Source organism: Massilia litorea (assembly GCF_015101885.1).
Classification (GTDB): Bacteria; Pseudomonadota; Gammaproteobacteria; order Burkholderiales; family Burkholderiaceae_D; genus Telluria; species Telluria litorea.
On sequence record NZ_CP062942.1, the window covers coordinates 114,773 to 158,663 of the forward strand.

Here is a 43,891-nt window from a genome sequence, read left to right on the forward strand (position 1 = left end):
TATCTCTACCGTGCTGTCGACAAAGAAGGAAAGACTGTCGACTTTCTTCTGACGGCACACCGGGACATGGCTGCCGCCAAGCGGTTCTTCGACAAGGCCATGGGTGAGAACGGTACGCCGGAAAAGATCGCGATGGACAAAAGCGGTGCCAACAAGGCTGCGATCGACGAGATCAACGACAACAGGGCTGTCTCGATCATCGTACGCCAAGTCAAATACCTCAACAACATAGTTGAGCAGGACCATCGTGCGATCAAGCGCGTGACCCGGCCAATGCTGGGCTTCAAATCATTCCGCTCTGCCAGCAGTGTACTTGCCGGTATCGAGCTCATGCACATGATTCGCAAGGGCCAGTTTTCTATCGATGGCGCCACAGCCATTTCGTTCGCAGACCAATTTTATGCGCTGGCAGGACAAGTCCGTCTAGCTTGAGAAGATGTGGTTCCTTGTCAGAAAATCTTGATCTCGGTTTGCTAACGCGACAAAACCCGATTCCATGTGGCGCTGTTCTTGAATTCGAGCTTCCAGCATCTGGGCCATCTCTTCGGCACGCTGTAAAGACTCTTCACTCCCCTGCTTTAGCAAGGCTTCGATTTCTTGTTCAAAGAAATTCAACGTCTCTATGTCTAACATGTGAAGGCTCCTGCTTAACATGTGGCTACTGCATCCCTTGCATACCATATGTCGATTCTACGTTTTTCGTAGAGAAATATCCACCAAAACCTACGATTATCGTAGGATGCCTGTACGCAATCCATCATCGAACTCCATCATCGGCCTCCGTCTGCGTCAGGCCCGACAACGCCGCAGATGGGCCCAGGACGAGCTTGGTGTTATGGCTGGCCTGGAAGAATCTTCCAGTAGTGCAAGAATTAGCCGCTACGAGAGTGGAATCCACGAACCTCCTTTTCAGTTCGTCGAGAGCCTCGCCAGAGTTATGGATATATCGCCTGCGTACTTCTACTGCCCCGACGACCGACTGGCAGAGCTAATCCTCATCTATTCCGCCTTGCCGGAAGCAGAACGCCAGACACTGCTTCACTCCATTAAGAACTTATTCGGTCGAGACTTTCTTTAACTATCGCTCAACAGGTCTTTGAGCGTTCCCCCAACTTCTCAACATGTGCAACGCGGCCAAGCGGATGCCGGCATTCCGCCGCTAGAAGCCTGTCCGCGAATTTCCCGAACGTGGCAATAGGCACGTTGTCGCCTCAGGCATGATTGTCGGGCCTCGCTATCGCCCCGCCGAGCCACATGGGGCATCAGCGCAAGCCATAATTGAAACTAACGAACGGTAAAGATAAATAAAAACATCCCTCCAGACACGCCCCGGGCTACTCGAGCTATGCCCTTCGCCTGGTCGCCCCCAACTGGTATTAAAAGAGTAAAAGGAACAAAAAGAACAAAGAGAATCCAAAGACTCCCCCTGGCCCTCGACCGAAGCCAGCGGCGTTCGCATCCCGCTTGGAGTTAAGCAACTTGCCTGTCTGTTAGTTTCACTTATGGTATCCTTGGCGAATTCCACATCAAAAAACCCTTGGCGGTTCGCGCCTTCGGCGCCCACCGTCCGGCCGCCGCGGTGAGTTCAAATAACGAGGTTCCTATGCCCGACCCGAAAACATGGGACGACAATCCACTAGCGGCCTTCGAAGCCTTCGTCACGACGCCAGCGTTCGCCAGCACCAGCCGGCGACTTGGCGAGACCGAGCCCGAGGCAATCTCCGCGAAGTCGGCAGCGGTCTACATTTTCATGTTCCGCAAATTCACGGCCTGGCTCGCTGGCCAGAACCGCCGCTTCTCCCAAGTTGAAGAACGGGAGCTGGTGCGCTTCATCAGCCAGCTGCGCCGGCGCGGCGAGCAAAACAGCGCGATCACCGAACGGTATCTGCGCCTCCTCGAGCGCTGTTACAGCCACCTGCAGATTGCCCCGAACCCGGCAACGTCGGCCACAAAGCTCGCTACCGACAACCACTACCTCGCGCAGGACGTCGGCACCGAAGCGCTAGCCCCTGAACAGGTCGACGCATTCGTGGCCGCCCTGCCCTCCCGTGAACCACCAGGCGCGAACCGGGCCGGACGGCTGCCCAAAGCGTGGAAGCGCCGGCGCGACCACGCGGTACAGGCAACGCTGCTGTTCGGGGGCCTGAAGGTGGCTGAGGCGATCGGGCTGCACCTGAGCGAGGTCGAGGATTCGTTCAGCCCTCTGCCCATCCGGCTGAAAATCAATCCAGAAGACAAGCACGCCACCAGCTACGAGCACGAAACCATCGTCCACGGCTACGGCGCCGACGCGCTGCGACACTGGCTCATCGAACGACTGGCCGAGGATAGCAAGGGACAGCGCCTGTTCAAGGGCGACCTGGTCTTTCCCGGCGACGCTGAGGGCAAGCGGATGTCCAAGGTAACGCTCTGGCGCCAGGTGAAGGCGACCTTCGCCCGGGCCGGCATCGACGTCAACCGCAGCGGCGGGCGCACCTTGCGAAACACGTTCGCCGCGCAACAATTGAAGGAGCACGGCCGCACGAAGAACGACGTCATAGGCTATCTCGGCCTGGCGCTGGAACGGTCAGCCGAAATCTACGAAACGGCCAAGCCAAGGAAGAAGAAGTCTGATGAAGCTCTCTGAAATCACAAGCATCCTGGCCGCGGCCGGGCTGCCGGCGCTTTCGCGCGACCAGCTGCTCGAGCTGGCCAGCTCCGGCGCTGGCAAACGGTTTGAAGCTGCGCTCATCGCTTTCGGCGCCGGCGATCGCCAGCAACGCGACGAGCTCGAGGCGACCGTGCGCGTGCTCGACGCGAAGACCCGGTCCACCCTGCAGCGCATCGGTGGCCAGCTGCCGGTCGACCAGCTCGTCACGCTCGCGTGCAAGGAGCAGCGCCGGTTCTTCGACGCCATCGAGGCGGTCGCCACCCGCACGCCCCGCGCCGCGGCCGCGCGGAGCTATCTGGCCGGGCTAGGCGCAGCAGCTGCGGTAGCCGACACGTCGCCGGCACCAGCGGCGAATCCCCCGTACTACAGTTTTAAGATTTTTTCATCGGCGGCGGCGCTGTGTATCGCAGAGGCCACCACCAGGGCCGAGCGCAAGCACACGATCAATATCGAAGGCGCCGTTGCCCTCGCTGGCGGCGGCGCCCGCAAGATGTTCGACTGGCCGAACAAGATCGTGGTCCAGCTCACGGTGCAGGAGGCCTACCAGGTGCTGGCTCTGCTGGAGAACAAGATCCGGTCGCTCCGCTTCGACGGTCACGGCCGCGAGCACGACAAGTCGCTACAGATTGAGTTTCAGGACTCGCATTACTTTTTCCGGCTTATCCAGCGCGGCCGTGCCGCTGTAGTCGTTCCGGTGCGTGCGGTTGACTCGCTTCAGATCGTCTCGCTGTTATACAAACAACTGTTACGTAACGAAAGCCACCTGAGAATCGACGACATCCGTGCAATGATTGACCGTATCGTGGCGATGATGCCGACTGCAGTCGACCCGCTCCGCCGATAAACGTTGGCGCCGGTTGCTATTCTGGAGGCCGATCAGGCTCACCGTTCATTCAGGTGAAGAAGCTGGCACTGGACGGCGGCATCTGCCGTTGAAATTAACCGGACGGACAAGGGGTCCAAGATCTTAGGAGCTGTCTTGAATGCATAAGCTGCCTGCACATACAGGGGACCGGGCGCATCCCCTATGATCATTCGAACCACAGCCATCTTGCGATGACGTCAGATCAAGACCTGGTTTTTGTCCGCAAAGTGGGACAATTTTTCGACAGTGGGCTCACCCCACAGCGCGTCCGCATACCACAGGCTCAGGGCCGTTCGCGTCACCCCTTTTTCGAGTACTTTGTCGAGTGCGGGCACTTTACCGGTCGCCTGCGCCCGGAACTGTTCATAGGTCGTGGCACGCTGATCGGCGTCCATCTCCTTGAAGACGTCGAGTGCGAGCTTGGCGCGTGCACTCAAAAAACGCTCGAGCAACGTAGGTCCTTCGGCCGCCGAGCCAGCCTTAAGCCGCGGTTCCGTTTTCTTGTCCGGCAGCTTGGCTTCACTCTTCAAGGCCCAGCGCAGGTAAGCCACTTTCGAATGGACTGGGCCACCATTGGCGGAGCCGATGCGGGCCGCGACCACAGCCAGCGCCTGATAGATCTTGTCGTCTGCATACTCGCCAATGACATTGCTCGCTTCCTGCTGGGTCATGCCCAACGCCATCAGCTTCTCCAGCAAGGTCAGGTCGATTGTGAACGGCGCACTCGACTCCTGCTGGGTATCCGGTTTGAAGTCGACACGAAACTGCAGCTGCTGGACCCGACGCCCAAGCTTATGCTCGATCAGCTCGACTTCGATATCGGTGACCCGATTGACCTCGGCGATCGCGTTTTTGAGAACATCGCGCTTGAAATATTTGTACTCGGGTAAATCCTCCGGCTTCTCGGGCATCGGATTTCCAGTCAACAGACCGTACCAATGCTCGACCGGATAAGTCGACGTCAATTTCGATGGATTGGTCGCGTAGCGCCGGCACAGTTCGTACAAGGCCAGGGCAGTACCGGACCTCAGGAGCCCCTGGTAATGAATGCTGAGCCGGGTATAGGTTTCTGGCTGCATGACGCTCTCGTGCACTTCTGGAGGGAACGCAAAGCCGACCCATACCTGACCGGTCCGGCTATGTAGCCCCTTGGGATTCACGAAAGTCACCGATGCGATCAGGCGCTCACTGGTCCACTGACGGTCAGTCTCGAGCAGAAGCTTGATGTCCTGCATCTCGGAGATCTGTTCACGCAAAAACTGCATGTCCCGACTATCGTAACTCGCGTTGCGCGCCAGAACCGACAACGGCACCCAGAAATATTTTTGCGCGGCAGGCGTGTCGATCGGCGCGTCCTGTCCCAGCTTGCGAATACGCTGAGCGTGGTACATGAGGACATTGAACACCTTACGGTTCAGAAGGGTCAGGCGGCCGGAGACGACGCGCAGTCCGATTGCCTCATTTGACTTGCGGATCTCGAGTTCTGAACGCTGTGCGGTCGGCTTGACGGCCACGTCGACAACATCGCTCGTACTGGCAGCCATCTCATGAGCCTTCTCCGCCATCTACATCTCCCCTTCTCCGTCACGCCGTGCCAACGTCATTGCCAAAACGCATTATTGCACGCGTCACCATACGTGAGTCAAGTATATTCACCTTCGCCAGGTGAGCACAACCACACACGAATCGTCACCTCCCTGAAGCGCCTCACCTTTCCTTTTCATCAGCGTTGTGGCTCCTAGAAAAGCTCACCTTTGCGCACTTTTCGCGGTCAACCTATCCCTGCACAATCGCGCTCCGTCGAGATAGGAAGTACAAGCGCAGGTCGTGATGACGCATCGTGTTGCAAAGGAGCGAGCAGGCGGCAATGCCCGGCACCAGCGCCCTGGAGACTACCGCCAGCGACTACGCTACCCTCGCCAATTGCAAAACCAGCACCGCAGTCCGTCCCGATAACCTCATCGGCCGCGCTTCCGCGCACAGGCAAAGGGACGGGTGATGACGTCGCACGGTCGTGGACTGGCGATGGTCTGCACATCGCTCCCTGTAGACACTCACCTTGCACACGTCGCATATGGCTTTGGCCTGCTCACGCTCACCCTGGGCAACCTGAAAATATACGCGCTAGTAACGAAGAAACCTCTCCTACCAGTCACCAGGCACTACTGCTCCCTGTAAAAGCTCACCTTTGCCATTGGCGTCCCTGTTCGGCCTCACCGAAGCGTACCGACACCCCTGCGCGATCTCACCTTTTGCGGTGTACCTGCCTGAATCCACTCACCTCCGGTCCCTGGATACGTTCACTCTACAGTAAGCATGTCCCCGCACAGACTCACCCACGTCCCTGGCTAGTCTCACCCCAGTGCCCGTGGGATCTCACCTCAAATCGCCGAAACCCGCATGGACACCGGCTTTCAGGCCATGTAAACAGGTAAACAGTGGTTAACTATGTTTTTCAAATAAAACCTTCTCAATACATGAGACCCTATACGCTACAAGTACGATGAAGACCAACAAGCCTGCGTTCAACCGAGGCTGTTCCCAGTAACCGTCCCACACCAGCACGGCTACCTCGGCGACATGTTGCCCGTCAGGTCGGGAAGCAACACGCACCCACGCGGACGTCACGATGTGAAAGCCAGACAGTCCAGACCACACTTGGTCGACTCGGGACATCTGGAAGTGCGGAATCGATGCGACGACACGGCTAACTAGCAGTGGGCGAAACAGGCGCATCGTTGCTGTCCAGCTGGTTACCTCCTACATGGATAGGCTGCATATACACGTGCCCGGCACGGCACGGTGCTCGCTACCGTACGTGGCATCGGAACACGTCCATTGCTCATCCCCGTAGACACTCACCTATCGAAACCTGCCAAACACAGGTCCCTGAACAATCTCACCTTTAGACAACGGGGTGCTAAAACTGCTGACCGTCGTCTCAGCAAGCAGATGCGGACAATGCAACCAAAACGTCAACCAGGCAAATGTCCCTGTATCGCCTCACCTTAGATCCACGCTCCCTGTGAAGACTCACCGTGACTTGCCGAAAGGTCCCTGTTCGTTCTCACCTGGAGGGCCTTGCGTGCCTGAATCCGCTCACCTTCGCTCCCTGCATGACCTCACCCAACAACGGCCACATCCCTGCATGCGCTCACCCACATCCCCGTAGAATCTCACCCAGGTCCCCGTACAACCTCACCTCGATCGCTCGCAAGCCGCATGCATGCTGGCTTTCAGCAGACGTAAACAGGTAAACAGGGGTTAACTTTGTTTTTCTAACAAAACCCCTCAATCCGCCTGCGAAAACGCTCATAACCGATAGCACCGAAAATCGACGCGGTATCACACCGACTGACGCAAAATGCGTCATGCCGCGTCATCGGTGATCCGGGTAGGTCATATCCACGCGATGACAGAAACCAGGCGAAGCGTCCCTGTATCGGCTCACCGTACGCCCCCCAAGGTGCTAGACAGACCCGGCAAGCACAACGCCCTGTTGTGCCTCGCCTTTGGAGACGGAATCTCTTCCTTCGAGTCGACTTCGCGATCACTAAACACCAACCCGTACATTGGCTGTCGTCCCTGTTGAAGTTCACCTAATCAGGCTACGCGCGGAGCGGTTCCACGAGTGCCCTCGAAAGGCCCATGCTGGCGCTACCACCCGCTCCCTGTAAAGGCTCACCTTGGCGTCACCACCATCAGGACAGTCCTTTTGAACCAAAATGTTTGGCCAATAATCTACGCCGGGGTTACCGGTAACGTTCCTCGTCCCTCACCAATGTTGCGGCACCCTTGACTCCCTGTGGCGTCTCACCTAAAGAAGGTAGAGCGATATAAAAAGTCGCCTGCGAGGAAAACGTGTCAACAACGTGCGCATTACGTGTTGCAAGGCTTTCCTTTGATATCGATATCTTTTCCTTGCATCGAACCGTCTTTCTAGGAGAAAATTGTAGGATCAACATTCGGGAGACTGACTTGGGACGCAAGACATTCAAGGTACAAGGGGTGGCCAAGCTGCTTGGCATCAGTGTCGACTCTGTACGTCGCGACGCCGACGAAGCAGGCCTGCAAATTGAACGCCAGGGCGGAAGCGGACCCAAGACGAGGATTTTTACAGTCGAGAACGTGTTCGACCTGGCGGCGCACCGCGGGCGTAAGTATGGTTTGACGCCCAAGACCAAGCGTATATTGACGGTATACGCACCCAAAGGTGGGGTGGGCAAGACCACCATCAGTTCGAATATCGCTTGTATTCTCGCCCTGTTGGGCTTGCGGGTACTGGTAATCGATCTCGATTTCCAGGCAAATCTGACAATCTCGTTTGGTTACGACCCCGAACTCACTCCCGAAGAGGCCGCAACCGCTGGGCTGCCGCAATCAACCTGCGTGGAGTATCACCTGGGACATCTACTGCCGCAGTGGCAACAAAATGGGTCAGTACAGCCGCTGGCCAAGGTCATCAAAAAACCTTTTGGCGAGAACGGGCCGCACCTGATTCCGTCCGAAGTCACGCTCGACCGGCTGGAGGCGCTGTTCACCGTCGACGCAATCATGGGGAAGAAACCCGAGTTGGCGATCGCACGCTGGCTCGACGAAGGCCTGTCGGGCCGTAATCCGAACCTGGACCTATCCCAGTACGACATCGTCATGTTTGATGCCCCTCCGGCAAAAAACCAGACTACACGCGGGGCCTTGTTAGCCAGCGACTTTGCCGTCGCTCCCGTATCGATGGAACGCTACAGCACGAAGTCAGTGTCCTACCTGGCCGACGTGATCGGTGAGATGAAGAACACGTATAGCAAGTTCCCCCAGCTGTCGGTACTCGGCAATTTCTTCGACGCGAAGCGGGTACGTGTCGCCGCCCAGGTCATTGCGCTCACGAGTAAATATCCGGAAGCCTGGATGGACAATCAGATCAGTTCCAGTGAGGAATTCAAAAAGGTACTCGACGACGACGATGGCCTGCCCCTGGCCTTGGCCCGGCCGACAAGCACGTCCGCCGACGAGCTGCGGGCGGCAACCCGCGAGTTGGTCGAGCGCATGGCGATGTTGAATGCGAGTGCTCAGAAAGACGGCTTGCGCGTCGCCTAAACGACGCCGGTCATTCTTGAAAATGGAGAATCTGTGACGAAACACCAGCAATCAGAAGCGGACTTTAACGCTTCCTTGGCCGAACGCCTGCGCGCCGTCCCTCGCGCCGCGGCGCCGATGCACATGAACGACCTTCCGAGCGGCCCGTCGAAATCCTTGAACGACTTGCTAAGCGATAACCAGCCATCGGGAAGCCCTGTGGCACCTGAACCACCGCGTGCGCCCAGCCCGGACGATGGCGGTGTCATCCCCACCCGGCGCATTCCGCTGCATTTGATCGTCGACTCTCCCTATCAACCACGCAAGAAATACGACGAGTCCGAACTGCAATTGCTGGGCGAGACCTTGAAGGGACGTGGGCAAGATGAACCGATTACGGTTCGACAGCTCGACGGCGGGAAGTATGAGCTCATCGCCGGCCACCGCCGCGTCCGAGCCGCGCGACTGGTAGGCTGGTCCGAGCTGGATGCCCGCGTCGCCACTTTTTCGGACCGGGAAGCCTGTCTCGCGACCCTGGTGCACAACGAGAGCAACGTCAAACTATCCGATTACGAACGCGGCTTAGCTTATCAAACAGCACTCAAAGAGGGCTATGCGTCGACCCAGTCAGGCGTTGCTACGGTGTTCGGCTGCACGCAAGCGCGCGTCTCTCAATGCCTGAGCTTGTTCGATCTGCCTCAGCCCTTGCTGGAACTGATGGCGAAGTACCCGGAGCTGATCACCTATCGTAAGGCGCGTGTCATCAAGGAAGCCCTGGCCAAGCATCCGTCTGGCGAAGCGACGATCATCCGTGCGGTCGAGGCGCTGATTGACACGCCTCAAATGGATCAGTCGGAACTACGCGCGGTATTACTGAAGCCCTTCGAGGCCAAGCGCGTCCGCGTGAAGGCTTCCGCTCCGCGTACCATCAACGACAAGAACGGTGAATCGGCCTTTCAGGTTCAGGTCAAGTCGCGCGACATCGTAATCCAGGTCGAGGACGGCGTCGATGTCGAACTGGCCCTGCAAAGCGCCCTGGCGGCCTTGCGAGAATTCGCCGTGACGCTCGAGTTGCCTAAAAAGCAAAAATCAGGCAAGACATCGGACTGACCGTATGTCGCCGCGGGCTACCCAGGTATGTGCGGCGCATGCTGGGCAACGCTCGACGACAGTTACCCAAGGGCGCCTTTGGCGCCCTTTTGTTATGGATCGCGCAGCCTGGCGCACCGGATGTGAAGCCGCGCAGGCGGCGCTTCCAGGATGTGTACCGGCGAACCGTCACAGCCATACAAGCAGCATTTGGCGATCGGCCCGAGCCGCAGACGCCTGAACCGACAGGTGCAGTTGTCGGTCACAGGTGCACGGCGTCCGCCCGTACGCTGCCGCGTCCAATCCAGCGCACGTATTGGCTACCCTTCCCGACCCGTCTCGTCGTCACCGTGCAGCCCATCATTCACGGACGAAGGATGATTATCGTCTGCAGTGGTGGTTCGGTGAGCCTAACAAGCGTTCCACGCATTCCCCGTGATTTTCTCCAGAGAGCCGACGCAGATGTGTCGGTCGAAGGTGCCGGCATGACAAGGTGCCGGCTGATACGTAACACGGGCTGATGGAGAGAATGAATAGAGGTCGAATCCCGATCCGGTACGAAAGGTGAGTGTCTACAGGGAGTAACGCCGGACGGCGAAGGTCACGCCGGCTGCGCAAAGGCCGTACAGGCGGTGTGGCGCACCCTGCGGATGGTTGGCCGAGGTTTTCCAAGAGCTGGCGGAAAAACGCGCTCTTAGAAGCGCTGGTCGATTCGAAAGGTGAGTGTCCACGTGGAGCAAGGGTAAATCGACCTCGCCTGGTCACCTCGGCTGCGCGTAAGTCGTGTGCTATCCGTAGTGTGCCGAACGACATGCCGAGACAGTGATAACACCGTCATACCCCCAGGCCGGTATGCCAACTGGTTCGCCTCGCTTATCGACGGATGAGGTCCAAAGCATCGATGCGGTCGCTGTTTCGAATGGTGAGCTCCCTCAGGGACGTGTAACGCTGGACAGTGACCAGAACCTCGTCCTGTCGTCCTAGCACTCCTATGGTATGAGGGGCTTGGTTTTGCAAGGCCGGTCAGGGCCGGATCATACGAATCTGCTCTTGCGACGTGCCCGTTGTAAGCGGAACGGCTGCGGGCATGGTGTGAATCGGAATAGTCGTGGGAGAAACATCACGCCAAAGGTGAGACCAGTCAGGGAGTAGAATCACGCTGACCGGGCCACAAGCGGGCGCTTGTTGGTGGTCTGTTTCCACCGCCAGGGGCAGGTGCGCAGGCAGAGAAGTTGCACCAGGCGGTCTAAGGGAGTGCGCTCTCACGCACAGGTCACACATTTGCTGTTGCCGGACGAGACGCTTTCCTAGTCAGGGAAGAGGCGAAGCACTGCGAGAGCATTGCCCGATCAGAAGATCTGCACACGGCTCTTGGAACGATGGGTTATCCCCGGTACATCGGCCCAGGTTCGTCACGCGATGAAAAGACAGTAACAGTCGTATGGAGCAAGACCCATGATGTAGTGATGGACCAGCATGCGTCCTATCTGCTTCCCTGGCCAAAGTTCGGTCTACCTCAGCCTTTATGGAAACGCTCGACGACACCGGCCCGGGACGTCGAAACGTGATTGTCGGGTTAACGCAGGCGGTCTCTATATACGGGTAACGGCTGTTAAATCAAGTTACGGACGTTCAGATATAACATCTTCCAGCTGTCTCGCACGACGTCGAACGCTTGGACGTGCTGTGATGACGCCGTTGGTGATGGTCCCTGCCCATGGTTCATCAATGAGGTAGCAGGGTAGTAGTGGTAGTGGTGCAGCCGGTCCTCCAAAGTTTAACCGGCTCTTTTCTGGACAATACGAGTCGTGATATAAGCTGCTTATAAAGCGGGACCATGTGCCAATTCATACAGGCCACACTTATGGAAGCTTGCTATGCCGCGGTTGTACAACCGCCTCGGCACGGACGCTAGGATCGTTCCTTTGATACTGTGTGCACTCTACGGGCTGGCTGGAATCCGTACGTTCGGGTTACAGATGGCACGCGCCATCACACTGTCAGAGTCCTCCGGCTGGTGTCTTACGTTTGCTTGGCATCACGGTAGGCGATGCGTCCGACTAGCTAACCGAACCGCCCGTATGGAGCAGTTCATGGCATGTTTGATGTATGAAGGCTCTATAGTTAGCTATGATAGACCTACCGGCGCTGTCAATTATTGGCACACGGCCACGATTGGCTGGAAATCCTCTGTGTTGGTCAACGATTCGCGGCACGCTTTGCCTGAATCCCTGATACCGACTACCTCCCAGTCGTCACTTGTTATAAGCAGCTTATAAATGTAGTGCTCGGATTCCGTTCACGGGAAGGCTTACGGGCTCAGGATGCCGTCGGCCTGAGGCGTCGAAACGTCCTGGTCCGATTACGCAGACGGTCTCTATGTGGGTCACGCCTGTTAATCGATTGATAGACGCTCCGATACAACATCTTCCTGCCGCCTCGACCAACATCGAGTGGGTAAACGTGGTGTGCTCACGTGGCGGGCGATAGGCGTTTGCGCCTGCTACGGCGTTGATGATGGAGGGTAGTACTAGTGGTCGGCCCTTCTTCCAAGGGTCTAACCACCCCTTTTCTTCACAAACGAGCCTTGATATAAGCTGCTTATAAAGCGGGACAATCCGTCAATGTATATCAGGACACACTCATGCAGGCTGTACTACCGATGGTTATATAACCGCCCGGCCATGGGTGTGAGGAGCGTTCCTGATGCTGAGAGCGCTCTGCGGGCTGGGGTGGAATCCGTACATCCGTGTTCCGCACGGTAGGCAATCATCACGCCGCCAGAATAAAGTTTTCCCGTTGGTGTACTGCAATTGCTTCGTATCACAGTAGATGATGCGTCCGGCAAGTTGGCCAAATCGTTTGCATGAAGCATCTTTTGTGATGGGTCGCCTACGGCGCTCCGGCGCTATGCGATAAGTGCGCCGGACGCTACTGTAAAGCTCTTGGCACACCGCCAAGCTGGGCGGGGATCCTGCCGTGGTGGTCGAAGATTGATTTGCTTCGCCTGGACGCTTTAACCTCAATCGTCCGGGCCCTGTTATAAGCAGCTTATAAATCCACCCGTAGGATTCCGTTCACGTAAAGGCCCGTGTACCACCGCTTATAAGCTGCTTATAACCTTCCGTGGCCCTCTTTTCATCTGCAGTTCGAGAACGCCAACAAAACTCATTATGCTCGCCGCCAGCCGTTGACGACACGCTTGAAGCGCCGACGCTGGCCCATGTGATTTGGTCGTGCTTCATGAACATGCTGCCAAATACCTGCTTTCATTCATTCGAGGAGGCCACGGCAGTACGCCGCACGCTGCTGCGGCTGAGTTCACACGAGGTGTAGCCAAAAAAGGTATGTCAGCCTTAATGGCGCAGAGAAGCCCGCGGGCGCTGCGCGGTCACTTATGCTCATTCGTCCACTTCTTGTCGATCAACGGTGAGTCGGCAGATGGGCGGCTATACGCGAGCAAGCGTCTTCGGACAGAGGCCCTTGGGCCACCGCATCAAGCCGCCTGCGAGCATTGTCAACATATCTGCCCTTTTACTCCGATCGTTTACGTGCGGTACTGACCCTGGCAAACATCACACCTTGAGGTCCCGCTCGTGGTCGACGATCTGCGTACCAACAGGCTGCGGCACGCATGCTGCGCCAGAATGCAAAGCGCACCCACCAAACCAGTATGCCGTCGGGCAGGAGCCTGTCGATCTCCCACACGACAATCCTTCGCTGGGTTCAGCGGTATGCGCCGGAATTCGACAAACGCTGGAGCCGCTTCGCGGCGCCGGTTGGCACCTCTTGGCGAGTGGACGAGACCTACGTGACGATCCGGGGCCAGTGGGCTTATCTCTACCGGGCTGTCGATGCTTCGGGCAAGACAGTCGACTTCCGGCTCAGCCCGCGACGCGACGTCGCCTCGGCCGAGGCTTTCTTTCGCAAAGCGATACGTTCTCAAGGCGGTCTCCCGAGACAATTACGCTCGACGGTTATGCCGCTTCCCATCGTGCCGTTCGCGAACTCCAACGGCAGGGCAAGCTTGCCGACCTGACGAAGCTTCGCTCATCGAAATACCTAAACAACCCGATCGAGCAAGACGACTGCAGTGTTAAGTCGAAGTTGGGTGTCATGCTGGGTCTGAAAAGCTTCGCTTCCGCTGCCATCACAATCCGTAGTGTTGAGCTGATGCATCGCATTCGCAAACGCCAGTTTGACCTGCCTGCTCTGACCACTCATGGGGAGACTCCGTCCGAAATCTGGGCGGCTGTCCTGGCCGCTTGAGCTGACGGAACATCCTACTCAGTCAGCATCCCCTCATCCATAATTTGCACCAGAACCAAATGAAGCTCACGCTGACGTACGGCCAAGATATGGCGGTGCTCACGCTCCTCGACCCCATTGGCTTAGACAATACATGGAGTTGTGATCCCAACGATTTTCTGTCGCAAGGGTCAGGGAAGTGCACTCAAGGTCTCGGATCGCAACTGGTGATACTGGCAAATGATAGCGGCAACGCCAACGTCCTTCAGATCCTTTTGCTAAATATGTTTAATCCCAGAGCTGGACAATCGGGAAATGATGCGGTTGCCAGTGGCGATGGCGGGATGGTTGGGGATATGAAGTCGGTGCAGTGGGCGGTCGTTTCAGTTGAGTGAACCTGAGGAGCGGTATTCAAAACCGGTTTTCGTCGCCAAGGTCAGACCAGATGCACTGGTGCTGCAACATAGCGCGCCGCTCTGCGTGCGTGGCCAGCACCCGTGCCGCTACTTCAAGTGGTAAACCGTTAGCCGCTAAGGCCCAAGCGGCCTCCATGTGGTTGACGATAGGGAGAAGAATCAAGACCGGGTCAACTCGGCTGGCAGGAAGCATGTCTGTGCGTTCGATCGTCGCTTGACGATAGGCCTAATCTAGCGCCGGCGATTGCGTGAGCGCAGGCAGCTGTCTTCTAAATACGTGCTGCCGTACGTAAAGCTCTTTCTAAATGCTCTACATGTTGCTCGGCGCAGCTGCAGCTGAGCGAGCGCTCCTGACTACCGAACTAGCCCCGCCGTGTGTAACCGATCCAAAGCAGATATTGCAACGTTTCACGTGAAAGTTCGAAAGCCCCGGGTCACGCACCTTTAGCAACACATTCGACGAGCGCTTGAACGCGTTGAGGCAGGATGGCTTTAGCGTTAGACAACTCAACATTAGCGAACTAAATCGACAATAGAAGCCATAATGTCGATTCGATAACGCGATAGCGGCCGCAGGGCCTTTACTGGCTTCACCGAGTGAAAGCCCGGTTGGGCACGCTCCAAGCGTATAGGTTGCGGAACGCTTATCCCGACCCGTGCAGCTACTTCGCTCGCTGGGTGGCCGCCCAGCGCCACCTGCTTGACCGCCGCAATCTTGAGTTCCTCTGTGTACAGCTTTCCACTCATACCTTCTTCTTCTGCCCGACATTATCGCTCAGGAGTGTCTACGACAGTCGTGGCGATTCAGAGAACGCGTCCTCGAGGACCAAGTACGACCCGGGGCGCGCTAGACGAATCGAGTTCACTTGGTGCAGGGTGTATGTACAGAAATGCAAACTCTTGGGCGTCGATTGACCTTTCGACGGTTCTAACAAAGATAGAAGTTGCCACATGTACCTCCAGATATTTCCCGCACTCGAAATCCTGTAACTGGCCGACGAATCAAAGTACGAGCAGCCTTACAATACAGGTTCGATCGATGCCCGCTCGGCAAGCACTTCGTATGGATGAGGTACCTCGAAACGGACAGTACTGAACAATGCACACATGGTTTCGCTCCCAAGCTAGACATGGCTCAGATCCTAGCGCCGAGTAATGGGTTCCGAGCTATCATTTCTGATAGGTGCTTCTTACTAGTCAAGTCCAAATACGCGAGACATTGAGGCATACGCAAACTGCTGGTATCTGAGCAGTGTGCGTGTTGATGGCCAAAGGTACTGATGCTCGGGGAAGCTTTGGACAGGCAGTAAATAGATCTGCGCCACCTCTTCGTTGGCCTCGTTCATACGAATCCAAACGACGAAGTCAGCCGGCGGCGAGTGCCGCACGGTGACTTTCCAGCAAGGGTGGCTACGCTCATACCGGCACCTGGTGCATAACAAGCGCACGATGACACCGTTGATCCGATATGTCCGCGTCGTCAATTGCTCTACTTTTGCCTTTGCCCGAAGCGCACAACGTTCCAGTTCAATTGCCATGTCTTTGGTCACGCAGCGAATTCTGAATCGGGCGATCGTCGCGCGGGACAATGATGGACCAGACACCCCAGCAGCCTCGTATGCGGCAACTAATCCTCGAAAACGCAGCGCATACGACTTTGCTGACGGGAGACAACTGTTATCGATGAGATCCGCGGAAACGTTGCCATGCTCAACAAGGATCTCTCGCAGACCGTCGAGCATCTCGTCGTCGGTCCAGTGCTTTCCGCGGCATAGTCGCACCTGTTTGGTCTTGTTAAACATCTCATTGCTGACAATGCCTGGAAAAGCATCCTCGACCCTTACCCATTTGTCTGTGTCGTTCGGGCGGCGGGAGCTTCGCAAGCGCTGTGTACTGCGGTTAAAGATAAGAGTACCGGCATACTTCTCGTTCGTAAGTATCCCCTTGACGTTGTGGGCAGACCAAGTCCTGCCGAATTGATTCGTTAAGCCCTCAGCATTGAGTATCTCTGCAATCTTGGTGTCAGGCATCTCCCTATCCGTGCACATGTCGAAGATCCTGCAGACAACAGCGACCTCTTCACTAGGCCCAAGAACGAAACCCACCCGATCAGTAGGCAGGCTTTTTCGTTCGCCAATCTCGAGTGTTCGGAGCGTCAGTCCATCTGCCGAGTGACACTGACGTCTAAGCCCATACCCAGCCGAACCACCTTGTTTGTAGCCAGCTGCGGTAAGCCGGCATTGCGCCCGAAAGACCTTCGCCGATAGCTCCCGACTGTACTCGGCAGCCATTGCGCGCTTCAGTCCCTTGAGCAGTGTCGCCAAGGGTGACCCGTCGTTCGTGAACGGCTCAGCGCAATACGAAATCATGATGCCGGCTTTCCGGCATGCATATTCGTAATAGGCACTTTCATCGACGTCCTGAAACCGTCCCCAGCGGCTTACGTCGTACACAAGAACGGCAACATAGCCGGCTTGACCGGACTGTACGTCGTTAAGTAGCTGTAGAAGCCCGTTGCGTCTGTTGAGAGTCAATCCGCTTCGCCCTTCGTCACGATAAATAGCAATGACTTCGAAATCGTGCTGAACTGCATATTCTCGTAGGGCCGACTCTTGATGGTCTGTCGAGTAATTCTGATGCTCAGTCGACGCTCGCACGTACAGTGCGGCGCCACGGGAAACAAGCCGGGCCATGGCGGAACTCCTCACTAATGCTGATGTCGGTATGTTGCGCTTCAGGCTGTGCGTCGAACTGGCTTACGGGCCGAACATTGACGCCAGGGACAGGTATCGTAATTCGGCGAGGCGCTCAAGGTTCGACTCTTTCAAATAGAGCGGACCGTTCGCGAGTTTCACTGCCGGAATCAGGAAGTAATCAATAAGCTCATGTGTGTCACCGTGGAGCCGTGCCGTAAGGACGAAGTCGGCATCTAGCAACGGCATGACTCTCCAATTTACCAAGCCTCTCTTCGGCCTACGTCGAGTCGCAATTTCTATTCGGACCCGAACACACTGGTTGATGACCAAAGTGTGCGGCGCTTTGACCTCATGTACGGTAGCGCCAGAGGATAGTGCGAGTCTCTTTACCTCTGCAAATAGGTCACGCAGCTTCGCTGCGATGAGCTTTTTCGTTTCGACGAAAACGTGGGATGGGCAGGGGATAAGCCCAGCCGCATCATATGCAGCGATAAGGGAGCCGAAGCCGCGCACGAATAGCTGAGGGTCTGGCATGGACGGATCCGCCGCGATGATCTTCGCGTTCACCCTGCCGTGCGTTTCGTGACACCTCTGCAGGAGGACGAGCAACTCGTCCAGGGTGTAGCGACGCACGCGCCTGGCTCGCTCATCTCGCGCTTGAGCGAATAACGATAAAGAGATCAGGGGCTCGACGGCACCTTCATTCACGACCCACTCTGCATGAGGATTGGACTTGCGCCGACTCGATAGCTTGCATGACTTCCTGTTGAACGCCAACGTTCCGCAATACTTCAGGTTAGTCAGCAGTGAATTGACCATCGAGTGGGTCCAGGGTCTGTCAAACTCGCTGGCGATGCCCTCAGCGTTCAGTAGCCGGGCAATAGCTGGCTCGCTGAGCTTTTGTTCCAGGTAGAGGGCATAGACGCGCCGGATTGTTATTGCCTCGTGCGCCGGGCCCGGGATGAGTATGACCCGGTCAGTGACAGCTCCCTTTGCCTCACCGTATTCGAGTACCCGGCGTGGTGTCCCATCCTTCGTCAGGGCTAAGCGTCTGAGGCCATAACCGGCATGGCCACCTTGCTTGAATCCGATCTCGGTGAAGCGACATTGCGCGTTGAAGGTCTTTGTCGAGAGCTCCCGGCTATACTCCGCGGCCATCATTCGCTTGATGCTCTTCATTAACGCACCAAGTGGTGTTGCATCGTCAGAAAATTGCTCACCGCTGTAGACCACCTTGATGCCAGCACGACGACACGTATGCTCGTGGTAAGCCGCTTCGTCAACGTCTTGGAACCTACCCCAGCGGCTCACGTCGTAAACGATGATCAGCTGAAAGTCGGCATTTCCCGATTGCACGTCATCGATCAGGCTCCTTAGCCCTGTACGGCGCCGGATATCGAGTCCGCTCTTACCCTCGTCCACGTACTCGCGTACAACCTCAATGCGTTTGCTAAGCGCGTACTCGTGGATTTTTGCGCGCTGATGATCGGTTGAGTAGTTTTGGCTCTCGGTTGACATCCGCACATAAATTGCGGCCTGAATTGGCTGGCTTGATGACACGCGTGCGCTCCTTGTTGAGCTACCGGCGAGACCTGTAGAGTAAGAAGTGGCCTTCCCCCATCGTCACGGACACTTCCGTTAGGCGCATTTTAGGTTTTCAAACTGTACCGGGCTGATATACCCGAGAGTGGAATGACGCCGGCGTGGATTGTAGAACCTTTCGATATAGTCGAACACGTCTGCCCGTAAATCATCCCTGGTCCGGTAGTGCTTTTTGCTCAGCCGCTCGGTTTTCAGCGTCGAAAAGAAGCTTTCCATTGCAGCGTTGTCCCAGCAGTTGCCGCGACGGCTCATGCTGCAAACGATGCCGTGCGATTCGAGCAAGCGCTGGAAGTCTTCGCTGGTGTATTGCGAGCCCTGGTCCGAGTGATGCAATACTGCCCGAGGCCGGCCGCGGCGGAAGATGGCCATCAGCAGGGCATCCATTACCAGCTGCGCTGTCATGGTCGGTTGCATCGACCAGCCCACCACACGCCGCGAGTACAGGTCAAGGACGACAGCGACAAACAGCCAGCCTTCGCCAGTCCATACGTAAGTAAAGTCAGCAGCCCATTTCTGGTTCGGGCCTGGCGCTTCAAATTGCCGGTCCAGCAGGTTCGGCGCGATGGCGTGGACTGGCGAATCGAGCTGCCCAGGTGCGCGGCGACGCTTGTGGCGGGCCTTGATGCCGGCAGCTTTCATCAGCCGTGCCACGCGGTTCTCACTGCAGGCAAAGCCAGCATCGATAAGGTCTCGCACTACGCGCGGCGAACCGTATGTGCCATCGCTGGCTTCGTGGCTGTGCTTGATCGCCTTGAGGAGCTGCGCATTCTCACGTTCATGCGCACTTATTGGTCGGCCGAGCCAGTCGTAAAAACCACTGCTCGACACACCAAGCAGACGACACATCGTTCGCGTTGGCCAGATGGCTCTATATTTGGCGATGAAGCCGTACTTCACTTGAGGTCGGCTGCGAAGTAGCCGAGCGCCTTTTTTAAGATGTCGCGCTCCGTCTTGACCTTTGCCAGCTCGCGCCGCATGCGCTCATATTCCTGGGTCGATACCTTCTCGCCCCCGCCCGTAACCTCTGCATCCACGTTGGCGTCTCTGCACCACCGCCCCAGCAAATTGGCGCCAATGCCAAGGTCGCGGGCGATCGCCGCCTTGCTTGCACCAGGCTGGCCTACCAGCTTGACTGCCTCGCGCTTGAACTCTTCTGAAAACAACCGTCTTTCACGTGCCATGTAACTCCTCCGATAGGGACATCATACCTATCGAAAGTGTCCGCGCTGGTGGGGGAATGCCAAAGAGTATCGAGTTAGGCGAAAGTGGGACGCACGCGTGAAAACAGAGGCAGTAATGCTTAGCGACATTGCAACCTAAGGGCGTGCAGGCAAGATAGCGCAAATTATGCCAAGACTAGGAGGTATGCTTCCAACCGACCTATGCGGACATTACAGTTCTAACGCATACCCGAAATCGACCCTTAGCAGACGATCGAGGAAATCAACCAACGCTACATTTCTGCATCGTAAATCGCTACGCTATTTTGAGAGTTTTTCATTTGCGCCGTCCAGTGGGCGTGCCAGCTTCAACTTCTCCAGTAGCGCTTTGGTTGGCACACTCGTTTGATTTCATGTCTTGATTATTCGTCAACTTTTCTTTCCAAAGTTGACGTAGGGAAGCATATCCAAATCGCTGGTAGAAGTGGAGTGTATGCGTTGACGGCCAAAGGCACTTATACGTCGAAAATTCCTGAACAGGCAACAAATAGATTTGCGCGATCTCGTCATTATTTTCATTCATGCGTACCCAAAGCACAAAGTCTGCTGCTGGGCAGTAGCGCAGCGTGACTTTCCAGCGCGGATAACGTTTCCCGTGGCGGCACTTGGTGCATAGCAAGTGCACTGTAGAGCCATTTATCTGATAAGTAAGCGTAGAGACTTTTTCAATATTTATGCTCGTCTCTATTGCACATCGCTTCATCTCGTTTGCCATCTGTTTTGTAACAACTAGAAGCTTACGGCGAACCATTGTTGAATGAAACAACGAAGGCCCAGCAAGGCCAGCAGCTGCAACGGTGTTAACTAAGCCTCGAAAGTGCCCCGCGTAACGCATTTCCAATGGAAGATCACTTTCTTCTACTAGATCTACTGAAATTGTCCCATGCTTTTCGACAATCTCATCCAAACCTTCCCATATTTCGTCGTCAGTCCAGCGTCTGGCGCGTCGTAGCCGAACGTGTCTAGCCTGATCGAATACCTCCATACTAACAATACTAGGCAACGCACCTTTCACAGTAATCCACTTGTCGACCTCATTGGCGCGCCTGGGGCTTCCAAGTCGCCTCGTGTAGCGATTAAAAACCAGATTGCCCGCATATTTTTCGTTAGTTAGTATTTCCTTGATAGTACGGTAATTCCATAATCTACCGTTTTGGTTTCTAAGGCCCTCGGCGTTGAGGGTTTCAGCAATCTTCATATCAGTCATATGTTTATTAGTGCACATTTCAAAGATCCTGCGCACTACAGCAACTTCTTCATCAGGTCCGAGAATCAAACCAACCCGCTCGGTTGGCAAATGTTTGCGCTCGCCCATCTCGAGCGTTCTACGAATACTTCCATCATTTGACTGACATTGCCGCCGAAGACCATATCCGGCTGTACCACCTTGTTTATAACCGTCAGCTGTTAGGCGACAGTGGGCATTGAAAACTTTTCTCGACAACTCCCGGCTATACTCTGCCGCCATTACGCGCTTTAGCCCTTTAAGTAGAGTTGCGAGCGGTGACCCATCATTCGTGAATGGCTCTGCACAGTAAGTGACGGAAATGCCTTCTTTACGACACGCATACTCATAATATGCGCTCTCATCAACGTCTTGGAACCGGCCCCAGCGGCTCACATCGTACACAAGTACTGTAACGTAGCTAGCTTGTCCCGACTGAATGTCGTTAAGCAGGCTAAGCAGTCCCTCGCGCCCTTCAAGCGTTAATCCGCTTCTGCCCTCGTCACGATATTCTGCGATGACCTCAAAGCCATGTTGTTTCGCATACTCCTTTAGAGCTGATTCCTGATGAGCCGTAGAATATATTTGACGTTCGGTTGATGCTCGCATATAAAGTGCAGCGCCTGGAAAGACGGACGCGACCATAAGATCCTCCATGATGAGTTCTTACATTTTGATATTTCCCTGCACAGTTCAATTATGATGCATGGAAATAGATTCGAGCGTCAGCGCAAGGTTACGTGGTCGCCGACCATGACTGATTTTGCGGCTTCAAATTCAGAAGTGAGGCTGTGTACAGGAAGAAGTTCGGCAGCCAGTCGGCTTCTCATGCGCGCTGCGAACTCGAGAGAGAGCTGGAAACACACGCTCGTCCTCATCACATGGCCGATAAGGCGATAGACCTCCCATGCTTCAGTACCTTCGGGGGTACGCAAAGCTAACTGGGCAAGTATGTGGTCTTCAGTCGACAATGCGCCATCGCTAAAGGCAGATATACGTTCACGGTTTTTCCTGTTTTCGTCCATAAAATCTTCCAATATGCTGTGTAATAATTTTAATGTGGGTATGTATTTATAAGCGTGGTATCCGTAACGACGCAGTTCCTGCTACTTTCTCTTACGTCGCCCGATATAATTTACGCGCCGTAACTTCGTCGATTTCAATGCATGTTGCCCATTTTTTACAGTACCCCTCAATCCCTGCGAACCCAATTGTCCGGAAAATCCAGCAGTGGCTTTAATTTTTTCGCGATTAGTTCACGCGCCCTGAAAATTCGGCTGCGCACAGTACCAATTGGACACAACATCACCTCAGCGATTTCCTCATAACTTAAACCATCAATCTCTCGCAAAAGAATAGTCGTCCGTAACTCCAGGGGTAGTGCATCCACTGTAGCATTGACGGTGCGCGCGATTTGCTTGCTCGCTAACACTGACTCAGGTGTATTAATGTCGTGCAAGCTTACCGCCTCGTAAAAATTTTCTCCTTGTTTTATATCTGCTTCAGTTGCTATTGGTTCACGCCTTCTCTGCACGTTGAGATACGTCTTTGCAGTGTTGATTCCGATCCGGTATAGCCAACTGTAAAATGCCGAATCGTTGCGGAAATGACGCAATGCACGAAAGGCCTTGATAAACGTGTCCTGGACAACGTCCTCAGCCTCTGCACGGTCGTGTATCAAACGCAAAATAAGACGCATGAGCCGGCGCTGATACTTCGCTACAAGCAAGTCAAATGCCTGCCTGTCACCGGCTTGGACGCGTTCGACCAACAATTGATCACGTTCGCGTTCTGTCGTCACTGACCGTACCTCAACGATAAACTCGGCCAGAGACACTTTAATAAACTAACTCCGCGTAGGATTTGGTCTGCAGTGCCTGCTACACAATGTGCATCTGCTCTGCAGGAATCGACCAAAATTTTTTTTCGGCGTTAATTTCCTCGAGGCACTCTAAGCTTAGAGTTGGCTGGCTGCAATAAGTTCCAAAATTTTCTTTATGGTGTTTTTTCCTGCGAACGGGTGCTTACGGCTCAGCAAGTGAAGTGGATGGCCACACCTGTCATAAAGTACAGACTCCAATGTCAAGCGCTGGCCCTTCGTGCAACTCTGCAGCGTCGACGGAAACCAGATGTCGCAGCCAGCATGAGCAAGCAATCCGATAGCTATCGCTACCCGATGGCAGCCTTTTCTTTTACCGCCAAACTGGCGGTGCCGTTTCGACCTATATCAATTGAATGCTTCTTTTTTACACAAGTGGGTATTGCAACAAGTGCTAACTTGCTAGAGTACTGGCGCTGCGATGAACACAGCCGTCCACGCCGCAACTTGATCGCACGTGTATGCAAACCCAAGCCAGTCGCCTTGTAGTTCCCATGAGCATGAGGTCCAAGCGAGACGAGGCGAGCGCCACTACAGATCGCAACAGTGGAGACAGTCGCTTGACGCTGAGTTAGTCAGAACCACCAGTTTCGTGGAAATAGGAGCCGCAGGATAAGCAATGAAAGTTCTGTGTCGAAACGCGCCAGCTATCTCAGCCGGCTCTCAGCTTGCCTTGCGATACTCGCGCGAGCAAAGCTGAGCATGCGGCAGTGTCTTGACGATGAGCTTCAAAAATCGTTCGAGACACTGGTGACGCAAGGGTATCGAATGCTGTCCAAGCCTTCAGTTACCGAAACGTGACCTGCTGACGCAATCCGCTGCGGCGGTCTAGACCGTATGAAGTATTGATCGATGTGAAATCTTAGTTTGGTTTCCTCAGCCATAAAATCGTTGCATACTACGAAGGAGGGCGCCACCAGAGCGCATCCGACGACTCTCTGCCGAGGCATCTGCGCAGGACCGCCGGTGCCGATTGGGCGACCGTTGCCCGATGTACGACTACGGCTGAGGTAAGCTTCATGTTCTCGCAACTGTGAAACAGCAGCGCCCTCAAACAGCCCGCTTGAACGTCCTCACGGCATCAAATCAAATTTCACTCAAAGCTTGAGTAATATCATCCTCTACCGCTCGGGTTCGTAGTTGAATAACGCTAACGATCGGTCGGCCGAAACTGCTTTATTGAGGCCTCATCTGTGCAGAAGGCTGGTACACACGCATATGCAAACACCCAGATCGGATACCAGTACTCCGGAAAATTAAGATTAGTGCAGCTTGATGGAGGCTTCGATGGCAATGCGGCATCGCTTTACGACCATGTTGTTCCTTACAATCTTGACAGGTCCATTGGTAGCTCAGGCAGGACCCATCAGTTATGCTATCACGCCAATCGGCACCGTAGGCGGTGTTCCCGCTAGTATCAATAATGGCGGCGAGGTAGCCGGATATTTCGCGAGCGGCGAATCTACACACGCCTTTCTTTATACAGCCAATACTTTTGTTGATCTAGGAACTCTCGGCGGCGGATCGAGCCGCGCTGGAGGAATAAATGATGCCGGTGTTGTCGTTGGGTCTGCCGAAAACTTCGCAGGTGAAACCCGTGCATTCATCTACGCTAATGGCACCATGTCTGATCTCGGCACACTCGGCGGCGCCAATAGTAGCGCTGCCGCCATTAACAATAAAGGGCAGATAGTTGGTGTCGCTGATAGCGTATCCGGAAGTTTCGCTTTTGCTTATACGCCGGATGCAGGTATGCAAAACCTTGGTACTCTTCCGGGTGGCGTATTTAGTCGGGCAGAATCGATTAACGATGTAGGCACGGTTGTTGGTGGCTCGTTAGTTGGCGATTTTCCGTTAGCGCCATTCCACGCTTTTGAATATGCATCTGGTTCTATGTATGATTTAGGATCATTGAATGGCGCGTGGAGTGTCGGGAAGGCAATCAATAACAATGGTGAAACCGTCGGCTGGTCTAATGCAGGCTTTAATGTGGATCATGCCGTATTGTACGCAGATGGGCTCCTTACTGATCTTGGTACCCTCAATGGTTTTGGTTCCAGCTTGGCATACGACATTAACGATGCTGGACAGATTGTTGGCTCCTCCGAGGTTTATGACCGGGAAAGCCGCGGCTTTTTGTATGAAGAGGGTGCGATGATCGATTTAACCACGCTTATTGACTCCGCGTCTGGTTGGACAATCGAATCGGCGTATTCGATTAATAATCAGCATCAAATTGCTGCGTTCGGATGCAAGGCAGATGTATGCCAAACCTTATTGCTTGATCCGGTAACGCCTGTTCCCGAGCCGCAAACCGACTCAACTCTTCTAGCCGGATTATTGCTCATCCGATGGGTGCTCCGCGGCAGGCGGACACGGGTTCATCTGGGAAGCGGCGGCTAATTTACTGCAAATATAATTGGCGATACTCAGCCGCTGTTCGCACAACGGCTGCTAGCTGCACCGTTGATGCACTTTAATCGTTTTCACACTAAATGTGGCGTTTCGAATTTGGATTTGCTCAGAAGACGCTCAAACGACTGCCTTACCAGTTGTATAAGTACTTCATTCTTTAACCACTACATTCGTACACAGATATGAAACCCAAGTCAGAATTATCGGAATACTCACTTGCCCGGCTGAACAAGTTAGAAGCAGAGGTTATTGAGGAGCTTAAAAAACGGCACTTTCTGAGTATTAGTCAAGCACGTGAACAGGTTTTGCATATTGCTCGCGGTGCTGGGCTTTCCGCCGAAGACCTAATGCTTAGTAATAGCCCAAATAAGTCGAAAGTTGGACCCGCTCAAATGAAATACCATCATCCCATTGATGCGACGCGACAGTGGAGTGGACGAGGGCGTCGACCAGGCTGGGTTAGAGACTGGATTGCTTCGGGAAAGAGTCTAGATACTTTAAAAATCTAATTGCGACCTTTCGGAGGGCGGCATGGATGAAACAAGCGGGCACTATGAGTGCGACGTGCTGATTGTCGGCGGCGGCATCAACGGCGCGGCCATCGCGCGCGACGCAGCCGGACGCGGCCTGCGCGTGGTGCTGTGCGAAAAGGACGACCTGGCCCAGCATACCTCCTCGGCATCGAGCAAACTCATCCATGGCGGCCTGCGCTACCTCGAACAGCGCCAGTTCGGCCTCGTGCGCAAGGCCCTGGCCGAGCGCGAAACCCTGCTCAGCAGCGCGCCCCACATCATGCGTCCGCTGCGTTTCGTGATGCCCCATGACGCCGGCGCCCGCCCGGCCTGGATGATCCGCGCCGGGCTGTTCCTGTACGACCGCCTGGCGCGGCGCGAATTCCTGCCCGGCTCGCAGGGCGTGGACCTGCGCACCCACCCGGCCGGGGCATCGCTGCAGCCGCAGTACACGCGCGGCTTCATGTATTCCGACGGCTGGGTCGACGACGCCCGTCTGGTCGTGCTGAATGCGCTCGACGCCCGCGAGCGCGGCGCCGTCATCCTGACCCATGCGCGCTGCAACCCGCCGCAGCGCCACCCCGACGGCTGGAACGCCACGCTCGAGGGAGAAGGGCGCCACGTGCACGTGACGGCGCGCTGCCTGGTCAACGCCGCCGGCCCCTGGGCCGCGCGCTTCCTGCACGGCGCCACGAATGCGGCGGGCGGCCAGGCGCTGCGCCTGATCAAGGGCAGCCACATCGTCGTGCCGCGCCTGTTCGAGCACGCGCACGCCTATATTTTCCAGCACCCGGACGGGCGCATCGTGTTCGCGCTGCCCTATGAAGGCGCCTTTACCCTGGTCGGCACCACCGACGTCGACTTCCGCGGCGAGCTCGACAAGGTGGCGATCAGCGCCGAGGAAAAGGTCTACCTGTGCCAGCTGGTGAACCGCTATTTCACGCGCCAGGTGACGCCTGCCGACGTGCTGTGGAGCTATGCCGGCGTGCGTCCGCTGGTCGAGGATGCGGCCGCCAGCGCCGCGGCCGCCACGCGCGACTTCCGTCTCGAGCCCGACCTGGCCGGGGCACCGCTGCTATCCGTTTTCGGCGGGAAGATCACGACCAGCCGCAAGCTGGCCGAGCAGGCCGTGGACTGGATCGGGCAGGCGCTCGGCCGCGCGGGTCACAGTCACTGCGCGGGCTGGACGGAGCACGCCTGCCTGCCCGGTGGTGACCTCTACGGTCCGCGTCCGGACAAGCGCGGGGTGCTGGAATTCGGCGCCTGGAGCGCGCGCCAGGCAGGCCGTTATGCCTGGCTGCCGGCGCCCCTGTTAGAGCGCTATGCGCGCGCCTACGGCACCCGCATCCATCTGCTGCTGGCACGCCGCGAGAGCCTGGCGGACATGGGACCGGAAGTGCTGCCCGGCCTGTACGCGGCCGAGATCGACTACCTGATGCAGCACGAATGGGCGCGCAGCAGCGCCGACATCCTCTGGCGCCGCAGCAAGCTCGGCTTGCACATCGCACCCGGCAGCGCGGTGCGACTCGACGAGTGGATCGCGGCACGAGAGGAAGCTTTAGTTGTATAGGGCACACGGACTGCGTCTAAGACAGTATCAAAAAATCCATTATCGTTTAGGTCGTCCATAATGTTTGGCTAATTCTTGCAGAAAATTGCGTCAGCAGGCTAAACAAATTATTGTTGGGCAGCGAAACCGAAGTGCCGAAAGAATTATTGGCTTTCAGATCTCAGAGGGGTTTTTCCTAAACTCTTATGTCAAATATGTGCGCGTATCCCGAGGAGCGCATCATGAGTTGGAAACAACGTAAAAACAGGGAACGCCGCACCGATCTGCGCACGTCTATGCTAATCGATGCAGCTATCAATGCAGTCCTCACAAACCACCTGATTCCTGTCGCAGAAGAACTTATTGATCAGGGCATTGATCCAAATCTTATCCTACGTGTTCTGACACGGCCAGCCGAGCGAAGGCGCTATGGCGAATTATACGAATCGTACCAGTCATTAGTGTTCCACTAGTTTATTCAGAGTGACATTTAGAGCGCTTATAAATATTTTTAAACTATCTTCCCTAAGATACTAATTGCTCACTCAAACGGTGTTCCCTTCTTTTTCGAACTATTGGAAACTTTAACTTATCACTGTCCAAGCTCGCAAACGGCATCAATGTTCGCTTACTCGAACGACCGAACTTCTTAAATCTGTGCTGTTAAGCGACTACGACAAGCGCAAGGATGAGATCTTTAACCGGCGTTATCGACAATGATAATAGGCAACTCAGACGATGAGTGCAGAGCAATTAATATCGGCACGTCTTAACTCAAGGCGTCGGCTCCCAACGTTTTAAGTACATACCGCGAGCATCATGCCGCGCTCAATTTCCATTTGAAATTGTAGCGTTGCCGATACCCAATACTGAGCTCCTGACGCCGAGCTAGCGGCTACGTATACCTTCGGTCCCGAAGTTGACCAAGGGTCGATAACTTCTTCTTGTGTGCATTTTCAGCTTTGATAGCAAGCCTCCTCATACGCCCTGTCGTGTCGGCGCCGCCGAAAAGTTTGCCGAGGTAACAATCAATCCTTGCCAAGCTAATGTTGACAGCGCGAATCAGGAGCCCCAAGACCGAGCTAAGGGATTGTTGCTCGGCTCTAACTGCGGCTTGGCAGGCCCCAAAGCCGCGTTTCGTATGTTTTGATAAACAGTACCCGCCCAAAATGATGTCGCGATATTTGATCTGAACCAAAGTCCGGTCTGCTTGTTTGACCTACCCTGAGTCTAGATGCACCCACGTACTCATTCTGACAGGCAATCATGGAAACGTTCAACGTGTTAATTCTCAAGGGAACTAATTTCAGGATCGGGGTTCTGGCATTAATTTGCTTCATCGAAGTCGTCATTACTGGATGTGCCTCGTCCATTCAGTTTCGCGAAAACGGCATGCACGGAACGGATGAGCTTGCACCTCCGACTGAAATGATTACCGAAAAGCTGATCAACGCAGAGCGAGAGCAGCGACGGCAGGTAGCCAACGAAGACCTCGACCGTCTGCTTGTGCCTAACCCTCCGCCTTATGTCATCGGTAGCGGCGACCTTCTCTCAATTGTGGTGTGGGATCATCCTGAACTTGCGAACGGCTCGGTCGCTTCGGCTATAGCACCGACGAGCGCGACAGTGGACCCTGGCAACGCGACAAATGCAGCTGTGGGCTTCGTGGTTGATCACGCCGGCCAAATTCAATTTCCCCTCATTGGCATGGTGGCTGTGGACGGTCTGACCGAGGAGCGTGCTCGTGCATTGTTGACGACCAAGCTTGCTAAGTATCTAACAAGTCCAAACGTAACGCTACGCGTACTCGCATATCGAAGCAAGCGTGTGTATGTCGATGGTGAAGTCAAACAGCCCGGATTACAGGCCATCAATGACATCCCAATGACCTTAATGGAAGCGCTAAACCGCGCTGGTGGTCTGCTGCCCACGGCCGACCAGAGCCGCATTGCTTTAGAGCGTGGTAAGGCCCGCTACCGAATCAATCTCCGTGATCTTGTACAGAAAGGAATAAATCCTGGAAGCGTCATGTTAGCGCACGGTGACGTTGTACGTGTGCATTCGCGTGACGAAAGCAAGATATTTGTCTCCGGTGAAGTCATCACACCGAAGGCACTCACAATGCACGATGGCCGCCTCACGTTGAATGAAGCATTAGGTGAGACAGGCGGCATCAGCCCACTAAGCGGAGACGTACGCCAGATCTACGTCGTGCGCAAGACGGCTGAGCGGACACGAGTCTTTCAGCTCGATGCCCGGATAGCCAGCTCGCTGGCGATGGCTGAGGGTTTTGAACTGCAGCCCAAAGATATTGTGTACGTGGCTGCAACTCCGTTGGCGAACTGGAACCGCAGTATCAGTCTACTAATCCCTGGTGCATTGACTTCCGCTGTCACTGCAACCAACCGGCAGTAACTATCCTGCCCTCATCAAGAACGGAGTTAGACATGAGTATCGCAAGTGAGCAGCACGCTCTAGCCCCAATGGCCCCTCATCCTCCAGTTTTTAGCATTCCTTTTGACCCTCATGTTGTCCATGGACCGGACGAGTCGTCATCTGATCTCAAGGGTTACCTCGGCACATTCTATGACAACCGCTGGCTGATCGGTGCGATCACTCTGCTCTTAACACTCGTAGCAGTCATGTACGTGCTAATAGCTAAACCCGTATTCGAGGCTAACCTAATAATCCACGTTGAGGAGGAGAGCACGAACGCATCAAAGAACATTCTCAGCGAAGCATCTTCGCTTTTTGAAATGAAAAAAACAGCAATTGCAGAGATCGAACTGCTGCGTTCGCGAATGGTTATATCGCGCTCACTCGACGACTTACAGCTTTATATAGATGTACATCCAAAATACTTCCCCGTTTTAGGGCCGTGGTTTGCAAGCTGGAATAGTAGTCACCTATCTACCCCTGGCCTGCTCGGCTATGGCGGGTACGTCTGGGGCGGCGAGAAGGCCGAGGTTTCATTATTTGAGGTACCCAACGCGTGGGTGGGCCGCGAATTTACACTAGCCACGCTAAGCAACCAACGCTTCCGATTTAGTGGCGGTGGGCAACCGATCGTATTTGAAGGGAACGTTGGCCTGCGCTACCGAGTGCCTACTCCCGAGGGCGTAATCGAGCTGAAGGTCAACAATATGTCCGCGGAACCAGGCGCCCACTTTGTATTGAGACGCATGTCGCGCGCATCAATGACGGAAGCAATCCAAAATGCACTCGTGATCACCGAGCAGGGCAAGGAGTCGGGCATCATCGAAGTTAAGCTGGAGGGAGAAAATCCTCGCGAAACTTACAGTGTGTTGAGCGAGATCGGCCGCGAATACATGCGCCAAAACCTCGCACGTAAGACCGAAGAAGCTGAAAAGTCGCTTGCATTCTTAAATCGACAGCTTCCGATTGTAAAGCGTCAGTTAGAGCAGGCAGAAGAACGCTATAACGAGTTCCGCAACCTTAATGGGACGGTAGACTTGCGCGAAGAAGCGCGCTTAAGCCTAGAGCAAGCGTCTGCAACGCGCGCGCGGGGAATTGACTTGATGCAGAAAAAAGCGGAGCTCCTCGCCCGCTTTACGGAGGATCACCCAGTTGTAATGGCAATTAACCGCCAGCGGAAGGAGGTCGAAGCTGAGCTTGCGGCTATTAAAGCGCGAATCAGAAATATGCCTATGCTAGAGCAAAATGAAGCAAGGTTAACACGCGACATCAAGGTCAGCACCGAACTCTACACCTCACTTCTAAATACTGCACAGCAGTTGCGCTTGACAGCCACAGGCCGAGTTAGCAACGTGCGTATGGTCGACGCACCTGTTCTGCCGGAAAAGCCGATTAAGCCGAGACGTGCGCTAATAGTAGCGCTGGCTGCGATAACTGGGTTATTCCTAGGCACTGTGGTGGCATTCACACGCAAAGCGATAACAGGAGGAATCGACGACCCGCATAAAATCGAACAGATGCTGCGGGCAAGAGTGGTCTACGCTACCATTCCACATAGCGGAAATCAAGATAAACTAATGCGCAAGAAAAAGAGTGGGTACAGTGTCTTGCCATTACTAGCAACAATGATGCCTGAAGACGTAGCTGTTGAGAGTCTACGAAGCTTCCGGGCGGCCCTTCAGTTCCAGCTGCCTCATTTTAAGAACAACGTTGTAATGTTTGCTGGTCCAACAAGCGGGATGGGCAATTCTTTCGTTACTGCTAATTTTGCGGCCATAATGGCGGCGAGCGGAAAACGCGTCTTGCTAATTGATACCGACTTACGTTGCGGCCAGCTGTACCATTATTTTGGTGTGGGCCGTGACCACGGATTGTCCGACGTAGTATTAGAAAAGGCATCAATCGGTGAGGTTATTCATCGCAACGTAATCGAAAACCTCGATTTCGTTGGCACCGGAGAACTGCAATCAAGCCGCTCGGAATTGCTGTTGCATACAAATTTCGGCAAATTTATAAAACAAACGAGTGCTCACTATGATCTCGTTCTGCTTGATTCGCCACCCCTATTGACAAGTGCTGAAGCGCTAGTCATCAGTGCGTACGCTGGCGCTGTCTTTATGATTGCTCGTTCAGGCCGCACCAACGAACGTCAGATCAATGAGTCAGTTAAACGCCTGCACCACATCGGTGTGTCGTTGCAAGGAATATTGCTAAACGATATGGCGCCACGTTTAAGTTCCTTCAGCTCCAAGGAGCACGCGCCAGCTAGTCGGATTGGGCTTGGTAGCGTCTGAGAGCCTCCGTATGTCATAGGGCATAGTTATCGGCAACGATGCCCGCATAAGATGAGCGCCATTTTTCTAAGCTAAAAGCGGATGGGGTAAGTACAGCTCCATCAAGGATTCTTAAGCTTAGACGGCCTAAAAAAAACCTCCAGGGCTAGGGGCGGCCTCAAAGACAGTACGCCTATACGGCCGGACGCTCCAACGCAGCCACGGAGGTTTTTTGGTAGGCGCTATTAGAGTCGGGTGTTTAAAGAGTACAACAAAGACGGAGCTATCTTTACCTGGTTTGAGCCTTGTCAAAGGCACTTATTATATTTAATAAGATTATGAAACTGCGAAGCAAAGCAAAGCAAAGCAAATCAATCGATAGTGGCGGTTGAACGGCAACAAATTTATAGATGCGTCGCCATTGCTTGATATTAGAACGGAAATGTTCGGAGAGTTTTCGCTGACCAATCTACGAAGCGACTAGAATCATGTTAAAAATCCAGCAAGGCAGCGTCAAGCTATTATGCCAAAAATTGGTTTCGTTGCCTCGATCAGCAAAAATTGGGCTGATGGTCGCGGCAGATCTAATTGCGTTACCGTTCTGTTTTTTGGTAGCCATACTTCTCCGGGGTGGCGATTTGGATCTGGTGTCAGGTTTTAGTCCCGCATCCTACTTCCTCGTGGCTGTGGTTACCGTCACTACCTTCTCAGTCTCCGACCTGTACCGTGCGGTTATCCGCTTCATCGATCAACGTCTGCTCAGTATCACTGGACTATCACTAGCGGTCGCTATTTTATGCGCTTATGTCGTAATGTTTATCATTAACGAAAAAAGCTTCCCGCGCAGTGCTTTAGCGATCTATTGGTTTGTCGGTTTTTCCTACGTTGTCGCTTCGCGAGTTGGAATGCGTAATTTCTTGCGTAATCAAGATTTGCGCGGACGCCGCGTTTCGGAAGTAGTGGCAATTTATGGCGCTGGCGAAGCGGGCGCCCGTTTGGCACAAACAATGCATGGTGGCGACGAATACCGCCCAGTTTGTTTCTTCGATGACAAGCACGCGCTCAATGAACGCAAGATCGGCGCGTTACGCGTTTTCAACACTGAGCGCTTGGTAGAAATTGTCAATGCGATGTGTATTCGCTCGATCGTCATCGCTATTCCATCTGTGTCGCCGGCACGCCTGCGCGACATCATGAACCGGTTGTCTAAGGCTGGGATTAGTACTCGTATTCTCAGTCGTCTTGTCGATCTAGCGGGGGAGACGCCTAGCCCACACGAAGCAATTCGTGAACTCAAGTTTGAGGATCTGCTCGGTCGCCCGCCTGTGCCTCCCCGTATCGATCTGTTTGCACGCTGCGTGCGCGGAAAGACAGTGTTGGTAACCGGGGCAGGTGGCTCTATCGGTAGCGAGTTGTGTCGGCAGATAGTGACGCTCGCTCCGAGCCATATGCACTTGCTCGACCATTCGGAGTTTGCGCTGTACACCATTCGCCAGGAACTGACAACGCGTTTCCCCGACCTCCACATCGTCGCGCACCTGGGCTCTGTCTGTAACGCCGATCTGGTCGGGCGTATCCTACGCGACAGCAAAGTCGACACCATTTATCACGCAGCCGCATATAAACATGTGCCATTGGTTGAGTCCAACATTGTCGAGGGCATGCGAAATAATGTCGTTGGAGCTCAGGTAATCGCTGCCCAGGCGGCTCTGCACCACGTTAAGACGTGTGTCCTGATTTCAAGCGACAAGGCGGTTCGACCGACCAATGTGATGGGAGCAAGTAAGCGGATCGCCGAGTTGATCTTCCAGGCTGCAGCAACACGACCCGAAACTTCTACCACTTTCGCCATGGTGCGATTCGGTAATGTGTTGGGCTCATCTGGCTCGGTGATCCCGCTATTTCAACGTCAAATATCTCAGGGCGGTCCTATCACGATTACGCATCCTGAGATGTCGCGCTATTTTATGCTTATACCAGAGGCGGCCCAACTAGTGATTCAGGCGGGTGCCATGGCTAAAGGCGGCGATGTGTTTGTGCTCGAGATGGGCGAGCCAGTAAAGATCGTTGACCTGGCGCGCAGTCTCATCGCGTTGTCAGGCTTAACAGAAAAGACGCTGCAGAACCCGAACGGCGACATTGAAGTGCGCTACGTTGGCCTATTTCCTGGCGAAAAGCTCCATGAGGAGTTATTGATCGACGGTACGGTAATCCCTAGTGAGCATCCTCGCATCATGCGCATGAAGGAAAATGCGCTGCCCCCAAGCGTCCTCGATACATTTATCGCCTGCTTGATGATGGCGTGCGAAACCAACGATCGCGCGATGATTGAATCAATGGCTAGAGCAATCGTTCCCGAATACAACCCGCAGCAAGCATTGGCTGTACCGACCGCGGTTCCGATTTCGCAATCGTCTACGCAGTTAAGCGTCATCAAAAAATTTGTTCCGTTTCGTATGTAATTATTTCATTCTAGCGTCCACCTAACCCATCCACTGATTCGTGAGGAACCTCATGCGTGACGAAAGTAAACCGGCATACCTCGATCAGCTCATCGCAAAGTTACACGACGGCACTGCTGTAATCGGCATCATTGGCCTTGGCTACGTTGGGTTACCACTGACTTTGCGCTATTCAGAGGCTGGATTTCGGGTCCTAGGGATCGACATCGATTCGGCAAAGGTCGAAAAGCTGAATCGCGGCGAAAGTTATATCGAAAATATTCCTGCGAACTCGATCTGCGCGGCACGTTCAGTTGGCTTTCAGGCTACGACCGATTTCGCGCGCGCTTGTGAAGCGGATGCGCTGATCATTTGTGTACCCACGCCCTTAAATCCCTACCGCGAGCCAGATTTGTCGTTTGTTCTCGGCACCGTCGACGCACTTCTTTCTTTTATCCGTCCAGGCCAGTTAGTGTCACTAGAAAGTACTACCTATCCAGGCACCACCGAAGAAGAGCTGCGTCCGCGGCTCGAGTCACGCGGCTTCGTGGTGGGACGAGACGTATTTCTCGTGTTCTCGCCGGAGCGCGAAGACCCCGGCAACCCGGATTTCGAAACTCGCACTATTCCAAAAATATGTGGAGGCAGTACTGCGGCCTGCCTCGAAGCTGGTGTTGCCTTGTACGAGTCGGCAATTGACCGTGTAGTACCAGTTACATCGACCCGCGCCGCTGAACTTACAAAATTATTAGAGAACATCCATCGGGCAGTAAATATCGGCTTGGTGAATGAGATGAAGATCATCGCTGACAAGATGGAAATAGACATACACGAGGTGATCAGAGCTGCCGCCACTAAACCGTTTGGCTTTACTGCGTACTATCCTGGTCCGGGCCTGGGTGGTCACTGCATTCCGATTGATCCATTTTACCTTACCTGGAAGGCCCGCCAATATGGCGTACATACGCGCTTCATTGAACTCGCAGGCGAAATTAATAGCGAAATGCCACATTGGGTAGTGGGAAAGGTGACTGACGCATTAAATCAGCGCAAGCGCTCAGTTATGGGCAGCCGCATTCTGGTGTTGGGTATCTCATACAAGAAGGATGTCGAAGACATGCGCGAGTCGCCGTCAGTTGAATTAATGGAGCTTCTGCGCGATAAAGGGGCGCACGTCGACTATTCCGATCCGCATGTGCCCGTCTTCCCTCGCATGCGTGAACACTATTTCGACCTCTCTAGCATCCCGCTTACTCCGGAGTCGCTGGCGTCCTACGATTTAGTATTGCTAGCGACAAGCCATAGCGCTTTTGACTACGAAATGATTCGCGACCATGCGAATCTGATTGTTGATACTCGTGGCGTGTACTTGGAATGCCTGCCCCATATCGTGAAAGCCTGAGCGTTCAACCGGAGAAGAACATGCACAACGTAATGCGTAATTATCCACAAGGTATTACCAATCGGAAGATACGCTTCGCTTTAGTGGGCTGTGGCCGTATTGCGACCAACCACTTCAGCGCTATTCGCGAACACGCGGATCGCTGCGAGCTGGCGGGTGTATGCGACATAGAGCGACGTGCTCTCGCTGTCGCTGCAGACAAGACGGGTGCTGAGGCGTACTCAAGCTTGGATCAAATGCTTGCGCGCTGTGACGCCGATGCTTTCATCGTCACCACTCCTTCAGGTTTGCATCCCGAGCAGACGATCCAAATCGCCCGTGCTGGCCGTCATGTGATCACTGAGAAACCGATGGCCACGCGTTGGGAAGACGGCAAGCGAATGGTTGCAGCCGCTGATGCCGCTGGTGTGCGCCTATTTGTTGTTAAGCAGAACCGTCGCAACGCCACACTGCAGTTGCTTAAAAGCGCAGTCGAGAAAAAGCGCTTCGGTCGTATCTACATGGTCAACCTCAATGTGTTCTGGACACGCCCTGAAGAGTACTATAACAGCGCTGACTGGCGTGGAACGTGGGAATTCGATGGCGGCGCCTTTATGAATCAGGCGAGCCACTACGTTGACTTGATCGACTGGATCGTCGGGCCGGTAGAGAGCTTGCAGGCCTACACCGCCACGCTAGCGCGCAACATCGAAGTCGAAGATACTGGCGTCGTTAGCCTACGCTGGCGCAACGGCGCTTTGGGCTCGATGAACGTTACGATGCTCACTTATCCGCGCAATTTTGAAGGATCCATCACAATTCTCGGCGAGCACGGAACCGTACGCATCGGTGGCGTTGCCGTGAATGAAGTGCAGCAATGGGAATTCGCTGAACCTGATCCAGATGACGAAAAAGTACGCGATGCCAGTTACCAGACGACCTCGGTGTACGGCTTTGGCCACCCGCTTTATTACGACAACGTCATCAAAGTACTACGCGGGGAAGCTGAACCCGAAACCGACGGTCGCGAAGGACTGAAATCACTCGAGGTCTTGGTCGCAACCTACATGTCAGCACGTGACGGTAAGCGCGTCGCGCTCCCGCTGGAGTATTAATTATGGATCGCGATCTCTCGCAGGACCGGATCCATCCCAGCGCAATCGTCGACGAGGGTGCGGAGCTTGGTGCAGAAACACGCGTTTGGCATTTTGCTCATGTCTGCGCAGGCGCACGCATTGGCGAAGCCTGCTCTCTCGGGCAAAACGTCTTTATTGCTAACGACGTTCGTATCGGTAATCGGGTCAAAATACAAAATAACGTCTCTGTCTATGATGCTGTTACGCTCGAAGACGACGTGTTCTGCGGGCCCAGCATGGTCTTTACTAATGTCCACAATCCTCGTTCGGCTGTGGAACGCAAGAATGAATATCGACCGACCTTGGTCCGGCGCGGCGCAACGCTTGGCGCCAACTCCACCATCGTTTGCGGAGTTACTATCGGAGAATATGCTTTCATCGGTGCTGGCGCTGTAGTCACACGCGACGTCCCGGCGTTTGCTCTAATGGCCGGGGTGCCGGCACGCCAAATTGGTTGGATGAGTCGCTATGGAGAGCGGTTGCCCTTGCCCATCGGTGGTAACGGCGAAGCGCGATGTCCAAATACAGGCGATATCTATACCTTACAGAACGGCGTTTGTCTGATGACTTCACGCCCTGAAACTCACGCGCTCTAACCCTCACAAAACGGACCTTAACATGGAATTTATCGACCTTAAAGCTCAGTATGAAGCATCGCGGGAACTAATTAATCAGCGCATTCAGGCAGTGCTCGACCACGGTCAGTACATCATGGGTCCTGAAGTAGTAGAACTTGAGTCGGGACTGGCCCAGTACACGGGAGCGCGCCATTGCATCACAGTCTCGTCGGGCACAGAAGCGCTGGTGATTTCGCTTATGGCGCTCGGCATTAAACCAGGCGATGAGGTCATCACTACGCCGTTCTCGTTTATCGCCACCGCGGAAGCCATCGTGCTCCTTGGCGCTACTCCGGTGTTCGTCGACATTGATCGAACGACATGTAACCTTGCACCGAGCCTAATCGAGGCCAAGGTGACGCCGCGCACTCGCGCAATCATGCCGGTATCGCTGTTCGGTCAACCAGCTGATATGGACGAAATCAATGCGATCGCTCAACGCCATGGCCTCGCCGTGATTGAGGACGCAGCCCAAAGCTTCGGTGCGACCTACCACGGCAAGAAAAGCTGCAACCTATCAACTATTGGTTGCACCAGCTTCTTTCCGAGCAAGCCACTTGGCTGTTACGGCGATGGCGGAGCCATCTTTACCAGCGACGACAATCTTGCTCAAGCCATGCGTGAAATCCGAGTGCATGGCCAGTCCGGCGGTACGTTCATACTCGCATAGGGGTCGGCGGACGGATGGATACCTTGCAATGTGCAATCGTATTGGCGAAGCTGGAGCGTTTTGAATGGGAACTGATGCAGCGCGCAAAGGTGGCTGAGCGCTACGACGTATTGCTGTCTGGGCGGATCGAGCGAATCTCCTGCATCTCCGCGCGCACAAGCGTGTACGCTCAGTACACGGTAGTTGTCGAGAACCGCGCGCGCGTTCAAGAGCAATTGCATGCGGCCGGTATTCCCACCGCAGTACATTATCCGGTTCCAATTCATAGGCAACCTGCGTACGCTCACTTCTCGTCCGCAGATTGCTGTCCGGTAGCGCTCGAGATGGCAGACAAAGTCATCAGTCTACCTATGGGACCATATTTGTCAGCCGAGTCTGCCAATACCGTCGCTATCACCTTGCTAAGTGCGGCAGGCATTGCGCTGCCCGAAGAAATTACCACAACCGAAACAGCAGAACAACAAAGCATGGCTGCCGCTACAGCAAGTGCCTTGCCCTAAGTTTGCAAGGGCTACTCTTACCAGGGTTCGGCTAAAGGAAGCGATGTTAACGCTCGGGACAGGTGAATGAATATCCTTCTAATCAATCACTACGCTGGTTCGCCAAGACATGGTATGGCATTTCGTCCTACTACCTGGCCGCGAGTGGGTGCGTCTAGGCCATCGCGTCCACATCATCGCCTCAGAACATTCCCACATCCGTGCACGTCAGCCTGATCTCCGGGGCAAAGCGCGCCTTGACGAGACCATCGACAACATCGAGTACAGTTGGTACCGGCACGCCAACTTATTGCGGCAACGGGATCGGCCGCGTAAAGAATATGGCGACGTTTATCGCAGCATTGTATCGGGACAGTAAGCAATGGGCGCAGTCGTACAAGCCCGATGTGGTCATTGCGTCAAGCACCTACCCATGGATATCTGGCCTGCTCATCGGATCTCTACGTTAGCCAAGGCAAAACTATTATTTGAAGTGCATGATCTATGGCCTTTATCGCCGATGGAACTTGGAGGAATGTCGAAATGGCACCCGTTCATCATGGTAGTGCAAAAAGCTGAGGACTATGCGTATCGCCATGCAGACGGTGTGGTGTCGATTTTACCTAAGGTACGTGAATATATGGTGTCGCGCGGGCTAGCGCCAGAGAAACTACACCTGGTACCCAACGGCATCGATCCAACCGAATGGATTGCCGGCAGTCGTCAATTGCCCGACCGAGTCATTCGTGTTCTTGCCGCGCTTCGTGAGCAAGGCAATGCCATCGTGGGTTACGCAGGCACGCATGGCGTATCGAACGCACTCGACAATATGCTGAGCGCAGGAAGACTAATGCTAGACGAGAAGGTCGCGTTTGTGCTCGTAGGATGCGGGCCGGATAAGGCGAGTCTACAAGAGCGAGCGGCTCGCGAAAATCTAAGTAACGTCTACTTTTTAGACCCAGTCGAGAAAAGCCAGATCCCTTCTTTGCTGCAATGCTTCGATATTGCTTACATTGGCTGGCATCGGCATCCACTGTACCGGTTCGGAATTGCTCCAAACAAATTAATGGACTACATGATGGCGGCGCGCCCTGTATTGCACGCAGCTGCAGCTGGAAATGATCCTGTTGAGGAGGCGCGTTGCGGGGTAACCGTAGAGCCAGATAATCCTGAAGCAGCCGCTGTCGGCATTCGGGGACTATTACGTCTTTCGATTGAAGAACGAACCGCAATGGGACAGCGAGGAAAGGCATTTGTTTAGACAATTTGACTTATCCTGTCTTAGGGCAACGCTTTCTCGCCGCATGCAGTCATCAATAAATTAAAACGGCTGTTGCAGGTGAGGCCCATGCGTCACTCGTCATATTTCGGCCGAAAAATTTTGAGGACATGGCTTCACTCATCTCGCAGAAAGAAAACGTCGAAAGTAAGACCAAAGAGGTGACAAAACGTTTGCTCATATATCGTTTGCGTTAGTAGCAATGTCATTTTAACGGTACCCTTCCTGGTCCTCGTTATTTTGGTAAAGCTAACTTCGAAAGGACCAGCACTTTACTGGTCGGACCGAATCGGCCGAGATAACGTAATTTTCTCGATGCCAAAATTGCGGACAATGCGCGTAGGCACACAAGTGGTAGCGACTCACCTCCTTCCGAACCCTGACGAGTGCCTCACACCGATCGGCGGGTTCCTGCGCAAGTCGAGCCTAGATGAATTACCGCAACTATGGTGCATCTTCCGCGGCCAGATGAGTCTCGTCGGCCCGCGCCCAGCGTTATTCAATCAGCACAACCTCATCAAAATGCGCACCGAAAAAGGCATCCATATGATCCGTCCAGGTTTAACTGGATGGGCACAGATCAATGGTAGAGATGAGCTACCAATACCTGAAAAAGTAGAGCTCGACCTCTACTACTTGCGCCACCGATCGATAGCATTCGACGCGAAAGTTATTTTCCTTACGTTTCTAAAGGTGATGCGTCGTGAAGGCATTACCCACTGACAAATCCTGCGATGTTAGCAAAATTATTGATTGCGTCCAGCAACAATTTTCACAGGGAATTCTATGCGTACCATTGCAATCATCGGCGCAACAGGAGAAGTCGGTTTCAGACTCGTGCATGCTCTACGATCGACATACAAAATAATTGGCGATAATTCGTAACCGGGAAAAGCGGGACTTCAGCTGCTATCCCGACGTTGAAGTCCGTCAGCTCGATGATATAAACGGATTTCAATAGGCTCGGTTTATTGCTCAGCGGGTGCGAAGCCATTATAAACACAGCATACATTTGGTTTGCTGAACACATTCATCGAGCAGTATTGCACAGTAAAACGCCCATTCGTCATGTCGTATTAACGGGGTCGACCGAATCTATACGCGCTTACCGTCCGAGAGTGCAGACCGTAAGCGCGAGCCGAAGCATTCGTAGTACAAGCTACCGTTGTCCCTGGACAATTATTAGGCCCACCATGATTTACGGCCATAAGGACGATCGAAATATATCGCGTTTAGTTCAGGCGGCTGCTCACTACCCCGTCTTACCTTTAATCGGTAAGGCGATAACCTTATTCAACCTGTGCTAATTCACGATCTCATCAGAGCTTATAAAATGGCAGTACTTAATCCTAAATTTTATAATAAGTCCTACGATATTGGAGGAGGTAAGGCATATTCGAATAGGGATTTAATCTCCTGCGCTGCATCAAGCCTCGGGAAACCAGCCCGGTTAATGCCCCTTCCTATAGCGCTCATTCGAGGCGGGATCGCTTTGCCTTTCGGTAATAGGGAAGAGCCCGATCTCGAAGGAGCAGGTAGGGCGCTTCCAAGAAAACAAAGATATTGACCTTGCCCGTTCATTAGCGATTTGGCTATATCCCTCGTGATTTCGAACATGGAATCCATTGGTTGATACGAGATCTGAAAGTTCACAGATTACTCCGCTGACATTCAAAATGGTAATGTCGGAGATAATCGGGCGGCGCTCTTAATGTTTGATATGACCGACGAGCCGAAAATCAACATCGCAATCCGCCACGCATGTCGGCAGTAGATCACTGACATGGAGTTTTACTGCCGAGCCAAACCGCATTCTAGCGCGGATAAAAATGGTATTTGCGAAGTCCGTTGACTGTATTGCGCAATAACTGTACGGGCTCGTACAAGTTGCGGTAACTCCGAAATGATTTGATCGGGGCCCGCATGATGTCTTCGAACTGCTGGGGCGACAATCTGAGTTTCTTTGAAACATACGCGAGATCCTGCTGCTGTAGATCTTCAGGATAAGGGGGACGTTTCATTTCTGCTAGCGTTGTGATCGGCTTATCTGACTCGCGTTGATCAGATCGGACAAGTGGCCATAACGTTTATCGATCCCGAACTTACGCGGTAGAACATAAGCCTTGGTAGAACCTCGTATAAATCGACTCGTGGTGCTTCCCTCCATAATCTTTCCAACCTAAACTGTTGCATAGTATTTCTTTTGCCTTTCTTTATTATAGTCGACGTAGTTAAGTATTGAGACCATACGAACGCCCCGCACGACATTCGCATAGCACAAGTAAGCCAGGCTAAAATGCGGATAGGTTTTAAGTTTCACAGAACCGAATCGTCGGTGAATGTCTTTAATGTAACGCCAGTCGGAGTGTCCATAGGACCATCGGGCACACTAATTGACTCGGTGGCGAAGTTCATGCCTGAGATGATGTACTTGATGCCGCGCGAAGTCGCTTCTTTCCAAAGCAAAGCACCTATCGCATGGTCTGTTGGTATTTCCCCCGTCCGGCGTGGAGGCCTTCAGAAACGCGAGTTGCAAATCGCGAAATTCGTCCCAGTCAACGACATGGGTATGGAGGTCGATTTTTATATTGCAGAGCACGCGCTCGATATTCTTGGTGGCTAGTTCGGAATTCCAACCATTGTCAAAGTGAACTGCTAGCGGACGTAACCCATGCTGTTTGACGAGCCAGGCCACATACGTGCTATCTACTCCGCCGCTGACCCCAATTATGCAGTCGTACTCGCGTCCCTGTCCGGCTGCCTTAATGCATTCCACTAAAGCTTGTAGTGCGTCTCGCCCAAGATCGCCGCGCAGGTGTCGAGCACTTACCAGTTTGTCATAACGAAGACAGTGCCGGCATAAGCCGTCGTCATCAAAGGAAATACTTTGATCCGCTACAGTGTCCATGATGCAACGGGTGCATACCTGGTAGGATTTGGAAGGGGCCAATGGGTAGCCGGCGTTCTCGGTAAGGGATGTCATTTAAATAACCTTTCAAGTTCTTCGTATTCGGGGTAGGTGATCAAAACAGCACGGTGTTTTGAAAGACAAACATGCTTCCGGCTGCAAGGCCAGAGGCCCCCGCTCCCGCCGCGTTTCGTAAATCCGGCAAGTGGGCAGCACCACCAGCTGCAACGACCGGGATCGAAACCGCTTTACACACACGGCCTATGAGTTCCAGATCGTAGCCTTCCATTGTTCCGTCACGGTCGATAGCGTTTAGTAGAATTTCACCTGCGCCCAGCTGCTCGACCGCGCGAGCGTACTCAACCGGATCACGTTTGAGGTCGCGCGTGCCGCCGGCCACGTGAACCGAATATTTGCCCATCCAATTACGGCGCACATCGATTGATACTATTACGCCAGAACTGCCTGCGAGCGCGGGCTGCCGATACCAAGTCGGGCTGATCAGCAGCCGCAGTGTTGAGAACTATTTTCTCAACTCCCAAACTATATAAGCGCTTTACATGTTCGATACTTTTGATGTTGCCGCCATATGCAAATGGCATAAAGGCCTCACTTGCAATCTCAGCGAGCAACTCGAAATTAGGGATGGCCGGCACGCCGGGATTGCCAATGTCGAGAAAGACCAGTTCGTCTACCTCTTTCTCGTTGAAAATTCGCACAGCATTGATGGGATCGCCCACGTAGCGTGCGTTCTTGTATTTGACTGTCTTAACCAGACCGCCATTGCGCATGAGCAAACAAGGAATTACGCGTGCGTGCACCATCATATCCT

General features: G+C 54.2%; 31 protein-coding genes and 3 pseudogenes (1 of these 34 only partly in view). 22 read left to right on the forward strand and 12 right to left on the reverse strand.

Going from position 1 to position 43,891, the window contains the following annotated elements; genetic code table 11:
• Positions 1-432: the 3' portion of an IS6 family transposase gene (locus tag LPB04_RS23770; RefSeq protein WP_193689198.1), read on the forward strand. It extends 261 nt beyond the left edge of the window; the window shows 432 of its 693 coding nt (coding positions 262-693); its start codon lies beyond the left edge, outside the window; it ends in the stop codon at positions 430-432.
• On the opposite strand, the gene LPB04_RS23775 is transcribed toward LPB04_RS23770, so the two are convergent.
• Positions 424-633, reverse strand: coding sequence for a hypothetical protein (locus tag LPB04_RS23775; RefSeq protein ID WP_193689199.1), 210 nt, complete (start codon positions 631-633; stop codon positions 424-426). The genes LPB04_RS23770 and LPB04_RS23775 overlap by 9 nt on opposite strands.
• 106 nt (positions 634-739) lie before the next feature.
• Between LPB04_RS23775 and LPB04_RS23780 the strand changes: the two genes are divergently transcribed.
• The 3 genes from LPB04_RS23780 to LPB04_RS23790 all read left to right on the forward strand — a co-directional run bounded on the left by LPB04_RS23780 (position 740) and on the right by LPB04_RS23790 (position 3,494).
• Positions 740-1,078, forward strand: coding sequence for a helix-turn-helix domain-containing protein (locus tag LPB04_RS23780; protein ID WP_193689200.1), 339 nt, complete (start codon positions 740-742; stop codon positions 1,076-1,078).
• Between the two features lie 525 nt (positions 1,079-1,603).
• Positions 1,604-2,626 carry a tyrosine-type recombinase/integrase gene (locus LPB04_RS23785; RefSeq protein ID WP_193689201.1) on the forward strand — a complete coding sequence of 341 codons (1,023 nt, stop codon included), beginning with the start codon at positions 1,604-1,606 and terminating at the stop codon, positions 2,624-2,626.
• Entirely contained in the window at positions 2,613-3,494 is an 882-nt protein-coding gene (locus LPB04_RS23790; protein WP_193689202.1) for a hypothetical protein, read from the forward strand. Before LPB04_RS23785 ends, LPB04_RS23790 begins: the two co-directional genes overlap by 14 nt.
• A 218-nt stretch (positions 3,495-3,712) precedes the next feature.
• Here the strand turns inward: LPB04_RS23790 and LPB04_RS23795 are convergent, their stop codons facing one another.
• The gene (locus tag LPB04_RS23795; protein WP_193689203.1) at positions 3,713-5,080 is read right to left on the reverse strand and encodes a replication initiation protein; all 1,368 of its coding nucleotides are present in this window, start codon (positions 5,078-5,080) and stop codon (positions 3,713-3,715) included.
• 2,413 nt (positions 5,081-7,493) lie between these two features.
• Between LPB04_RS23795 and LPB04_RS23800 the strand changes: the two genes are divergently transcribed.
• The 4 genes and pseudogenes from LPB04_RS23800 (at position 7,494) to LPB04_RS23815 (ending at position 14,320) form a co-directional block, all read left to right on the forward strand.
• Positions 7,494-8,609 carry a ParA family protein gene (locus LPB04_RS23800; protein ID WP_193689204.1) on the forward strand — a complete coding sequence of 372 codons (1,116 nt, stop codon included), beginning with the start codon at positions 7,494-7,496 and terminating at the stop codon, positions 8,607-8,609.
• Positions 8,610-8,642: 33 nt separating this feature from the next.
• Positions 8,643-9,698: a ParB/RepB/Spo0J family partition protein gene (locus tag LPB04_RS23805; RefSeq protein ID WP_193689205.1), complete on the forward strand. Its 1,056-nt coding sequence runs from the start codon at positions 8,643-8,645 to the stop codon at positions 9,696-9,698.
• Positions 9,699-13,350: 3,652 nt separating this feature from the next.
• Positions 13,351-13,946, forward strand: a pseudogene (locus tag LPB04_RS23810) (IS6 family transposase).
• 59 nt (positions 13,947-14,005) lie between these two features.
• Complete coding sequence (locus LPB04_RS23815) at positions 14,006-14,320, forward strand: hypothetical protein (protein ID WP_193689206.1); 315 nt, start codon at positions 14,006-14,008, stop codon at positions 14,318-14,320.
• A 534-nt stretch (positions 14,321-14,854) separates the two neighbouring features.
• Here the strand turns inward: LPB04_RS23815 and LPB04_RS23820 are convergent.
• The 7 genes from LPB04_RS23820 to rpoE all read right to left on the reverse strand — a co-directional run bounded on the left by LPB04_RS23820 (position 14,855) and on the right by rpoE (position 22,885).
• Entirely contained in the window at positions 14,855-15,088 is a 234-nt protein-coding gene (locus LPB04_RS23820; protein WP_193689207.1) for a hypothetical protein, read from the reverse strand.
• A gap of 446 nt (positions 15,089-15,534) precedes the next feature.
• A complete protein-coding gene (locus LPB04_RS23825) occupies positions 15,535-17,034 on the reverse strand; it encodes a recombinase family protein (protein ID WP_193689208.1) in 1,500 nt (499 codons plus the stop codon).
• A 63-nt stretch (positions 17,035-17,097) separates the two neighbouring features.
• Complete coding sequence (locus tag LPB04_RS24275; protein ID WP_193689209.1) at positions 17,098-18,597, reverse strand: recombinase family protein; 1,500 nt, start codon at positions 18,595-18,597, stop codon at positions 17,098-17,100.
• A gap of 78 nt (positions 18,598-18,675) precedes the next feature.
• Positions 18,676-19,820 (reverse strand): IS3 family transposase gene (locus LPB04_RS23835; protein WP_193686218.1). Its coding sequence is split into 2 segments (ribosomal slippage): positions 18,676-19,562 and positions 19,562-19,820, totalling 1,146 coding nucleotides; the frame shifts between segments, so codons are not numbered across the junction.
• 316 nt (positions 19,821-20,136) lie between these two features.
• Positions 20,137-21,741: a recombinase family protein gene (locus tag LPB04_RS23840; protein ID WP_193689210.1), complete on the reverse strand. Its 1,605-nt coding sequence runs from the start codon at positions 21,739-21,741 to the stop codon at positions 20,137-20,139.
• 68 nt (positions 21,742-21,809) lie between these two features.
• Positions 21,810-22,109: a sigma-E factor negative regulatory protein gene (locus LPB04_RS23845; protein WP_193689211.1), complete on the reverse strand. Its 300-nt coding sequence runs from the start codon at positions 22,107-22,109 to the stop codon at positions 21,810-21,812.
• A gap of 167 nt (positions 22,110-22,276) precedes the next feature.
• Complete coding sequence (rpoE, locus tag LPB04_RS23850; RefSeq protein ID WP_193689212.1) at positions 22,277-22,885, reverse strand: RNA polymerase sigma factor RpoE; 609 nt, start codon at positions 22,883-22,885, stop codon at positions 22,277-22,279.
• A 342-nt stretch (positions 22,886-23,227) separates the two neighbouring features.
• Between rpoE and LPB04_RS23855 the strand changes: the two genes are divergently transcribed.
• From LPB04_RS23855 to LPB04_RS23920, 14 genes and pseudogenes are all read left to right on the forward strand, one after another.
• The gene (locus LPB04_RS23855; protein WP_193689213.1) at positions 23,228-23,452 is read left to right on the forward strand and encodes a hypothetical protein; all 225 of its coding nucleotides are present in this window, start codon (positions 23,228-23,230) and stop codon (positions 23,450-23,452) included.
• A 798-nt stretch (positions 23,453-24,250) separates the two neighbouring features.
• Positions 24,251-25,366 (forward strand): hypothetical protein, encoded by a 1,116-nt coding sequence (locus tag LPB04_RS23860; RefSeq protein WP_193689214.1) that lies wholly within the window; start codon positions 24,251-24,253, stop codon positions 25,364-25,366.
• 194 nt (positions 25,367-25,560) lie between these two features.
• Positions 25,561-25,887: an H-NS histone family protein gene (locus tag LPB04_RS23865; protein ID WP_193689215.1), complete on the forward strand. Its 327-nt coding sequence runs from the start codon at positions 25,561-25,563 to the stop codon at positions 25,885-25,887.
• Between the two features lie 22 nt (positions 25,888-25,909).
• Positions 25,910-27,460, forward strand: coding sequence for a glycerol-3-phosphate dehydrogenase (gene glpD, locus LPB04_RS23870; RefSeq protein ID WP_193689216.1), 1,551 nt, complete (start codon positions 25,910-25,912; stop codon positions 27,458-27,460).
• A 221-nt stretch (positions 27,461-27,681) separates the two neighbouring features.
• Positions 27,682-27,912 carry a hypothetical protein gene (locus LPB04_RS23875; RefSeq protein ID WP_193689217.1) on the forward strand — a complete coding sequence of 77 codons (231 nt, stop codon included), beginning with the start codon at positions 27,682-27,684 and terminating at the stop codon, positions 27,910-27,912.
• Positions 27,913-28,705: 793 nt separating this feature from the next.
• Positions 28,706-29,854, forward strand: a complete 1,149-nt coding sequence (locus tag LPB04_RS23880) for a polysaccharide biosynthesis/export family protein (protein ID WP_227496786.1) — start codon at positions 28,706-28,708, stop codon at positions 29,852-29,854.
• 32 nt (positions 29,855-29,886) lie between these two features.
• Positions 29,887-32,169, forward strand: a complete 2,283-nt coding sequence (locus LPB04_RS23885; RefSeq protein ID WP_193689218.1) for a GNVR domain-containing protein — start codon at positions 29,887-29,889, stop codon at positions 32,167-32,169.
• A 467-nt stretch (positions 32,170-32,636) separates the two neighbouring features.
• The gene (locus tag LPB04_RS23890; protein ID WP_227496787.1) at positions 32,637-34,610 is read left to right on the forward strand and encodes a polysaccharide biosynthesis protein; all 1,974 of its coding nucleotides are present in this window, start codon (positions 32,637-32,639) and stop codon (positions 34,608-34,610) included.
• A 52-nt stretch (positions 34,611-34,662) separates the two neighbouring features.
• Positions 34,663-35,991, forward strand: a complete 1,329-nt coding sequence (locus tag LPB04_RS23895; RefSeq protein WP_193689219.1) for a nucleotide sugar dehydrogenase — start codon at positions 34,663-34,665, stop codon at positions 35,989-35,991.
• A 32-nt stretch (positions 35,992-36,023) separates the two neighbouring features.
• Positions 36,024-37,085: a Gfo/Idh/MocA family protein gene (locus tag LPB04_RS23900; protein ID WP_193689264.1), complete on the forward strand. Its 1,062-nt coding sequence runs from the start codon at positions 36,024-36,026 to the stop codon at positions 37,083-37,085.
• A gap of 2 nt (positions 37,086-37,087) precedes the next feature.
• Positions 37,088-37,702 (forward strand): acyltransferase, encoded by a 615-nt coding sequence (locus tag LPB04_RS23905; protein WP_193689220.1) that lies wholly within the window; start codon positions 37,088-37,090, stop codon positions 37,700-37,702.
• A gap of 22 nt (positions 37,703-37,724) precedes the next feature.
• Positions 37,725-38,893, forward strand: a pseudogene (locus tag LPB04_RS23910) (DegT/DnrJ/EryC1/StrS family aminotransferase).
• 66 nt (positions 38,894-38,959) lie between these two features.
• Positions 38,960-40,192: pseudogene (locus LPB04_RS23915) on the forward strand (glycosyltransferase family 4 protein).
• A 142-nt stretch (positions 40,193-40,334) separates the two neighbouring features.
• A complete protein-coding gene (locus tag LPB04_RS23920; protein ID WP_193689273.1) occupies positions 40,335-40,874 on the forward strand; it encodes a sugar transferase in 540 nt (179 codons plus the stop codon).
• A gap of 1,666 nt (positions 40,875-42,540) precedes the next feature.
• Here the strand turns inward: LPB04_RS23920 and LPB04_RS24220 are convergent.
• Genes LPB04_RS24220 through LPB04_RS24420 form a run of 3 tightly spaced genes read right to left on the reverse strand, consistent with a single transcriptional unit; the run spans position 42,541 to position 43,886 of the window.
• Positions 42,541-43,134 carry a 7-cyano-7-deazaguanine synthase gene (locus LPB04_RS24220; protein WP_307727404.1) on the reverse strand — a complete coding sequence of 198 codons (594 nt, stop codon included), beginning with the start codon at positions 43,132-43,134 and terminating at the stop codon, positions 42,541-42,543.
• Between the two features lie 40 nt (positions 43,135-43,174).
• Entirely contained in the window at positions 43,175-43,480 is a 306-nt protein-coding gene (locus LPB04_RS24415; protein ID WP_307727405.1) for a HisA/HisF-related TIM barrel protein, read from the reverse strand.
• A gap of 4 nt (positions 43,481-43,484) precedes the next feature.
• Positions 43,485-43,886, reverse strand: coding sequence for a HisA/HisF-related TIM barrel protein (locus LPB04_RS24420; protein ID WP_307727406.1), 402 nt, complete (start codon positions 43,884-43,886; stop codon positions 43,485-43,487).
• Between the last annotated feature and the right edge of the window lie 5 nt (positions 43,887-43,891).

Bases quoted from the DNA above. Each gene is read 5' to 3' on its own strand.
- LPB04_RS23775 (WP_193689199.1), bottom strand. From the start codon at position 633: ATGTTAGACATAGAGACGTTGAATTTCTTTGAACAAGAAATCGAAGCC.
- LPB04_RS23780 (WP_193689200.1), top strand. From the start codon at position 740: ATGCCTGTACGCAATCCATCATCGAACTCCATCATCGGCCTCCGTCTG.
- LPB04_RS23785 (WP_193689201.1), top strand. From the start codon at position 1,604: ATGCCCGACCCGAAAACATGGGACGACAATCCACTAGCGGCCTTCGAA.
- LPB04_RS23790 (WP_193689202.1), top strand. From the start codon at position 2,613: ATGAAGCTCTCTGAAATCACAAGCATCCTGGCCGCGGCCGGGCTGCCG.
- LPB04_RS23795 (WP_193689203.1), bottom strand. From the start codon at position 5,080: ATGGCGGAGAAGGCTCATGAGATGGCTGCCAGTACGAGCGATGTTGTC.
- LPB04_RS23815 (WP_193689206.1), top strand. From the start codon at position 14,006: ATGAAGCTCACGCTGACGTACGGCCAAGATATGGCGGTGCTCACGCTC.
- LPB04_RS23820 (WP_193689207.1), bottom strand. From the start codon at position 15,088: ATGAGTGGAAAGCTGTACACAGAGGAACTCAAGATTGCGGCGGTCAAG.
- LPB04_RS23825 (WP_193689208.1), bottom strand. From the start codon at position 17,034: ATGGCCCGGCTTGTTTCCCGTGGCGCCGCACTGTACGTGCGAGCGTCG.
- LPB04_RS23840 (WP_193689210.1), bottom strand. From the start codon at position 21,741: ATGGAGGATCTTATGGTCGCGTCCGTCTTTCCAGGCGCTGCACTTTAT.
- LPB04_RS23845 (WP_193689211.1), bottom strand. From the start codon at position 22,109: ATGGACGAAAACAGGAAAAACCGTGAACGTATATCTGCCTTTAGCGAT.
- LPB04_RS23855 (WP_193689213.1), top strand. From the start codon at position 23,228: ATGAGCAAGCAATCCGATAGCTATCGCTACCCGATGGCAGCCTTTTCT.
- LPB04_RS23860 (WP_193689214.1), top strand. From the start codon at position 24,251: ATGGCAATGCGGCATCGCTTTACGACCATGTTGTTCCTTACAATCTTG.
- LPB04_RS23865 (WP_193689215.1), top strand. From the start codon at position 25,561: ATGAAACCCAAGTCAGAATTATCGGAATACTCACTTGCCCGGCTGAAC.
- glpD (WP_193689216.1), top strand. From the start codon at position 25,910: ATGGATGAAACAAGCGGGCACTATGAGTGCGACGTGCTGATTGTCGGC.
- LPB04_RS23875 (WP_193689217.1), top strand. From the start codon at position 27,682: ATGAGTTGGAAACAACGTAAAAACAGGGAACGCCGCACCGATCTGCGC.
- LPB04_RS23880 (WP_227496786.1), top strand. From the start codon at position 28,706: ATGGAAACGTTCAACGTGTTAATTCTCAAGGGAACTAATTTCAGGATC.
- LPB04_RS23885 (WP_193689218.1), top strand. From the start codon at position 29,887: ATGAGTATCGCAAGTGAGCAGCACGCTCTAGCCCCAATGGCCCCTCAT.
- LPB04_RS23890 (WP_227496787.1), top strand. From the start codon at position 32,637: ATGTTAAAAATCCAGCAAGGCAGCGTCAAGCTATTATGCCAAAAATTG.
- LPB04_RS23895 (WP_193689219.1), top strand. From the start codon at position 34,663: ATGCGTGACGAAAGTAAACCGGCATACCTCGATCAGCTCATCGCAAAG.
- LPB04_RS23900 (WP_193689264.1), top strand. From the start codon at position 36,024: ATGCGTAATTATCCACAAGGTATTACCAATCGGAAGATACGCTTCGCT.
- LPB04_RS23905 (WP_193689220.1), top strand. From the start codon at position 37,088: ATGGATCGCGATCTCTCGCAGGACCGGATCCATCCCAGCGCAATCGTC.
- LPB04_RS24220 (WP_307727404.1), bottom strand. From the start codon at position 43,134: ATGACATCCCTTACCGAGAACGCCGGCTACCCATTGGCCCCTTCCAAA.
- LPB04_RS24415 (WP_307727405.1), bottom strand. From the start codon at position 43,480: ATGGGCAAATATTCGGTTCACGTGGCCGGCGGCACGCGCGACCTCAAA.
- LPB04_RS24420 (WP_307727406.1), bottom strand. From the start codon at position 43,886: ATGATGGTGCACGCACGCGTAATTCCTTGTTTGCTCATGCGCAATGGC.